The organism is Delftia acidovorans SPH-1, assembly GCF_000018665.1.
GTDB lineage: Bacteria > Pseudomonadota > Gammaproteobacteria > Burkholderiales > Burkholderiaceae_C > Comamonas > Comamonas acidovorans.
This window is the reverse complement of sequence record NC_010002.1, coordinates 6,695,001-6,751,918: the sequence shown is the minus strand read 5'-3', so window position 1 is coordinate 6,751,918 and position 56,918 is coordinate 6,695,001. Positions and strand designations below refer to the sequence as shown.

At 67.9% G+C, this 56,918-nt stretch carries 49 protein-coding genes (2 of these 49 cut by a window edge); 28 read left to right on the top strand and 21 right to left on the bottom strand.

What is annotated here, in order from left to right:
• Both DACI_RS30560 and DACI_RS30555 read right to left on the bottom strand, forming a co-directional pair.
• Positions 1-384, bottom strand: partial view of an NAD(P)H-dependent oxidoreductase gene (locus DACI_RS30560; protein WP_012207838.1) — the 5' portion only. The gene continues 267 nt to the left of window position 1, outside the view; 384 of the gene's 651 nt are visible here — the first part of the coding sequence; it begins with the start codon at positions 382-384; its stop codon lies off the left edge, out of view.
• 52 nt (positions 385-436) lie between these two features.
• Positions 437-934 carry a MerR family transcriptional regulator gene (locus DACI_RS30555; RefSeq protein WP_225971015.1) on the bottom strand — a complete coding sequence of 166 codons (498 nt, stop codon included), beginning with the start codon at positions 932-934 and terminating at the stop codon, positions 437-439.
• 11 nt (positions 935-945) lie between these two features.
• On the opposite strand from DACI_RS30555, the gene DACI_RS30550 reads away from it, so the two are divergent.
• Positions 946-2,454 (top strand): M20 family metallopeptidase, encoded by a 1,509-nt coding sequence (locus DACI_RS30550; RefSeq protein ID WP_043783073.1) that lies wholly within the window; start codon positions 946-948, stop codon positions 2,452-2,454.
• On the top strand, positions 2,454-3,338 hold the full coding sequence (locus tag DACI_RS30545; protein WP_012207835.1) for an alpha/beta hydrolase: 885 nt from the start codon (positions 2,454-2,456) through the stop codon (positions 3,336-3,338). The genes DACI_RS30550 and DACI_RS30545 overlap by 1 nt, the downstream gene beginning before the upstream one ends.
• On the opposite strand, the gene DACI_RS30540 is transcribed toward DACI_RS30545, so the two are convergent.
• Both DACI_RS30540 and DACI_RS30535 read right to left on the bottom strand, forming a co-directional pair.
• Positions 3,325-4,077 carry a 16S rRNA (uracil(1498)-N(3))-methyltransferase gene (locus DACI_RS30540; RefSeq protein ID WP_012207834.1) on the bottom strand — a complete coding sequence of 251 codons (753 nt, stop codon included), beginning with the start codon at positions 4,075-4,077 and terminating at the stop codon, positions 3,325-3,327. The two genes, DACI_RS30545 and DACI_RS30540, sit on opposite strands and share 14 nt — an antisense overlap.
• Before the next feature lie 13 nt (positions 4,078-4,090).
• Positions 4,091-5,188 (bottom strand): aminoglycoside phosphotransferase family protein, encoded by a 1,098-nt coding sequence (locus tag DACI_RS30535; protein ID WP_043783069.1) that lies wholly within the window; start codon positions 5,186-5,188, stop codon positions 4,091-4,093.
• A 92-nt stretch (positions 5,189-5,280) separates the two neighbouring features.
• Here DACI_RS30535 and DACI_RS30530 point away from each other — a divergent pair, with 92 nt between their 5' ends.
• The 3 genes from DACI_RS30530 (at position 5,281) to rsmA (ending at position 10,029) form a co-directional block, all read left to right on the top strand.
• Positions 5,281-7,716 carry an LPS-assembly protein LptD gene (locus DACI_RS30530; protein ID WP_192812301.1) on the top strand — a complete coding sequence of 812 codons (2,436 nt, stop codon included), beginning with the start codon at positions 5,281-5,283 and terminating at the stop codon, positions 7,714-7,716.
• A 41-nt stretch (positions 7,717-7,757) separates the two neighbouring features.
• Complete coding sequence (locus DACI_RS30525; protein ID WP_012207831.1) at positions 7,758-9,185, top strand: peptidylprolyl isomerase; 1,428 nt, start codon at positions 7,758-7,760, stop codon at positions 9,183-9,185.
• 76 nt (positions 9,186-9,261) lie between these two features.
• Positions 9,262-10,029 (top strand): 16S rRNA (adenine(1518)-N(6)/adenine(1519)-N(6))-dimethyltransferase RsmA, encoded by a 768-nt coding sequence (gene rsmA, locus DACI_RS30520; protein ID WP_043783066.1) that lies wholly within the window; start codon positions 9,262-9,264, stop codon positions 10,027-10,029.
• Between the two features lie 80 nt (positions 10,030-10,109).
• On the opposite strand, the gene DACI_RS30515 is transcribed toward rsmA, so the two are convergent.
• The 10 genes from DACI_RS30515 to DACI_RS30470 all read right to left on the bottom strand — a co-directional run bounded on the left by DACI_RS30515 (position 10,110) and on the right by DACI_RS30470 (position 21,474).
• Positions 10,110-10,535, bottom strand: a complete 426-nt coding sequence (locus DACI_RS30515) for a barstar family protein (RefSeq protein WP_013804792.1) — start codon at positions 10,533-10,535, stop codon at positions 10,110-10,112.
• Positions 10,536-10,684: 149 nt separating this feature from the next.
• Positions 10,685-11,104 carry a ribonuclease domain-containing protein gene (locus DACI_RS30510; protein WP_012207828.1) on the bottom strand — a complete coding sequence of 140 codons (420 nt, stop codon included), beginning with the start codon at positions 11,102-11,104 and terminating at the stop codon, positions 10,685-10,687.
• Between the two features lie 317 nt (positions 11,105-11,421).
• Complete coding sequence (locus DACI_RS30505; RefSeq protein ID WP_012207827.1) at positions 11,422-13,731, bottom strand: NADP-dependent malic enzyme; 2,310 nt, start codon at positions 13,729-13,731, stop codon at positions 11,422-11,424.
• Between the two features lie 208 nt (positions 13,732-13,939).
• A complete protein-coding gene (locus DACI_RS30500) occupies positions 13,940-15,406 on the bottom strand; it encodes a M81 family metallopeptidase (protein WP_012207826.1) in 1,467 nt (488 codons plus the stop codon).
• Positions 15,403-16,698, bottom strand: a complete 1,296-nt coding sequence (locus tag DACI_RS30495) for a Zn-dependent hydrolase (protein ID WP_012207825.1) — start codon at positions 16,696-16,698, stop codon at positions 15,403-15,405. Before DACI_RS30495 ends, DACI_RS30500 begins: the two co-directional genes overlap by 4 nt.
• A 32-nt stretch (positions 16,699-16,730) precedes the next feature.
• Positions 16,731-17,441 (bottom strand): ABC transporter ATP-binding protein, encoded by a 711-nt coding sequence (locus DACI_RS30490; protein WP_012207824.1) that lies wholly within the window; start codon positions 17,439-17,441, stop codon positions 16,731-16,733.
• Entirely contained in the window at positions 17,438-18,217 is a 780-nt protein-coding gene (locus DACI_RS30485) for an ABC transporter ATP-binding protein (RefSeq protein ID WP_012207823.1), read from the bottom strand. The genes DACI_RS30490 and DACI_RS30485 overlap by 4 nt, the downstream gene beginning before the upstream one ends.
• Positions 18,214-19,206, bottom strand: a complete 993-nt coding sequence (locus DACI_RS30480) for a branched-chain amino acid ABC transporter permease (RefSeq protein ID WP_170962116.1) — start codon at positions 19,204-19,206, stop codon at positions 18,214-18,216. The genes DACI_RS30485 and DACI_RS30480 overlap by 4 nt, the downstream gene beginning before the upstream one ends.
• A 5-nt stretch (positions 19,207-19,211) precedes the next feature.
• Positions 19,212-20,072 (bottom strand): branched-chain amino acid ABC transporter permease, encoded by an 861-nt coding sequence (locus tag DACI_RS30475; RefSeq protein ID WP_012207821.1) that lies wholly within the window; start codon positions 20,070-20,072, stop codon positions 19,212-19,214.
• A gap of 196 nt (positions 20,073-20,268) precedes the next feature.
• The gene (locus DACI_RS30470) at positions 20,269-21,474 is read right to left on the bottom strand and encodes an ABC transporter substrate-binding protein (protein ID WP_012207820.1); all 1,206 of its coding nucleotides are present in this window, start codon (positions 21,472-21,474) and stop codon (positions 20,269-20,271) included.
• Positions 21,475-21,718: 244 nt separating this feature from the next.
• Between DACI_RS30470 and DACI_RS30465 the strand changes: the two genes are divergently transcribed.
• Entirely contained in the window at positions 21,719-22,735 is a 1,017-nt protein-coding gene (locus DACI_RS30465; protein WP_012207819.1) for a FadR/GntR family transcriptional regulator, read from the top strand.
• Between the two features lie 112 nt (positions 22,736-22,847).
• A complete protein-coding gene (locus tag DACI_RS30460; RefSeq protein ID WP_012207818.1) occupies positions 22,848-23,864 on the top strand; it encodes a Bug family tripartite tricarboxylate transporter substrate binding protein in 1,017 nt (338 codons plus the stop codon).
• Positions 23,865-23,943: 79 nt separating this feature from the next.
• Here the strand turns inward: DACI_RS30460 and DACI_RS30455 are convergent, their stop codons facing one another.
• A complete protein-coding gene (locus DACI_RS30455; protein WP_043783060.1) occupies positions 23,944-25,302 on the bottom strand; it encodes an aspartate aminotransferase family protein in 1,359 nt (452 codons plus the stop codon).
• Between the two features lie 245 nt (positions 25,303-25,547).
• On the opposite strand from DACI_RS30455, the gene DACI_RS30450 reads away from it, so the two are divergent.
• Positions 25,548-26,516, top strand: coding sequence for a LysR family transcriptional regulator (locus tag DACI_RS30450; protein ID WP_012207816.1), 969 nt, complete (start codon positions 25,548-25,550; stop codon positions 26,514-26,516).
• Between the two features lie 421 nt (positions 26,517-26,937).
• Here DACI_RS30450 and DACI_RS30445 read toward each other — a convergent pair whose 3' ends face one another.
• Positions 26,938-27,195: a DUF2061 domain-containing protein gene (locus DACI_RS30445; RefSeq protein WP_043783055.1), complete on the bottom strand. Its 258-nt coding sequence runs from the start codon at positions 27,193-27,195 to the stop codon at positions 26,938-26,940.
• Between the two features lie 150 nt (positions 27,196-27,345).
• On the opposite strand from DACI_RS30445, the gene DACI_RS30440 reads away from it, so the two are divergent.
• From DACI_RS30440 to sigJ, 6 genes are all read left to right on the top strand, one after another.
• The gene (locus tag DACI_RS30440; protein ID WP_012207814.1) at positions 27,346-30,480 is read left to right on the top strand and encodes a PAS domain S-box protein; all 3,135 of its coding nucleotides are present in this window, start codon (positions 27,346-27,348) and stop codon (positions 30,478-30,480) included.
• A 39-nt stretch (positions 30,481-30,519) separates the two neighbouring features.
• Complete coding sequence (locus DACI_RS32675; protein ID WP_012207813.1) at positions 30,520-31,116, top strand: Hpt domain-containing protein; 597 nt, start codon at positions 30,520-30,522, stop codon at positions 31,114-31,116.
• A complete protein-coding gene (locus tag DACI_RS30435) occupies positions 31,113-32,114 on the top strand; it encodes an HD-GYP domain-containing protein (protein ID WP_012207812.1) in 1,002 nt (333 codons plus the stop codon). Before DACI_RS32675 ends, DACI_RS30435 begins: the two co-directional genes overlap by 4 nt.
• A 94-nt stretch (positions 32,115-32,208) precedes the next feature.
• A complete protein-coding gene (locus tag DACI_RS30430) occupies positions 32,209-32,733 on the top strand; it encodes a GNAT family N-acetyltransferase (RefSeq protein ID WP_043783050.1) in 525 nt (174 codons plus the stop codon).
• A gap of 88 nt (positions 32,734-32,821) precedes the next feature.
• On the top strand, positions 32,822-33,322 hold the full coding sequence (locus tag DACI_RS30425) for an NUDIX hydrolase (protein WP_012207810.1): 501 nt from the start codon (positions 32,822-32,824) through the stop codon (positions 33,320-33,322).
• A gap of 70 nt (positions 33,323-33,392) precedes the next feature.
• The gene (gene sigJ / locus DACI_RS30420; protein ID WP_012207809.1) at positions 33,393-34,334 is read left to right on the top strand and encodes an RNA polymerase sigma factor SigJ; all 942 of its coding nucleotides are present in this window, start codon (positions 33,393-33,395) and stop codon (positions 34,332-34,334) included.
• Between the two features lie 8 nt (positions 34,335-34,342).
• On the opposite strand, the gene DACI_RS30415 is transcribed toward sigJ, so the two are convergent.
• The 3 genes from DACI_RS30415 to fur all read right to left on the bottom strand — a co-directional run bounded on the left by DACI_RS30415 (position 34,343) and on the right by fur (position 37,721).
• Positions 34,343-35,557 carry a DUF1501 domain-containing protein gene (locus DACI_RS30415; protein ID WP_012207808.1) on the bottom strand — a complete coding sequence of 405 codons (1,215 nt, stop codon included), beginning with the start codon at positions 35,555-35,557 and terminating at the stop codon, positions 34,343-34,345.
• A 17-nt stretch (positions 35,558-35,574) separates the two neighbouring features.
• Positions 35,575-37,152 (bottom strand): DUF1800 domain-containing protein, encoded by a 1,578-nt coding sequence (locus DACI_RS30410; RefSeq protein ID WP_043783046.1) that lies wholly within the window; start codon positions 37,150-37,152, stop codon positions 35,575-35,577.
• Between the two features lie 143 nt (positions 37,153-37,295).
• Positions 37,296-37,721, bottom strand: coding sequence for a ferric iron uptake transcriptional regulator (gene fur / locus DACI_RS30405; protein ID WP_043783043.1), 426 nt, complete (start codon positions 37,719-37,721; stop codon positions 37,296-37,298).
• A gap of 157 nt (positions 37,722-37,878) precedes the next feature.
• Between fur and DACI_RS30400 the strand changes: the two genes are divergently transcribed.
• From DACI_RS30400 to DACI_RS30385, 4 genes are all read left to right on the top strand, one after another.
• A complete protein-coding gene (locus DACI_RS30400; protein ID WP_043783039.1) occupies positions 37,879-38,427 on the top strand; it encodes an outer membrane protein assembly factor BamE in 549 nt (182 codons plus the stop codon).
• A gap of 124 nt (positions 38,428-38,551) precedes the next feature.
• A complete protein-coding gene (gene dapB, locus DACI_RS30395) occupies positions 38,552-39,388 on the top strand; it encodes a 4-hydroxy-tetrahydrodipicolinate reductase (protein WP_012207804.1) in 837 nt (278 codons plus the stop codon).
• 64 nt (positions 39,389-39,452) lie between these two features.
• On the top strand, positions 39,453-40,187 hold the full coding sequence (locus tag DACI_RS30390; RefSeq protein ID WP_012207803.1) for a MotA/TolQ/ExbB proton channel family protein: 735 nt from the start codon (positions 39,453-39,455) through the stop codon (positions 40,185-40,187).
• A 24-nt stretch (positions 40,188-40,211) separates the two neighbouring features.
• Entirely contained in the window at positions 40,212-40,691 is a 480-nt protein-coding gene (locus DACI_RS30385) for an ExbD/TolR family protein (protein ID WP_012207802.1), read from the top strand.
• 27 nt (positions 40,692-40,718) lie between these two features.
• Here DACI_RS30385 and DACI_RS30380 read toward each other — a convergent pair whose 3' ends face one another.
• Positions 40,719-41,933, bottom strand: coding sequence for a mechanosensitive ion channel family protein (locus tag DACI_RS30380; RefSeq protein WP_043783749.1), 1,215 nt, complete (start codon positions 41,931-41,933; stop codon positions 40,719-40,721).
• Between the two features lie 362 nt (positions 41,934-42,295).
• Between DACI_RS30380 and leuS the strand changes: the two genes are divergently transcribed.
• The 3 genes from leuS to holA are packed head-to-tail and all read left to right on the top strand — an operon-like array spanning position 42,296 to position 46,640.
• Positions 42,296-45,031, top strand: a complete 2,736-nt coding sequence (leuS, locus tag DACI_RS30375) for a leucine--tRNA ligase (protein WP_012207800.1) — start codon at positions 42,296-42,298, stop codon at positions 45,029-45,031.
• A 44-nt stretch (positions 45,032-45,075) separates the two neighbouring features.
• The gene (locus DACI_RS30370; protein WP_012207799.1) at positions 45,076-45,582 is read left to right on the top strand and encodes an LPS-assembly lipoprotein LptE; all 507 of its coding nucleotides are present in this window, start codon (positions 45,076-45,078) and stop codon (positions 45,580-45,582) included.
• Positions 45,583-45,587: 5 nt separating this feature from the next.
• Positions 45,588-46,640 (top strand): DNA polymerase III subunit delta, encoded by a 1,053-nt coding sequence (holA, locus tag DACI_RS30365; RefSeq protein ID WP_012207798.1) that lies wholly within the window; start codon positions 45,588-45,590, stop codon positions 46,638-46,640.
• A 10-nt stretch (positions 46,641-46,650) separates the two neighbouring features.
• Here the strand turns inward: holA and DACI_RS30360 are convergent, their stop codons facing one another.
• A complete protein-coding gene (locus tag DACI_RS30360) occupies positions 46,651-46,953 on the bottom strand; it encodes a hypothetical protein (protein ID WP_013804767.1) in 303 nt (100 codons plus the stop codon).
• A 188-nt stretch (positions 46,954-47,141) separates the two neighbouring features.
• Between DACI_RS30360 and DACI_RS30355 the strand changes: the two genes are divergently transcribed.
• The 7 genes from DACI_RS30355 to gshB form a co-directional block, all read left to right on the top strand.
• Complete coding sequence (locus DACI_RS30355) at positions 47,142-48,422, top strand: glutamate-5-semialdehyde dehydrogenase (protein ID WP_012207797.1); 1,281 nt, start codon at positions 47,142-47,144, stop codon at positions 48,420-48,422.
• 89 nt (positions 48,423-48,511) lie between these two features.
• A complete protein-coding gene (gene trkA / locus DACI_RS30350) occupies positions 48,512-49,969 on the top strand; it encodes a Trk system potassium transporter TrkA (protein ID WP_012207796.1) in 1,458 nt (485 codons plus the stop codon).
• Between the two features lie 10 nt (positions 49,970-49,979).
• Entirely contained in the window at positions 49,980-51,446 is a 1,467-nt protein-coding gene (locus DACI_RS30345) for a TrkH family potassium uptake protein (protein ID WP_012207795.1), read from the top strand.
• A gap of 81 nt (positions 51,447-51,527) precedes the next feature.
• Positions 51,528-52,823, top strand: coding sequence for a glutamate--cysteine ligase (gene gshA / locus DACI_RS30340; protein WP_012207794.1), 1,296 nt, complete (start codon positions 51,528-51,530; stop codon positions 52,821-52,823).
• 97 nt (positions 52,824-52,920) lie between these two features.
• Positions 52,921-54,789: a potassium transporter Kup gene (locus DACI_RS30335; RefSeq protein WP_043783034.1), complete on the top strand. Its 1,869-nt coding sequence runs from the start codon at positions 52,921-52,923 to the stop codon at positions 54,787-54,789.
• A 50-nt stretch (positions 54,790-54,839) separates the two neighbouring features.
• A complete protein-coding gene (locus DACI_RS30330; RefSeq protein ID WP_012207792.1) occupies positions 54,840-56,021 on the top strand; it encodes a benzoate/H(+) symporter BenE family transporter in 1,182 nt (393 codons plus the stop codon).
• An 80-nt stretch (positions 56,022-56,101) separates the two neighbouring features.
• On the top strand, positions 56,102-56,918 hold the 5' portion of the coding sequence (gshB, locus tag DACI_RS30325; protein ID WP_012207791.1) for a glutathione synthase. 134 nt of this gene lie beyond the right edge of the window; 817 of the gene's 951 nt are visible here — the first part of the coding sequence; it begins with the start codon at positions 56,102-56,104; the stop codon falls past the right edge of the window.

The following is a 56,918-nucleotide window of genomic DNA, read 5'->3' as shown; positions in this document are numbered from 1 at the left end:
CACCGAGCCCTTGCGGTACTTGAAGGCGAAGCCCGGCAGAAAGATGCGGTCGATGAAGCCCTTGAGCAAGGCCGGCAGGCCGCCCCACCAGGTGGGATAGGCCCATGCCAGGTGGCTGGCCCAGAGGATGTCGGCCTGGGCGCGCTGCAGGTCAGGCTCCAGGGGCTGGTCCTGGCGGTAGCCGGCATGCAGCAGCGGGTCGAAGTCCAGTTCGCCCAGGCGCAGCAGGCGTACCTCGGCGCCGCTGTCGCGTGCGCCCTGTGCGTAGGCGTCGGCCAGGCCTGCGCACAGGCTGCTGGCCGACGGGTGGCCGAGGATGATCAGGATGCGCTGGGGATGCGTATCGGCAGGAGGGCGGGAGGTGCTTGGAGACATGGAGCCCATGTTCGCCTTGCCCCTTGGGGCAGGGTCAAGCACCCGGGCTCAGGCCGCGTGCTCAGGCCAATGCGGGTTCGCAGGCGCCCTGGGTACCTGCCGTCTCCAGGCTGCATTCGAGCAGTTCGCGCTCCAGCGCCGCCAACTGGGACTGCTGTGCCTGGAGGCGCCGGATGTCCGCCTGAACCTGGGTGCTGCGCTCGCGCAGCAGCCGGGCCAGGGCTTCCCAGCTTGCGGCCTCATGGATGCGGTGCAGGCCGTGCAGCTCGTCCAGCCGAAAGCCCAGTCCCAGCGCCTGGCGGATGCGCTGCACAAGCACCAGGTCCTGCTCGCCATAGATGCGGTAGCTGCCTGCCCGTGCCACGGCGCCGAGCAGGCCCCGTGATTCATACAGCCGGACGGCCTTGGGCGAGCAGCCGGCGCGTCGGGCGAGTTCTCCGATATACATGGCGCGATCGTAGTCGTTGGCGGCGGGGTGTCCGGGGTCCGTGCCGCCTTGGCGCACAATGACCGGATCGCGGCGCTGGCTTCGCTCGAACGGTGCGCCGACCCATGACACGAGGACCCGCCATGAACGCACGCACCCCTTCGCAGCTGCTGCAGCCCGCAGCCGCGCTTGACCAGATCAGCCGCTCCTGGGACGATCGCATCGTCCCGGCGCTGACCGAGTACATCGCCATTCCCGCCAAGTCGCCCATGTTCGCGCCCGACTGGGAGCAGCAGGGCCACCTGGAGACCGTGCTGCGCAATGCGGCCGACTGGGTGCTGGCGCAGAGGGTGGCCGGCCTGACGCTGGAGATCGTGCGCCAGCCCGGCCGCACGCCGGTGCTGTTCTTCGAGGTGGAGGGCACGCAGGACAAGGCGGCCTCCAGCCCCACGGTGCTGATGTACGGCCATCTGGACAAGCAGCCAGAGTTCGACGGCTGGCGCAGCGACCTGGGCCCGTGGACGCCCAAGTACGAGAACGGCAAGCTCTATGGCCGTGGCGGCGCCGACGACGGCTATGCGGTCTACGCCAGCATCGCGGCCGTGCAGGAGCTCAAGCGCCAGGGCGTGCCGCACCCGCGCATCCTGGGCCTGATCGAGACCTGCGAGGAAAGCGGCTCGCGCGACCTGCTGCCCTATGTCGATGCCCTGCGTCCGCGCCTGGGCGATGTGGGCCTGGTGATCTGCCTGGACAGCGGCGCCGGCAACTACGACCAGCTGTGGCTGACCACCAGCCTGCGCGGCATGGCCAGCGGCACGCTGAAGGTGGAAATCCTCACCGAGGGCGTGCATTCGGGCGATGCCTCGGGCGTCGTGCCGTCGTCCTTCCGCATCCTGCGTCAGGTGCTGGACCGGCTGGAGGACAGCAAGACCGGGCGCCTGCTGCCTGCCAGCTTCCACTGCGAGGTGCCGGCCGAGCGCATGGCGCAGATGCGCGATACGGCGGCCATCCTGGGCGAGGAGACCTATGCCCGCTTCCCCTGGGCGCACTACGACTGCGGCGGCTCCACGCTGTTCGCCCTGCCCACCACCACCGACCCGGTCCAGGCCCTGGTCAAGCGTACCTGGGAGCCCACGTTGAGCGTGACCGGCGCCGAGGGCCTGCCCGCGCTGCAGGACGCCGGCAACGTGCTGCGCCCCTATACCGCCTTCAAGCTCAGCCTGCGCCTGCCGCCCCTGGTCGATGCCGCTGCCTGCGTGCAGGAAATGAAGGCGCTGCTGGAGGACAACGCGCCCTACCAGGCCCGTGTGACCTGGCAGGGCCTGTCGGGCGCCAGCGGCTGGAATGCGCCGGCCATGGACGGCTGGTTCGAGGACGCGCTCAACGCGGCAAGCCAGGCGCATTTCGGCGCCTCCTGCGGCTACATCGGCCAGGGCGGCACGATTCCGCTGATGAACATGCTCAGCCAGGGCTTTCCCAAGGCCCAGATGATGGTCTGCGGCGTGCTCGGTCCCAAGAGCAATGCCCACGGTCCCAATGAATTCCTGCACGTGCCCTATGCCAAGAAGCTCACGGCCGCCGTGGCCCAGGTGATCGCTGCCATGGCCGGGGCGCAGGCAGCCGCCGAGGCGGGCGCTGCTGGCGTGGCGTGATGGCAGCGCCGGCCCCCGCACCCGTTCCCGCACCTGCCTCGCAAGGCCAGGTCACGCGCCTTGCGTCCAGCGACGGCGCCGAGCTGTCGCTGCGCGACTGGCCCGTGGACGGGGGCCAGGCGCGCGCCACCGTGCTGCTGGTGCACGGCCTGGGCGAGCACATCGGCCGCTATGAGGCGCTGGCCCGGCGCCTCAATGCCTGGGGCTATGCGGTGCGCGGCTACGACCAATACGGCCATGGGCGCTCGGCAGGGCCGCGCGGCGGCTTGACGGCCGATGGCCGGCTGCTGGATGACCTTGCCGCCGTGGTCGATGCCACGCGTGCCCAGCAGCCCGCTGGCCAGCCGCTGGTGCTGCTGGGCCACAGCCTGGGCGGCCTGGTGGCTGCGCTGTTCGTGGCGCGTGCCATCCGGCCTGTCGATGCGCTGGTGCTGTCTTCGCCGGCCTTCGACGTGGGTCTGTCGCCCATCCAGAAGCTGCTCGTGGGCACGCTGCCGCGCCTGGTGCCCGACCTGCGCGTGTCCAACGGCCTGCAGATTCCCTATCTCTCGCATGACGTGGCGGTCTGCGATGCCTACCGCGCCGATCCGCTGTGCCATGACCGCATCAGCGCACGGCTGGCGCGCTTTCTGGCGCAGGGCGGCCCGCAGGTGCTGGCCCGCGCGGGGCAGTGGGGCGTGCCCAGCCTGCTGATGTGGGCGGGGGACGACAGGCTGGTGGCGCCGGCCGGCAGCCAGGCCTTTGCCGACCGCGCGCCACCGGCCGTGGTACAGGCGCAGTGCTTTGACGGCGCCTACCACGAGCTGTTCAACGAGCGCGATGACTTCGCCGCGCCCGTGTTCGCGCGGCTGCGCGACTGGCTGGGCCGCTTCAGGCCAGCGTAAGCGCCGCCAGCGCAGCCAGGGGCGCGGTTTCCGCGCGCAGCACGCGTGGCCCCAGCGTGACGGGCACAAAGCCCTGGGCACGGGCCAGGGCCTCCTCGGCAGGCGACAGGCCGCCCTCGGGGCCGGAGAGAAAGACCACGGGTGCATCCTCGGCCGTGGCATCCAGGACCTCACCCAGCGGCCGCGTGCCCTCGCCCAGCGACAGCAGCAGGCGCAGCGTGCCGGGCGGCAGCTGTTGCGCCCCGCTCTCGAGCCAGTCCTCCAGGTCTGCCGGGGTGTGCAGCGGGGGAACGCGGTTGCGCGTGCACTGCTCGCAGGCCGATACGGCCACGGCCTGCCAGTGGGCGAGTTTTTTCTCGGCGCGCTCGCCCTTGAGCTTGAGCACGCTGCGCTCGGCCACCAGCGGGGTGATGCTGGCGGCGCCCAGCTCGGCCGCCTTCTCCACCAGCCAGTCCATGCGTTCGTTGGCCGTGATGCCTGCCAGCAGGTGCACGGGGCGCAGGGGCTCGCGTTCCACGGCGTGGTGCGCGCCTATGCGCACGGCCACGTCGCTGCGGCCCATGCGCAGCACGGTGGCCTCGAACTCGCCGCCGCTGAAGCCTTCGCCGGCGCGGCCTTCGAAGAGGGTGATGCCGTCGCCGGGCTGCAGGCGCAGCACCTGCACATGGCGCGCCGCGCCGGGCGGCAGGTCGATGTCGGCGCCGCTGCGCAGCGCAATGGGGCAGTGAAAGCGTGGCATGGCGTATCCGTTCTCAGACGCGCCCGTAGGCCCAGCCGACCTGGGGCTGGATGTTTTCGATCTGGTCGACCAGGCGCAGCAGCGGCGTCAGCTCGCGGTAGCGGCTGCAGGTGGAGCGGATGTAGTGGATGAAGCGCGGCGCGTCGGCCAGGTAGCGGGGCTTGCCGTCGCGCAGCGTCAGCCGCGCGAAGATGCCGGCCACCTTGAGGTGGCGCTGCAGGCCCATCCACTCCACGCCCCGGTAGAACTCGCCGAAATCGTCGCCCCAGCCGCTTTGGCTGCGCGCGCCGACCAATCCCGACTTGCGCGCCTTCTCCCAGTAACGCACGGTAATGTCGATGACAAAGTCCTCTTCCCAGCTGATGAAGGCATCGCGCAGCAGGCTGGCGATGTCATAGGTCACCGGGCCATAGACCGCATCCTGGAAGTCCAGCACGCCCAGCGGGCCGCTGGCGGTCACGGGCTGCATGAGATTGCGCGTCATGAAGTCGCGGTGCACGAAGACGCTGGGTGCCGCCAGGTTGTGGGCCACGATCTGGTCGAAGGCCTTGGCCAGCGTGGCCTGCTGCCTGTCGTCGAGCACGGTCTCGCGGTGGCGCGCGATATACCAGTCGGGGAACAGCTGCAGCTCGCGGCGCAGCAGCGCGTCGTCATACGCGGGCAGCACGTCGGGGCGCGAGGCGGTCTGCCAGGCCATCAGCACCTCCAGCGCCGACCGGTACCAGGCTTCCGCGTCCTGGGGCTTTTCCGGGTCCAGTGCCTCGATGACGGTGTGGCCGCCCAGGTCGGACAGCAGCATGAAGCCGTGCGCCGCATCCCAGTCCAGGATCTGCGGCACGGCCAGCCCGGCCGAGGCCATCAGCGCCTGCACCTTGGCGAAGGGCGCGCAATCTTCCTTGTCCGGCGGGGCATCCATGACGATGAGGCTGGCGCCCGCGCTGGTGTCCAGGCGCAGATAGCGGCGAAAGCTGGCATCGGCCGAGGCAGGGCGCAGGGTTTCGGGGCGCAGCGCGTGGCGGGCGGACAGCGGGGCCAGCCAGGCGTCGAAGGCGGCGTGGCGGGCGGGGTCGGCCCAGACAACGCCGGCCGTGGGGGTGTTTGGATGGCTCATGGATAATCGCGATTCTACAAACCGCCACCCCGGCGAATGCCCGGCGGTGATGCTAGGCTTGCGCCTTTGTCCACCCGCCGCTGTTGACCACCGTGTACCTCCGACCGCCGCTCCCCGATCCGCTGGCTGCCCGCGCGCCCGCGCGCCCCGCTGTACGCCCGCTGGCCTGGCTTGTGGCTCTCGCATGGGCCGGTGGCTCCACGATGGCCCAGGCCCAGCCCGCTGCAGCCGACGAAGGCCGGCTGCAGCAAGTCCGCCCGCTGCGCCCCAGCACGCTGATGCAGGAAACCTATCCCGAGGCGGTGCGCTCCCAGCAGCCCGTCTATGTGCGCGGTGACGCGCTCAGCGGCCAGCCGGACATCAACTCGGTGGTCGAGGGCAATGCCGAACTGCGCCGCGGCGACACCATGATCCGCGCCGACCGGCTCGAGTACCAGGTGCCCGACGACCGCGTCAATGCCTCGGGCGCAGTGCACATCAACCAGGCCGGCAATGTCTACGAGGGCACGCAGCTGGACCTGGAGGTCGATGCCTTCAAGGGCTTTTTCGACAACGCCGGATATCGCTTCCTGGCCAATGGCGCCTACGGCAAATCCTCGCGCGTGGACTTCATCGACCGCGACCATGCCGTGGTCCACGACGCCACCTACACCACCTGCCAGCGCGACGACGAGGCCAGCTGGGAGCCGGCCTGGATGCTGCGCGCCCGGACCCTGCACATCGATATGGCCGAGGAAGTGGGCGTGGCCGAGGGCGCGGCCCTGCAGTTCAAGGGCGTGACCGTGCTGCCCGTGCCGCGCATGAGCTTTCCGCTGTCGGACAAGCGCAAGTCGGGCCTGCTGCCTCCCACCATGGGCCTGGACAAGCTCAGCGGCATCGAATACACGCAGCCCTACTACTGGAACCTTGCGCCCAACCGCGACATGACCCTGTATCCCTCGGTCATGAGCAAGCGCGGCGTCAACCTGGGCGCCCAGTTCCGCTACCTGGAGCCGACCTATTCGGGCGAGGCCTATGCGGCCTACATGCCCGGCGACCGCCAGCGCGACCGGGACCGCTGGGCCTACTCGCTGCAGCACCGGGGTGTCATCGACTCGCCCATCGGTGGCCTGGGGTTGAACATGAACCTCAACCGCGTCAGCGACGACAACTACTGGCGCGACTTCCCGCTGGCCGCGAAATCGCTGCGCGAGCGCCTGCTGCCCAACGATGTGAACCTGTCCTGGGCGCGCGGCGACAATGTGCTGACCCTGCGCACCCTGTACTGGCAGACCATGCAGGATGTGACGGCGCCCATTGCCCCGCCCTACGGCATGAAGCCGCAGCTGCAATGGCGCTACACGCCGCTGGACCTGCCGCACGGCCTGGACTTCAGCTTTGTGGCCGACACCACGCGCTTCGAGATCGACAAGCCGCTGGCCGGCATGACCTACAACAACGGCCAGCGCAGCTACATGCTGGCCCAGGTGAGCCGCCCCTTCCTGTCGCCGGGCGCCTTCATCACGCCCAAGATCCAGCTGCACACCAGCAACTACCAGGTGGACAGCCTGATGAGCAACGGCAGCCGCAATGCCTCGCGCACGCTGCCCACGGTCAGCGTGGACAGCGGGCTGGTGTTCGAGCGCGACACTACGCTGTTCGGCCGCCAGCTGCTGCAGACCTTCGAGCCGCGCGCCTTCTACACCTACACGCCCTACCGCGACCAGAGCTTTCTGCCGCTGTATGACACGGCGCGCAACGACTTCAACTTCGCGAGCATCTACTCCGAGAACGACTACAACGGCCAGGACCGCATTGCCGACAACCACCTGCTGACCCTGGGCGCGACCACGCGCCTGATCGACGGGACCACGGGTGCGGAAAAGGCGCGCTTCGGCATTGCGCAGCGCGTGCGTTTCTCCGATCAGAAGGTCATCCTGCCCGGCGAGGTGCCGGCCACCAGCCGCCTGTCCGACGTGCTGCTGGGCGCGGCCATCAACTGGACCGATGCCTGGTCCACCGAAGGCACGACCCAGTACAACCGCGACCTCAACCGCTCGGTGCGTACCACCTTTGGTGCGCGCTACAGCCCCAGCTCCTACCGCACGGTGAACGTGGCCTACCGTACCCAGTACGACACCGTGGCGCGTACCGACGCCAGCAAGCTGGTCGATGTGGGCTGGCAATGGCCCATCAACGACCTGTGGGGCGACAAGGGGCGCGACCTGGGCGCCGGCCGTGGCCAGGGCGGCGGGCGCTGGTACACGGTGGGCCGACTGAACTACAGCCTGAAGGACCGCAAGCTCGTCGATACCGTGGTCGGGCTGGAGTACGACGGCTGCTGCTGGATTGGCCGCGTGGTGCTGGAGCGCCTGCAAAGCTCCATCACCCAGTCCAACACCCGGCTGCTGTTCCAGATCGAGTTCGTCGGCTTCTCGCGGCTGAGCCTGGGTGCAGACCCGCAGCGCAGCCTCAAGCAGAATGTGCCGCGCTACCAGTACCTGCGCGAGTCCGTGACGCCTCCCAGCCGCTTCACCAACTACGATTAGAGCCAACGCTCCAAACACGCTTTTTGCAAGGCATCTCTCCCATGCGTTTTCTTTCCCAGACCCATTGCTGCGCAGCTGCCGCTGTGGCGCTGGCCTTGCTGGCCACCACAGCCCAGGCGCAAGGCCTGCGTGTTCCGGGCCAGTCCAGGGCGCCCCAGGCCGGCGATGCCTCCGTCTCGCGTGCGCTGGACGCCACCAACCTGCCCTCGTCGCGCGATCGCGGCGCCAAGGCAGGCGTGCGCTCGGCCGATTACATCGTCGCCGTGGTCAACTCCGAGCCGGTGACCAACAACGAAGTGCGTGCCCGCATGGCGCGCGTGGCGCAGAACATCGCCGAGCAGGGCGGCCAGATGCCGCCCGAGGCGCTGCTGGCCCGCGAGGTGCTCGAGCGCCTGATCGTCGAAAAGGCCCAGCTGCAGGAAGCCAAGGACACGGGCCTGCGCGTGGATGACTACGCCGTGGACCAGGCGCTGACCAATGTGGCGCGGCAAAACGGCCTGGACAAGGCTGGCCTGCAGTCCCGCCTGCGGGCCGAAGGCGTGAACGAAAAGCAGTTCCGTGAAGAGCTGCGCCGCCAGATCACGCTGCAACGTCTGCGCGAGCGCGATGTGGACGGCCGCGTGCGCGTCACCGATGCCGACATCGATCGCTACCTGGCTGAGCAGCGCAGCGGCGGTGCCGACAAGGCACCGGCCGCCGTGAACCTGGGCCACATCCTGATTTCCGTGCCCGAGAACGCCAGCCCCGCCGAAGTGGCCGAGCGCGAGGCCCGCGCCAAGCAGGCCGCCGAGGCCGCCCGCACGCAAGGCGACTTCCTGGCCGTGGTCAAGGAGTTCTCCGATGTGCCCGACGGCCAGGGCGGCGGCGCCATGGGCATGCGCCCGCTGGACCGCTATCCCGAGCTGTTCACCAAGGCCGTGGGCCAGACGGCGCAGGGCGGCATCGTCGGCCCCTTCCGTTCGGGCGCGGGCTTTCACGTGCTCAAGGTGCTGGAGAAGTCGCAGGCCGGCATGCCGTCCGTGGTCACGCAAAACCATGCGCGTCACATCCTGCTGCGCATTGGCGACCAGATGACCGAGGCCGATGCCGCCAAGCGCCTGGCCGACTACAAGCGCCGCGTGGACAGCGGCCAGGCCAGCTTCGAATCGCTGGCCCGCGAGTTCTCGCAGGACGGCAGCGCGCGCAACGGCGGCGACCTGGGCTGGGCCTCGCCCGGCCAGTTCGTGCCCGAGTTCGAGCAGGTGCTCAATGCGCTGCAGCCCGGCCAGGTCAGCGACCCGCTGGTCTCGCGCTTCGGTGTGCACCTGATCCAGCTCATCGAGCGCCGCCAGGCTGCGCTGACGCCGCGCGAGCAGCGCGACATGGTTCGCAACGTGGTGCGCGAGCGCAAGCTCGAAACCGACTACCAGGCCTGGCTTCAGGAGCTGCGTGGCCGCGCCTACGTCGAGTACCGCGAGCCTCCGCAATAAGACAACCCCCGAGCAGCTGCGGCTGCGGCAGTCCACAATGGAAGGCGGTGCCATGGCGCACCGCCTTGCTTTTTCTATGAAACACATTCCTCGCAAACGCTTCGGCCAGAACTTCCTGACCGATGACGGCATCATCGACGGCATCGTGAGCGCCATCGACCCCCGGCCGGGCCAGTCCATGGTCGAGATCGGGCCGGGCCTGATGGCCCTGACCCAGCCCCTGGTCGAACGCCTGGGCCGGCTCACCGTGATCGAGCTGGACCGCGACCTGGCCGTGCGCCTGCGCCTGCACGAGCAGCTCGATGTGGTCGAGTCCGACGTGCTCAAGGTGGACTTCCGTGCCATTGCCGCGCGCCTGGGCGTGCCCAAGCTGCGCATTGCGGGCAACCTGCCCTACAACATCTCCAGCCCCATCCTCTTTCACCTGCTCGAGCAGGTGGACGTGGTCGAGGACCAGCATTTCATGCTGCAAAAGGAGGTCATCGACCGCATGGTGGCGTCGCCCTCCACGGCCGCCTATGGGCGGCTGACGGTCATGCTGCAGTGGCGCTATGCGATGGAGAGCGTGCTGTACGTGCCGCCCGAGAGCTTCAATCCGCCGCCCAAGGTGGACAGCGCCGTCGTGCGCATGGTCCCGCGCGAGTCGCCGGCGGCCCTGGACGCGAAGCTGCTGGAGGAGATGGTGCAGGTGGCCTTCAGCCAGCGGCGCAAGATCCTGCGCAACACGCTGGGGCGCTGGCTGGAAGCCAAGGGATTTGACGGGGAATTCGACCTGCAGCGCCGCGCCGAGGAAGTGCCGGTGTCCGAATACGAGGCACTCGCCGCCCGGTTCACGCGCGCCTAGGCACAGGCGGCGCCCAGCGACTGCAGAGCCCACAGCACCCGATTGGGCGCTGTGGGCTCTGGGCCTTCAATGTCCTGCGCTTACAGGAACGAGTAGAAGCAGCGGAACGGAATCTTGCGCTCGGCCCAGTACTCGGCCGCGTCGCGGAAGCTGTCCAGCAGCTGCTCGCGCACTTCCTTGTCGAACTTGGGCGTGGTCGGGATCTGGTCGAGCACCAGCACAAAGCCCGGCTGCGGGCCGGCCTTGTGGATGGGGTCGGTCAGGCAGTCGTAGAGCGCGTCGAAGTTCTTGCCGAAATGCGCGGGGAAGAAGAACTGCGTGGCCAGCAGTTCCAGGATGTCGGCCTTGGTCTGCGCATGGGCCAGGTTGGCATACAGAAAATGGCACCCCAGCGTCTCGGCCGCCTGTTGCAGATCCTCCACCCTGTAGGCGCGGATGGACTGCACGATGTTGGCGCGCACGTTCCGCAAAGGGGTGTCGGGGATCTTACGAAGTGGTGCATCCATCTCCGTGGCTCTTTCTCTAACGTGGATGTGGCCTGCGGGGACGGGCTCATGGCCTTCGGCATCCCTGGGCTGTGGATGAAATGCAGACCCCTGCCAGCGCACTGCGTCGGACACGGAGGGTCGAACTGGCTGTAGAGACTGGGTCGAGGTCATTCGATGATCTTGCGAAAGCTGCTGTAGTGGTCGCTGGTGTAGTAGCAGGCATCGGGCTGCTGGGGCTCTCCGCCGCAGACGATGCGGCGGGCTCCACGGTCACGCGAACCGGGCGTGCGCACCGTGTACTCACGGTAATAGCCGCGCGACTGGCGCGGCAGGATGCGCTCGCGGTTGCCGAACACCGTGCCGTCCTTGTCGTGGGCAAAAGGCCCACCGCGCAGGATCAGCGTATACGTGGAACGGCCTTCGCGCGGCAACTCGGACAGGGGGACGGTGGCCATGGCCGCCGTCGTCTCCACGCTCTCGGGCGCCGAGCGGCGCGCATCAGCGAGCGAGGGCGACAGCACAAAGGCGGCCCCGACGATGAGCGCTAGACCGGACTGGTACGCCTTGGCGGCGGCTGCCTTCAGCATCAACTACACCTTTCAGAAATCCAGGGAAGCCCTGAAATCTCGACCCGCTAGTGTGACGGAACACCCCTCAAAATGCAAGTTCTGCCCAAAAAACAGGCAGCTTGACCAAGGAAATGTCTGGGGATTGAACAGTGAGAAGGCAACTCTGCGCCTGAGTTGCCTGCTATTCAATGCAGATGCCGCCCGTTGTCAAAAAAAGCGCGCGCGGCCGAAAAACCAGGGGCGCCGAGCAAGAGCCGCCTCGCGGCGAGGGCGCCGTCCCCCTCCCCCGCGAAGCGGGTAGAGAGGGGGAAGCCGCGAAGCTGCTCAGGGGGAGCTTACCGATTAGCGTTAGCGTCCGCCACCGTCAGCGCCGTCATGTTGACGATGCGGCGCACCGTCGTGCTCGGCGTGAGGATGTGCACGGGACGGGCGGCGCCCAGCAGCACGGGGCCGATGGCAATGCCGCCGCCGGCGGCCTGCTTGAGCAGGTTGTAGCTGATGTTGGCCGCGTCGATGTTGGGCATGACCAGCAGGTTGGCGTTGCCCAGCAGCGTGCTGTTGGGCATGAGCTGGGCGCGGGCCTTGCCGTCCAGGGCCACGTCGCCGTGCATCTCGCCGTCCACTTCCAGCCACGGGGCCTGCTCGCGCAGCAGCTCCAGGGTCTGGCGCATCTTGACGGCGCTGGGCTGGTTGCTGGAGCCGTAGTTGGAGTGCGACAGCAGGGCGGCCTTGGGCTTGACGCCGAAACGCATCATTTCCTCGGCGGCCATGATGGTGATCTCGGCCAGCTGCTCGGCCGTGGGGTCGTAGTTGACGTGGGTGTCCACCAGGAAGACCTGGCGGTCGGGCAGCAGCAGGCCGTTCATGCAGGCATAGGTCTGCACGCCGGCGCGGCGGCCGATCACCTGGTCCACATACTGCAGGTGGTGCGATGTCTGGCCCCAGGTGCCGGTGATCAGGCCATCGACTTCGCCCTTGTGCAGCAGCATGGAGCCGATCAGGGTCAGGCGGCGGCGCATCTCGATCCGGGCGATGGGCACGGTGATGCCCTTGCGCTCGGTCATGCGGTGGTAGGTCTGCCAGAAGTCGCGGTAGCGCTCGTCGTGCTCGACGTTGACCACGTCGTAGTCCGTGCCTTCCTTCAGGCGCAGGCCGAATTTCTCGATGCGCTGGGCAATGATGGCCGGGCGGCCGATCAGCGTGGGGCGCGCAATGCGCTCGTCCACGACGATCTGCGTGGCGCGCAGGATGCGCTCTTCCTCGCCCTCGGCGTAGGCCACGCGCTTCTTGGCGGCCTTCTTGGCCGCGGCGAACAGCGGCTTCATCATGGTGCCCGAGGCGTAGACGAAGGTCTGCAGGTGGGCGCGGTAGGCGTCCATGTCCTGGATCGGGCGCTGGGCCACGCCGCACTCGGCGGCGGCCTGGGCCACGGCCGAGGCGATCTTCATCATCAGGCGCGGATCGAAGGGCTTGGGGATCAGGTACTCAGGGCCGAAAGTCAGCTGCTCGCCCACGTAGGCGGCCGCCACTTCCTCGCTTTGCTCGGCCTGGGCCAGCTCGGCGATGGCGTGGACGGTGGCGATTTCCATCTCGGTGGTGATGGTGGTCGCGCCGCAGTCCAGGGCACCGCGGAAGATGTACGGGAAGCACAGGACGTTGTTGACCTGATTGGGGTAGTCCGAGCGGCCCGTGGCGATGATGGCGTCGCTGCGCACGGCCTTCACGTCTTCGGGAATGATCTCGGGGTTGGGGTTGGCCAGCGCGAAGATCACCGGACGCGCGGCCATCTTGACCACCATGTCCTGCTTGAGCACGCCGCCAGCGGACAGGCCCAGGAATACGTCGGCGCCTTCGATGACCTGGCCCAGCGTGCGCAGCTCGGTGGCGCGCGCGAACTGGGCCTTGTCCTCGTCCATCAGCTCGGTGCGGCCCTCGTAGACCACGCCGGCCAGGTCGGTGACGAACACGTTCTCGCGGCGCAGGCCGACCTTGAGCAGCAGGTTCAGGCAGGCCAGGGCAGCGGCGCCCGCGCCCGAGGCCACGAGACGGACCTCCTCGATCTTCTTGCCGGCCACCTTGAGCGCGTTGACCATGGCCGCTGCCACGGTGATGGCCGTGCCGTGCTGGTCATCGTGGAAGACGGGGATCTTCAGGCGGCGGCGCAGTTCGCGCTCCACGAAGAAGCACTCGGGTGCCTTGATGTCTTCCAGGTTGATGGCGCCGAAGGTGGGCTCCAGCGCGGCGATCACATCGACCAGCTTTTGCGGGTCCTTCTCGTTGATCTCGATGTCGAAGACGTCCACGCCCGCGAACTTCTTGAACAGGACGGCCTTGCCTTCCATCACCGGCTTGGAGGCCAGCGCGCCGATGTCGCCCAGGCCCAGAACGGCGGTGCCGTTGGAGATCACGGCCACCAGGTTGCCGCGCGCCGTGTACTTGAAGGCGGCGGCCGGGTCCTTGACGATCTCTTCGCAAGGCGCTGCCACGCCGGGCGAGTAGGCCAGGGCCAGGTCATGCTGGTTGGCCATGGGCTTGGTCGGCACGATGGTCAACTTGCCGGGCTTGGGAAACTCGTGGTATTCGAGTGCGGCACGGCGCAGCTGGGCACGTTTATCGGAAGGGGTCGGGGCCGTGTTGTCGGACATCAAGCGTCTCCAGCGAAGGCATGGCCAACGCACGCGCGGATCAGCCCGCGTGCCGTCGGCCGAGGTAGGGGGGAACCGATTGTAGGCCGACAGGCAATAGCCGGGCCCTGCTGTGAAACTGTTGTGATGCCTGGTTGCCCAATGCCCCGCAGCGGCGGCGGTCTTTGCTTGCGCGCCGCCGCAAAGCCGGGCAATCAGATGGCGTCCATCAGATGGCGTCCAGCGGAAACACCGGGCGGCTGACCCGGGCGAACGGAAAGCGCGAATAGTCCGAGGTGGTCACGCCGGGGCTGTCGCACTCGACCAGACCGGCGGACAGCGGCACGAAGACGGGTCGGCAGTACATGCGCGACTTGAGCAGCACGAAGCGAAAGCACGTCGGGTCCATGCCCACGCAGTGGAACACGCCCAGGTCCCAGGGCTCGTGCGTCTGCTCGGTGATCACGATCTGCGCTGCGCCCGTGTCCAGGCAGACCGTGCGGCCCATGTGGCAGCGCTGGCCCGTGTAGATGGGGCCGCTGACCGTGTAGGCGCCGTCGCTGACGGCGCGCACCGTGCCGCGCAGCCGCAGCGGCTGCTTGTGCAGGCCGATGCGCTCCAGCGATACCTTGTTGCCCAGCGCGATCTCCACCTCGGCGCCTTCGCCGGCCGCCGTGAGCGAGGCAACCGCTTCGGGGTCGCACAGCGGGCCCACGGCAATGCCTGACAGGCCCAGCTCCAGCGCGGTCTGCAGCACGTCCATGGTGTCGCAGGTGCCGCCGGACATGCAGTTGTCGCCGTGGTCGAGCAGCAGCACGGGGCGGTCGGCGCCTTCGGCCAGGGTTTGGGCGCGGCGCAGCGAATCGGCCAGCGGCTCGCTGCGGTAGATGAAGTCGGCGCGCCGCTGCCAGATCCGGGCGGCCAGCGCGTCCACGCTCGCCTGGGTGGCCGCGCGCTCCTCGGTGCGACAGGTGGCGACCACGCTCACGCAGGGCGCGGCGATGTCGGCCAGCGAGAAGCCGCCGAACACCGAGACCGCGGGCAGGCCCTCCGCTTCCAGGGCGCGCGCGGCGTTCACGGCGTCCAGCATGGGGCCGTCCAGCGTGGTGCTGCGCAGCGTGTGGCTCATCAGCGGCAGCCGGTGCCAGCACACGGCGTAGCGCGCGCGGCCGGCCAGCATGTCCAGCAGCAGCCGGCCCGCGTGCTCGCCGGTCTCGTACATGTCGATGTGCGGATAGGTCTTGAAGCCGACCATCACATCGGCATTGCCCACCATTTTTTCGGTGATGTTGCCGTGCAGGTCCAGCGCCACGCCAACGGGCACGCCGGGCGCGGCGGCGCGCACGCGTTCGAGCAGGTCGCCTTCGCCATCGGCACTGTTCTCGGCCACCATGGCGCCGTGCAGGTCCAGCAAGATGGCATCGCAGCCCGGCGCGGCCGCCACGATGCGGTGCGTGAGTTCGTCGTAGGCGGCCGCATGCACGGGGCCGCTGGGATTGGAGGTGGCCGATACCGGCGTGACCAGGGTGGCGCCCGCCGCCTCGGCCAGGTCGATGAAGGCGGCCATGGCCGTGCGCATGCCCTTGTTGGCCGAATAGGCCGCCTCGCCATAGGTGGGTGCAAACGCCTCGATGGGCGTGGGCACGGGCGAGAAGGTATTGGTCTCGTGGTTGAGCCGGGCGATCAGGATCTTCATGCCGGCACCCCGCCGTCCGCTGCCTGCACCACGCCCGCGGCCGCCAGCATGGCGCGCAGCAGCACGTTGCAGCCGGCCTCCAGGTGGGCGGGCTCGGCGTCCTCGATCTCGTTGTGGCTGATGCCGTCGGCGCAGGGCACGAAGATCATGGCCGCAGGCGCCACGCGGGCCAGGTAGACGGCATCGTGGCCCGCGCCGCTGACCACGTCCATGGCGCTGTAGCCCAGGTCGGCGGCATTGGTGCGCACGGCCTCCACCAGGTGCGGCGTGAACGGCTGGGGCGGGAAGTAGACGACCTGCTCCACGCCAATGGTTACGCCACGCGCAGCGGCAATGCGCTCGCAGGCCGCGCGCAGTGCGGCGTCCATGTCCAGCAACTGGCCGTCGTCCGGCGCACGCAGGTCCACGCTGAGCTTGACGCCGCCCGGGATCACGTTGCGCGAGTTGGGAAACACCTCCAGCGATCCCACGGTGCCGCGCGCATGCGGCAGGCGGTCCAGGGCGATGCGGTTGACCTCGGCCACGATGCAGCTGGCGGCCAGCAGGGCGTCGTGGCGCAGCTCCATGGGCGTGGGGCCGGCATGGGCCTCCATGCCCTGCACGCTGACGTCGTACCAGCGCTGGCCCAGCGCGGCGCTGACCACGCCGATCACGCGTTCATGGTTTTCCAGCACTGGACCCTGCTCGATATGGGCTTCGAAATACGCGCCCACCGCAGGCGCCGGGCCGGCCGGCCCGGCATAGCCGATGGCGCGCAGCGCCTCGTCCACGCTCACGCCCTGGGCATCGCGCTGGGCCAGCGCATGCTCCAGCGTGAAGGCATTGACGAACACGCCCGAGCCCATCATCACGGGCACGAAGCGCGAGCCTTCCTCATTGGTCCACACGGCCACCTCCACCGGGGCACGCGTGCGCACGCCGCCATCGTTGAGCGTGCGCAGCACCTCCAGCCCGGCCAGCACGCCGTAGTTGCCGTCGAACTTGCCGCCCGTGGGCTGGGTGTCGATGTGGCTGCCCGTCATCACGGGCGGCAGCGCATCGTCCAGGCCCGCGCGGCGCGCGAAGATGTTGCCGATGGCATCGACGCGGATGCTGCAGCCGGCCTCGCGCGCCCACTGCACGAAGAGATCGCGCCCCTGGCGGTCCAGGTCCGTCAGCGCCAGGCGGCACACGCCGCCCTTGGGTGTGGCGCCTATGCGCGCCAGGTCCATCAGCGATTGCCACAGGCGGGCGCCGTCGGTGCGCAGCCCGGCCGCAACGGCGGTGGCTGCAAGAGGGGTACTGAGATCCATGAATGACTCCTGGGAATGCGAAAGGCGGTGGATCAGGCGATCCCTACACCGAGATACCGGTCCTTGATGGCGTCATCGGAAAGGAAAGCGGCATTGCCTGCCTCGTGCGCAATCGCACCCTGTTCGATGATGTAGTGGCGGTCGGCCAGCTGGGTGCAGACCTCCAGGTTCTGCTCCACCAGCAAGATCGCCACGCCAGCGGCCTTGATGGTCTTGAGCTGGGCCACGATCTCCTCCACGATCACGGGCGCCAGGCCCTCGACGGGCTCGTCCAGCATGAGCAGGCGCGGCGCGTTCATCAGGGCGCGGCCTATGGCCAGCATCTGCTGCTCGCCGCCCGACAGCTGGCCGCCGCCGTTGCCGCGCCGCTCCTTGAGGCGCGGGAAGATGCGGTAGATGTCGGCCAGTTGCCAGGGCGAGCGTTTGCGCTGGCCCAGCAGCAGGTTCTCCTCCACCGTGAGCAGCTTGAAGATGCCGCGGTGCTCTGGCACCAGGCAGATGCCGCGCTGGGCCACCTGGTGCGTGGCCAGCCGGTGCACGGGTTCGCCGCCGAAGCGGATCTGCCCCTGCGAGGGCTGCATCACCCCCGCGATGGACTTGAGCGTGGTGGTCTTGCCCGCGCCGTTGCGGCCCAGCAGCGTGACCAGTTCGCCGTCCTGCACCTGCAGCGACACGCCCTGCAGCACATGGCTCTTGCCGTAGTGGGCGTGTATGCCCTCGACCGAAAGCAGGGGACCGCTCATGCCTTTCCTCCCGTGATCATGTTGCCCAGATAGGCGCTGCGCACGCGCTCGTCGGCGCGGATCTCGTGGGGCAGTCCTTCGGCCAGCACGCGGCCTTGCTGCATGACGGTGATGGTGTCGGAGATGTCCATGACGATGTTCATGTTGTGCTCGATGAGGACCACGGTGTGCTCGTCCCTGAGGCCCTGGATCAGGCGCTTCATCTCGTCCAGGTCGTCGATGCCCATGCCCGAGGTCGGCTCGTCCAGGAAGATGGCCTTGGGCCGTGCGGCCAGGGCCATGCCCACCTCCAGCCGCCGCTGCTGGCCGTGCGAGAGGTTGCCGGCCGGCGTGTCCGCATGGCGCTCCAGGCCCAGGCGCGACAGCACGCTGGCCACGGTATCGGCCAGGGCGCGAGCACCCACGGGCGCGTTCCAGCAGTCCAGGGCCCTGGCGGGCGCCACGCCCTGCGCGGCCAGGCGCAGGTTCTCGCGCACGGGCAGGGTCAGGAACAGGCTGGTGACCTGAAAGGACCGTGCCATGCCACGGCGCACGCGGCGGTGGTCGGGCTCGCGCGTCACGTCGTGGCCGTCGAACACGATGCGCCCGCCGCTCACGCTCTTGGTGCCCGTGAGCATGTGGAACAGCGTGGTCTTGCCCGCGCCGTTGGGGCCGATCACCGAGTGCACGGTGTGGGCGCGGACCTTGAGGTCCACGCCGCCCAGGGCGACGAACTTGTCATAGCGTTTCTCGACGCCCACGGCTTCGAGCAGGATGGGAGATGCTGCGGCGCTCATGCCTGGCCTCCTTTGGTTTCTGCAGCGGCCGCCTCGGCATCTGCCGGCCCTTTGCGGCGCACCAGGGCCCACAGGCTCTCGCCCAGGCCCCACAGGCCGCGCTGCAGGCCCAGGCTCACGATCATCAGCACCACGCCCAGCAGCAGCAGCCAGCGTGGCCACAGGGTGGACAGCCAGTCGCCCAGCAGCACATAGAAGGCCGCGCCCAGCACCGAGGCCAGCAGGTTGCCCGTGCCACCGATCACGGTCATCACCAGGATCATTTCGCTGGTGTGGTACTCGGCGTTGGACAGCGGGGCGATGCCCGTCATCATGGCGTGCAGCGCGCCGGCCAGGCCCGTGACCGCGCCCGAGATCACGAAGGCCTGCAGCTTCAGCAGCCTCAGGTCGTAGCCCACGGCGGCGGCGCGCTCCTCGTTGTCGCGCACGGCCAGCAGGGTGCGGCCGAACATGGAGTCGCAGACGCGGCGCAGCAGCCAGAACACCACCAGAAAGAGCACGGCCACAAAGCCGTAGTACTGCCAGGGCGTGGCCAGCGGCCACAGCGTCTGGCCGGCCACCGCGAGGGCGGGGCGGGGCACATCGAGCAGGCCGTTGTCGCCGCCGGTGATGTCCGTGGCCGAGTAGGCCAGAAAATAGAACATCTGCGCAAACGCCAGGGTGAGCATCACGAAGTAGGTGCCGCGCTGTCGTATGGCCACCCAGCCGACGATGGCCGCGCCCACGGCACCCATGGCCGTGGCGGCCAGCAGGGCCAGCGGCATGGGCAGGGGCCAGCGCGTCAGCAGCAGGGCGATGGTGTAGCTGCCCAGGCCGAAGAAGATGCCCTGCCCGAAGGACAGCAGCCCCGTGTAGCCCAGCAGCAGATTGCAGCCCATGGCCGCGAGGCCGAAGATCAGCACCTCGCTGGCCAGCGAGCCCGACTGCATGCACAGCGGCATGGCGACCACGATGGCCAGCGCGAGAAGGAGATGGGAATGCCTGGTCATGGTCTTCATCCTTTGCGGCCCAGCAGGCCATGGGGTCGCAGCAGCAGCACCGCGGCCATGGCCACGTAGATCATCAGGCGCGCGCCCTCGGGCCACAGCGTGCTCATCACGCTTTGCACGATGCCGATCAGCAGGCCGCCGACCAGGGCGCCGCCGAAGCTGCCCAGCCCGCCCACGACCACGATCACGAAGGCCACGCCCAGCGCCTCCACGCCCATGAAGGGCTCGGCGCCGCGTATGGGCGCAGCCAGCACGCCGGCCAGCGCCGCCGTGGCCGCGCCCAGCGCGAACACCAGGCTGAAGATGCGCAGCACGTTCACGCCCAGCAGGGACACCATCTCGGTCGATTCGCTGCCCGCGCGCACCGCGCTGCCCAGCCGCGTGCCCTCCAGCAGCCACCACAGCAGCACGGCCAGCACGGCGGTGAAGCCGATCACGAACAGCCGGTACTTGGGATAGACGAAGCTGCCCCACATCACCACGCCCTGCAGCAGATCGGGCACGGCCACGCTGTCGCCCAGCGGGCCCCATTGCACGATCACCAGCTCCTGCACCACCAGGGCCAGGCCCACGGTGACGATGATGTGGAACTCATGCGCCTTGGCATACACATGGCGCAGCATGAGCTTTTCCACCAGCCAGCCCAGCGCGCCCACGGCCAGCGGCACCACGACCAGGGACAGCCAGAAGCTCATGCCCCAGCGCGTCATCTGGTAGCAGAAATAGGCGCCCAGCAGGTAGAAGGCACCGTGCGCGAAATTCACGAAACGCAGCAGGCCGAAAACGATGGACAGGCCCACGGCCAACAGGAAATACAGCATGCCTATGCCGATCCCGTTGATGGTCTGAAGCAGATAGATGCTCATACAGGGTCCGAAACGATGGACGAAGGAGGCGGCGCGGAATGCGCGATGGTTTGAACCCCGTGCGACACAGGGCTGAGCCCTTGAACCGGCACGGCCCAACTCGGGGACACCGAGCAAGGGCCGCCCCGCCGCGAGGGTGTCGTCCCCCTCCCGAAGGAGAGGAAGGCGCGCAGCGCCTCAGGGGGTGCCTTCCATCTCAAGCTAATTTGCAGCCGGTCTGATCTACGGGCAGGAAGGACTTGCCTGAGCTGACCACATCCACGTAGTCGTCCTTGTTCTTCATCTTGGACTTGGCCTTGCCCTTGAGCAGGTAGTAGCTCTTGAGCACCTGGTGGTCGGCCTTGCGCACCTCTTCCTCGCCCGTCAGGCCCTGGTACTTCATGCCTTCCAGCGCGGCGACCACGGCCTTGGGGTCGGCCGTGCCGGCCTTGATGATGGCGTCGATCATCAGCTTGGTGCAGATGTAGTGGCCGGCCAGGCTGTAGTTGGGATTGGCCTTGAACTTGTCGTTGCAGCGCTGCACCAGATCGCGGTTGAGCGGCGTGTCCACCGTGTGCCAGTACTGGGCGCCGAAGTACACGCCGTCGCACAGGTCGGCGCCCAGCGATTCGAACTGCTCCAGCCCCGAGGCCCAGGCGATCAGGATGGTCATGTTCTTGTTCATGCCGAAGCTGATGGCCTGGCGCAGCGTGTCCGAGGACTGGGCGCCGAAGTTCAGCAGCAGCAGCACGTCGGGCTTGGCGGCCACGGCATTGGTCAGGTAGCCGCTGAACTCCTTTTCGGTCAGCGAGTGGTAGCTGTTGCCCACATGCTCGATGCCCTTTTCCTTGAAGATGTTCTTGGCCGCCGTCAGCAGGCCGTCGCCGAAAACGTACTGCGGTGTGATGGTGTACCAGCGCTTGGCCTTGGGCAGGGCCTCGACCAGCGGGCGCACGGTCTGCTCGATGGCGCCGAAGGTGGGCGCCGACCAGCGGAAGGTGGCGCTGTTGCAGTCCTTGCCCGTGATCTCGTCGGCGCCTGCGGTGGTGATGAAGATGCCGCCGGTCTTCTCGGCCTCCTTGCCCATGGCCAGCGCCTCCGACGACAGGATGCCGCCTGCGAAGAAGCGCGTGCCCTGCTGCTGCGAAGACTCCTGCAGCTTGCGCACGGCCGTGGCGGGCTTGCCCTCGGTGTCCAGCACGGTGTAGGCCAGCGGGCGGCCCAGCGCCTTGCCGTACTGCTCGATGGCCAGCTTCATGCCCAGATCCGCATACTTTCCGTTGGCCGCGAAGGCGCCCGACATGGGCACGGGGCAGGCGAACTGGATGCTGTCCTTGGACTGCGCCCAGACGCTGCGGCCCAGGCCCAGCGATGCGGGCAATGCGCCCAGTGCCGAGAGTTGCAGGAGGTGACGACGTTGCATGGGATCTCCGTGATGGGGACTGAAGGCGCGGCGGCCCGGGTACGCTTTTCAGAGCAAGTTGCATGCCAGTCGAAATGGGTGCGTGCAGGCTCCTTGATTCATATTTATAGTGATAAATAGAAGAAATAGGGCGCGTGCTAACCCTAGGCGGGCACGGCCACGCGCCATGGCGGTGCATACTGCACCAAACCCGCATGCAGACTGGGCGCGGACACGATCCGGTGCCCTTCCGGAGAACACAACAATGGATACACCCAAGTCGCCCACCCTGGCAATCCGGCAGCTCAAGCGCCCGGATCTCGTGGCCCAGGAGATCAAGCGCCTGATCACCGAAAAGAACCTCAGCCCCGGCGACCGCCTGCCGCGCGAAAGCGAGCTGCAGGCACAGTTCCAGGTCAGCAAGGGCACGATCCGCGAGGCCCTCAAATCGCTGGAAGTGCAGGGGCTGATCACCATCTCCACCGGCCCTTCGGGCGGTGGCACGGTCGTCGAGGTGCCGCTGGACCGCACGCTGCAGTTCATGCAGAACTACCTGTTCTTCCAGGAGGTGACCATCGACGACATCTACACGGTGCGTCAGATGCTGGAGCCCGAGCTGGCGGCAGGCGCCGTACCCCATCTGACCGAGGCGGATTTCGACGCGCTGGAGCACAGCATCGCCTGCTGCGACCCCACGCAAAGCAGCGAGGACCTGGTGAGCCAGCGGCGCGAGGACGTGAACTTCCACGACATCCTTGCAGCGGCCAATCCCAACCCCTTCCTGCGCTTCACCTGCGAGCTCATCAACGAGATGATTCGCCAGCTCATCGTCTTCGCCAACCGCACGCCCCAGTCCGAGCACCGACGCTTTGGCGAGGCCAATGCCCGGATCCACCGCGACATCGTGCAGGCCGCACGCGAACGCGATGCCGTGAAGGTGCATGCGCTGATGCAGCAGCACATGCGGGATGCGGCCAGCAGCGTCAAGCGCATGAAGGGCCGCATCCAGGGGCGGCTCATCCTGGATGCCGACAGCCTGCGCAGCCCGCGTCCGCAACGCGCCGTGCAGCCGGTGGAAAAGCCGGCGATGGCAGTGCCGAGGACTGCACCAAAAAAGGCACCGAAACCGGCAGCAAAAGCAGCGCCAACAACAACGGCAAGGCCGGCCGCAAAGACCGCCGCAAAAGCCGTCGCGAAGACCACCGCAAAGGCGGCTCCGAAGGCGCCCGCCAAGTCACCGTCGGCGCGTCCCGCCGCAGCACGCAAGCGCGCGGCCTCCTGAACTGTCCCGCGCCGGTCATTGCCGGCCCAGGCCACGCGTTTCGCGCCGCCCGCTGCTGGTATGCTGCCGCGCGCTCGGCCTTCACGCATTCCACCCCTCACGAGACAACAGCATGAGACAAACCCCTTTCGCATCTTCCCGTACCCCTGCCCTGTGGCGCGCCCTGGCCGGCGGCCTGGCGCTGGCGGCCACGCTGGCGGCGCCCTTCGCCCATGCCCAGGGCGCAGGCAGCTATCCGTCCAAGACCATTCGCCTGGTCGTGCCCTTTGCGCCTGGCGGCTCCACCGACATCCTGGGCCGCCTGCTGGCGCAAAAGATGGGCGAGAGCATGCACACCACGGTGGTGGTGGACAACAAGCCCGGCGCCAACGGCACCATCGGCTGCGACCTGGTGGCCAAGGCGCCGGCCGACGGCTACACCGTGGTGCTGGGCGATGTGGGCTGCATGGCCATGGCCAAGGGCCTGTACACCAAGCTGCCCTATGACCCGCTGCGCGACTTCGCGCCCATCAGCCTGGTGGCACGCAGCCCGCTGGTGCTCACCGTGGGCGCGCAAAGCCCGTTCCACTCGCTCAAGGAGCTGACGGCGGCGGCCCAGGCCCAGCCCGGCAAGCTCAACTACCCCTCGTCGGGCACGGGCGGCCCCAACCACCTGGGCGCCGAGCTGTATGCCATGCAGGCCAAGGTCAAGATCGGCCACGTGCCCTACAAGGGCAGCGCGCCTTCCGTGGTCTCGCTGGCAGCCGGCGAGACCGACTTCGGCTTTCTCACGGCCGTGACGATTGCCGCGCAGCTCAAGGCCGGCAAGGTGCGCGCCCTGGCCGTGGCCCACAACGAACGCCTGCAGTCCATGCCCGACGTGCCCACCATGTCCGAGGCCGGCCTCAAGGACTTCACGGCCGATGCCTGGTTCCTCGCGGCCGTGCCCGCAGGCACGCCCAAGCCCATCGTGGACAGGCTCTACGCCGAGATCGCCAAGGCCCTGCCCGCGCCCGAGGTCAAGGAAAAGCTGGACGCCATGGGCGTGCTGCCCTCGGGCCTCAAGCCCGATGCCTCGGCCCAGTTCCTGCGCGTGGAAGTGGACAAGTGGCGCGATGTGATCAAGAACGCGGGCATCACGCTGGACTGATTCCGCAGCCCTGCCGTTGCCATGTAAAAAGCCCCTGCGGCCTCACGGCCCAGGGGCTTTTCTCATGTGCCGGAGATGCTCAGTTCGTTTCCGTCAGGGCATCGCCCAGGGCGCTGACCAGCCGCTCGATCTCGGCCTTCTCGCTGATGAAGGGCGGCGCGATCTGGATGGTGTCGCCGCCGTAGCGCACGTAAAAGCCCTTGTCCCAGCACTTCATGGCGATCTCGTAGGGACGGCGGGCCGGCTCGCCGGGCAGCGACTCGATGGTGAAGCCCGCAGCCAGGCCGAAGTTGCGGATGTCGGCCACATGCTTTGCTCCCTTGAGGCTGTGCACGGCCTGCTCGAAGAACGGGGCCAGCGCGCGCACGCGGCCCGGGCCGTCCTCGCGCTGCAGCAGGTCCAGCGCGGCCACGCCTGCTGCGCAGGCGATGGGGTGGGCCGAGTAGGTATAGCCGTGCGGGAACTCCAGCATGTACTCGGGGCCGCCCGCCGCCATGAAGGTGTCGTAGATCTCCCTGCTGGCCACCACGGCGCCCAGGGGCTGGGCGCCATTGGTCACCTGCTTGGCGATGTTCATGATGTCGGGCGTGACGCCGAAGGCCTCGGCCCCCGTCATGGCGCCGCAGCGGCCGAAGCCCGTGATGACCTCGTCGAAGATCAGCAGGATGTTGTTCTGCGTGCAGATCTCGCGCAGGCGCTGCAGGTAGCCGGCCGGCGGAATCACCACGCCGGCCGAGCCCGAGAAGGGCTCGACGATGACGGCCGCAATGTTGCTGGCGTCATGCAGTGCGATCAGGTCCAGCAGCCGGTCGGCCAGCGCGCGGCCATCGGTGGCGGGCATGCCTTTGTGGAAGGACCCCAGCGCCGGCTGCGTGTGCGGCAGGTGGTCGGCCTCCACGCCCTGGCCGAAGGTCTTGCGGTTGCCCACCATGCCGCCGACCGAGATGCCGCCGAAGTTCACGCCGTGGTAGCCCTTCTCGCGCCCGATCAGCCGGGTCTTGCCGCCCTGGCCCTTGGCGCGCCAGTAGGCGCGCGCCATCTTCAGCGCCGTGTCGGCCGCCTCCGAGCCCGAGCCCGTGAAGAACACATGGTCCAGGCCCGCAGGCGTCAGCTCCTTGATCTTGTTGGCCAGCGCGAACGAGGCCGGGTGGCCGAACTGGAAGGCCGGCGCATAGTCCAGCTGCTGGGCCGCGCGGCCGATGGCTTCGGCGATCTCGCGGCGGCCATGGCCCAGGCCCGAGCACCACAGGCCCGACAGGCCGTCGAAGATCTTGCGGCCGTCGGCATCGGTGTAGTAGGCGCCCTGGGCGCTGGTGATCATGCGCGGGCGCGCCTTGAACTCGCGGTTGCCGGTGAAGGGCATCCAGTGGGCGTCAAGCCAGGCGGCATCGGTGCGCGTGGCGGCTGCAGTGCCTTGTTCGGTGGGAACCAGGGTCATGGTGATCTCCTCGGGCCGGGAAAGAAATAAAGGAACCGGCCCATTGTGATCGTGCCTTTTGATTTCTCGAAGTGCGTGATATCGAGGTTCACTTGCGGATTCCTGCAAGTGAGCAGGGGCTTGCCGATCCGGGCCCGGAGAGCGCGCATTGTGGGAATCCATGGCCGTCTCCGCCCTGGTGCTCGCCTATAGTGGCTCCCCTGTAGTGGTGGCCGGTTCAGGCGGGCACCGGGAGGCGAAGGGCGATGGCGGATTTTTCGATGGACAGCACCCCAGGCCGCCCGGCGCGGGACGGGCGTGCGCGCGCCGCGCTGGGCCAGTTGGGCGACATGGACCTGCGCCTGCTGCGCGTGTTCAAGGCCGTGGTCGAGTGCGGCGGCATGTCGGCTGCCGAGCTGGAGCTGAACATCGGCAGCTCCACGCTGAGCCGCCATATGAAGGACCTGGAGGAGCGCCTGGGCCTGACGCTGTGCCGGCGCGGGCGCGCGGGCTTTGCGCTCACGCCCGAAGGCCATCGCATCTACGAGGCCACCTTGCAACTGCTCGGTGGCGTGGAAGGCTTCCTGGGCCAGGTGGACGACATCCATGGCCGGCTGGCCGGCACGCTGGACGTGGCGCTGTTCGACAAGACCGTGGGCAATCCGCAGTCGCGCATTCCCGAGGCGATCGGCGTTTTGCACGACCAGGCGCCGCAGCTGCATCTGCGCCTGCATGTGGCCTCCATCCAGGCCATCGAGCGCGGGCTGATGGAGGGGCGCTGGCAGGTGGGCGTGCTGCCATCGGCACCCAGTTCGGGCGCGCTGGACAGCGCCCGGCTGTTTGGCGAGCGCATGCAGCTGTATTGCGCTCCCGGCCATCCGCTGCATGGCGCCGACCATGATGCGCTGGACTGGGACAGCCTGGGCGCGCATGCCTTCGCAGGCCTGGGCTACCAGTCGCCCAACATGGCGCTCAGCCACCAGGCCGGCCTGCAGCGCCAGGCCACCGGTTTTGACCAGGAGGCCATTGCCATGCTGGTGCGATCGGGCCGCTACCTGGGCTTTCTGCCCGATCACTATGCACAGGCCATGCAGGACCAGGGCCTGCTGCAGGCCGTGGCACCGCACCGCTTTTTCTATCTGTGCGATTTCTTCGCCGTCTGGCGCAATGCCGTGGCCCCTGGGCGTGCGGCCCGGGTGTTCATTGACGCCCTGCTGGCCGTGCACCATGGATGAATGGGTTCATCACAGCCTTGTAAAGAGGAAATTCACAGGTTTGATATCAGGATGTGCACAGGTTTTTGCACAGCTTGTGCTCAGGTTTTTGCAGTGTATGCGCTTGACAATGTTTGGCATTGTGGCCGGTGCCAGGGCTTCAGTCCGCCCCGATTGCGCCGACATTCATGCATGGATTCCGTGTCGGCCCTGGGCCGTACGAGCAGCGCCTTGATACCAACGATTTCGCATTTCCCGGGTTCTTGCCACCATGCGCCGCCATGTCCACCTCTCTTGCCGCCACGGCAGGGCCGGGTTTCAGCCCGTGCCGCCATCGACCATCCTGGCCAGGGTCTCGGCCAGCCATTTCCCGAATGAGTCTGCGCCAAGGGGCTGCATGGGTGCCGGCATGGGCATGTTCATCTCCGCGCTCCCGGCAGGCTCAGGCTGCAGCCGTGGGCGGCGCCATGACGGCGGCATCGGCACGGCGGCGCAGGCCCCGTTCCCAGAGCTTTTCATGGAAGAAGAAGGCCACGGCCTGGACGGTGGGCTCCAGCAGGCTGAGCGTCAGCGCGGCCCAGAGGTTGCGGGTCACGGCATAGGCCACGGCCGCCGCCACCGTGACGTGGATGACGTAGTAGCTGGCGGTTTTCATCAGCGTGTGGCGGTGATGGTGCAGGGTCTGGCGGATGCGGGTCATGGGGCTTTCCTCGGGGCTTTTCTCGTGATGAGACTCCATGCTAGGTGTGATCAATAGCTGCGGCCAATCGAAAATGATTATCAAAGACATGAAGACTATCGATGGCGGGCAGGCAGGTGCCGTGGCCCTGTGCCATTCAGGGGGGGCGCCATGAATTGGGACGAGATCTTTGTGCTCGGATGGGCACCCCATCCGCAGTGGTTCCAGTGGCTGCATCCGGGCCTGGTGGCGCTGTCGGTGGTGGTGGCCGTGGCCACGTCGATGATGGCCATGCAGATCGCGGGGCTGGCGCGCAATGCCGCCTCGCCCCGGATACGCCGCACCGGCGTGCTGACCGGCGCCTTCTGCCTGGGCGCCGGCATCTGGGCCATGCACTTCATCGGCATGCTTGCCTTCGTGCCCTGCACCTTCGGCGACTACGACCCCTGGATCACCGCGCTGTCCATGCTGCCCAGCATGCTGGCGTCCTGGCTGGCGCTGACGCTGATGGTGCGGCCCCGGCTGTCCGCCCAGGCGCTGGTCGGCGGCGGCGTGCTCATGGGGCTGGGCATTGGCTCCATGCACTACATCGGCATGGCGGCGGCCCAGACCTGGAGCCTGATGCTCTACGACCCCTGGGGCGTGCTGCTGTCGGTGATCGTGGCCGCCACCATGGCCATGCTGTCGCTGTGGGTGCGCTTTCGGCTGGGCAACACGGGCCGCCTGTGGCCCACCCTGGTCGCCGGCATAGTCATGGGCCTGGCCATTTCCTGCATGCACTATGCGGGCCTGTACGCACTGCGCCTCAAGCCCGGTATCGATGCGCTGGCGCAGCAGGAGGCGCCCACGCATGCGCTGCTGGTGTTCTCCATCGTGGGCGTGGTGGTGCTGGTCTTCGGCCTGGTGCTCGCGGTCAACATGACGCTGCGCTACCGCCAGATCTACCGGCAGGTCCAGCGCAGCGAGTCGCGCCTGCGCGCCGTGGTGGATACGGCGGTGGACGGCATCGTGATGATCGACGGGCGCGGCAGCATCGTCTCGTTCAACGGCGCGGCCGAGCGGCTGCTGGGCTGGACGGCGCAGGAGGTGCTGGGCCGCAGCGCCAGCCTGCTCATGCCCGCGTCGGGCTGCGATGGTGAGGGCGGCTCGCTGGAAAAGCAGCTGGCCGCGGGCTTTGCAGGCCTGCTCGGCTCCAGCCGAGATGTCCATGCCCTGCACAAGGACGGCACGCAGATCGCCGTGCGCCTGGCCGTGGGCCGGGTGGCGATTGCGGGCGATCCGCTGTTCGTGGGCTTTGTGACCGACATCCGCGAGCGCCGCCAGATGCTGCAGTCGCTGCGCCGCAGCGAGGAGCAGTACCGCACCCTGATCAACAACGTGCCGGGCACCACCTTCCGCTGCCTGTACGACGGCAAGTGGACGCCGCTGCTGCTCAGCCGCTCCATCAAGGAGCTGACCGGCTGGACGGAGCAGGACTTCACGGATGGACTCACGGGCTGGGACCGGCTCATCCATGCCGAGGACCGCGACCGGCTGGAGGCTGCGGTCTCGCATTCGCTGTCACGGCGCCAGACCTACAACGCCGACTACCGCCTGCTGCACCGCGACGGCAGCACCCGCTGGGTGTCCGAGACCGGGCGCGGCGTCTTCAACGAGCACGACGAGCTGACCTGGATCGACGGCGTGATCATGGACCAGACGGCGGCGCGCGCGCGCAATGCCGAGTTCGAGGGCACGGTGCGCGCCATCGACCTGTCGCTGGCCACCATCGAGTACGACCTGCTGGGCCAAGTGCTGCGCGCCAACCGCAATTTCCTGGACCTGTTCGGCTACCGGCTCGACGAGGTCGCGGGCCGCCACCACGGCATGTTCTGCGAGCCCGGCTATGCCCACACGCCCGAGCATGAGCAGTTCTGGCGCCGCCTGGCCGAGGGCGAGTTCCAGGCCGGCGAATTCCTGCGCTGCGGGCGCGAGGGGCGGCGCATCTGGGTGCAGGCCACCTACAACCCCATACGCGACGCCGACGGCCGGCCCTACAAGATCGTCAAGCTGCTCACCGACATCAGTGCCCAGCGCAAGCTGGCCCAGGAGCTGGTGCTGGCCAAGGAGCATGCCGAGGCGGCCGCCGCCGCGCGCAGCACCTTCCTGGCCAACATGAGCCACGAAATCCGCACGCCCATGAACGCCATCATCGGCTTCACCGAGGCGCTGCGCGAAACCGCCCTGCAGCCCACGCAGGCGCGCTACCTGGACACGGTGCACTACGCGGCGCGCTCCATGCTGCGCCTGCTCAATGACATCCTGGACACGGCCAAGCTCGACAAGGGCGCGGTGGAGCTGGAGATCGAGGATTTCTCGGTGCGCGAACTGTGCCAGCAGATCCTGGCGTCGCTGCGCATCACGGCCGACCGCAAGGGCCTGGACCTGCGCCTGGACTACGACCCGCACACACCGGCCGCGCTGCGCGGCGACGGCATGCGCGTGCAGCAGATCCTGGTGAACCTGCTGGGCAATGCCGTGAAGTTCACCGAGCGTGGCCATGTGCTGCTGCGCGTGCGCTACGAGCAGGGCGTGCTGCAGCTCGATGTGCATGACACGGGCATCGGCATCGCGCCCGAGAAGATCCACCGCATCTTCGACCCCTTCGCCCAGGCCGACGCCTCGACCACGCGGCGCTTTGGCGGCACGGGCCTGGGCACGACCATCTCGCGCCAGCTGGCCGAGCTCATGGGCGGCAGCATCCAGCTGCACAGCACCGTGGGCGTGGGCACGGTGTTCGAGGTGCGCCTGCCCCTGCCCGTGGGCGAGAACCAGCTGCCCGAGCGTGGCGCGGTCAGCCGCGGCCTGCCGCCGCTGCACATCCTGGCCGTGGACGATGTGCCCGAGAACCTGGAGCTGCTGCAGATCAACTTCTCCAGCCAGAACCACCAGATGGCGCTGGCGCATGACGGCGCCGAGGCGCTGCGCCGCGTGCAGGCGCAGGAGCCGCCCTTCGACGTGGTGCTGATGGACCTGCAGATGCCGGGCATGGACGGCCTGGCGGCGGCGCGTGCCATCCGCGTCTGGGAGCGGCAACTGCAGCGCCGGCCCGTGCCCATCGTCGCGCTGTCGGCCAGCGTGCTGGAGAAGGACCGCAGCGACGCCAGCGCCGCCGGCATGGACGGCTTTGCCTCCAAGCCGCTGGACATGGCGCGGCTGCAGGCCGAGATCGCGCGGCTGCTGTCGCTGCAGGTGGCGCTCAAGGAGGCCAGGCCGCCCGCGCCCGCCAGTGCCCAGGCGGGGCTGCCCGATGTCACGGTGGACTAGGCCTCGGGCATTGCGCTGTGGGGCCGGGTCGATCCGCTGGTGGCCGCCATACGGCGCTTTCTGAACGAGCAGCTCGACTTGGCCGATCGCCTGCGCCGCGCCCTGCAGCGTCCGGGGACCGAAGCCCTGGTGGGCCTGGCGCACCGCGTGCGCGGCGCGGCAGGCAACCTGGGGCTGCAGGCCGTATACCGCCTGGCATCGCGCCTGGAAGGCCATGCGCAGGATGGCGCCCCGCAGCCCCAGCTGCTTGCCCTCATCGACCAGTTGCAGCAGGCGCTGGATGCGGTGACGCAGGAGCTGCGCCAGCGCCATCCGGCCGCCATGCCGGTGGCCGAGGTCGCGGGCCAGGCGCTGCCCGGCGGCACGGCACCGGCGCCGCCCGTGGCCGATGCCGGGCCGCAGGGCGGCGCGTCCTGCCTGCCGGCCGATGCCCGGCCCTGGCTGGAGCGCATCATTGCCGCATTGCAAAGCGGGGAGCTGGACGGGCAGGCCATGCAGGCCCTGGTGCGCATGCTGACGGCCGAACAGCTGCAACCACTGCAGCAGGCACTGGATAATTTCGACTTCGAGCGTGCGCAGGAATGCGCCCAGCAGCTGCAGCAGCAACTGCCCTCGATCGATGGAGACAGAGCATGAATGCGCCCAATCTACTGGCAACGGACAAGCGCCCGCGCCTGCTGCTGGTCGATGACGACCCGACCAACCTGCATGTGCTGCGCCAGATCCTGGGCGAGGACTACCGGCTCTCGTTCGCCACGGACGGGCGCAAGGCACTGCAGCTGGCACAGCACCAGCCGGACCTGATCCTGCTGGACATCATGATGCCCGAGCTCGATGGCTACGCCGTGTGCCGCCAGCTCAAGGCACAGGCCGACACCGCCCGCATCCCGGTGATCTTCATCACGGCCCTGTCGGACGGGCAGGACGAGGCGCTGGGCTTTGCCTCCGGCGCGGTGGACTACATCGTCAAGCCCGTGCGTGCGCCCGTGGTGCGCGCGCGGGTGCGCAACCACCTGTCGCTGGTCAAGCTCGACGAGTTGCGCAGCACCCGCCTGCAGATCGTGCAGCGCCTGGGCCGCGCGGCCGAGTACCGCGACAACGAAACCGGCATGCACGTGATCCGCATGAGCCACTACGCAAAGACGTTGGCGCTGGCGGCCGGCTGCACCGACGAGTGGGCCGACGACCTGCTCAACGCCGCGCCCATGCACGACGTGGGCAAGATCGGCATCCCCGACGCCATCCTGCTCAAGAACGGCCCGCTGACGGCCGAGGAATGGACGGTCATGCGCCGCCATCCGCAGATCGGCGCCGAGATCATCGGCGAGCACGACTCCCAGGTGCTGCAGATGGCCTACAGCATTGCGCTGACCCATCACGAGAAATGGGACGGCACGGGCTACCCGCAGGGCCTGGCGGGCGAGGACATTCCGCTGGCCTCGCGCATCGTGGCCGTGGCCGACGTGTTCGACGCGCTCACCACGGAGCGCCCCTACAAGCACGCCTGGACCGTGGACGACGCCATGGAGCACATAGAGCAGCAGGCCGGCGCCCACTTCGACCCGCGCCTTGTGCCGCTGTTCATCGGCCTGCGCCCGCAGCTGGAAGACATACGCGAGCGCTGGAAGGATTGACTGCACCGGCAGCACCGATTCCGGCAGGGCATGCTGGGGCATGGGCCATCGCTTACCCTGGCGGGCCTGCCATCGGCGCTCAAATGACCTGTCCATGTCTTCTCCACCGCCCCTCGCTGGCCGCTTCCATGTCCGCGCACTGACCGCTGCCGACCTGTCCGATCTGCTGCACATCCAGCTGGCCTGCTATGGCGCGGACTATGCCGAGAGCGGCGAGGTCTTTGCGCGGCGCCTGGCCAGCGCGGCGAACTGCTCGCTGGCGCTGGAGCAGGGCGGCCGGGTGCGCGCCTACCTCGCGGCCTACCGCAGCCGGATGGCCAAGATCACCCCGCTGCACGGTGACTTCGAAGCCGTGGAGCAGGCCGACACCCTCTACCTGCACGACATGGCCGTGCACCCCGACGCTGCAGGCCAGGGCCTGGCGCGCGCGCTGCTGGCGCCGCTGTGGGACAGGGCGCGTGCCGAGGGCCTGCGCCACACGGCCCTGGTCTCGGTGCAGGGCTCGCGCGGCTACTGGGAGCGCCATGGCTATGCCGTGCAGGCGCTGGTGAACCCGCTGCAGCAGCAGCGCCTGGACAGCTATGGCGATGGTGCGCTGTACATGGTCCGGCCGCTATAGGCGCGGTGTCGCGCGGGTGGCCGGCAGGGCGTGTTGAGGGCGTGTTGATGGGGTTTTGGCCGGGACGTGGCGGCCGCCTCTGGTCATAATGCGCGCCATGCCCGATCGCTGGAAACCCAATGTCACTGTGGCGGCCATCATTGAGCGCGATGGCCGTTTTCTGCTGGTGGAAGAAGACACGGCCGATGGCGTGCGCTACAACACGCCCGCAGGCCATCTCGACCCGGCCGAGTCGCCCATCGCCGCCTGCGTGCGCGAGGTCGATGAGGAAACCGCGCACGACTTCGTGCCCACGGCCCTGGTCGGCATTTACCTGAACCGCTTCGTGCGCACGCGCACGGGTTCGGACATCACCTATCTGCGCTTTGCATTCACGGGCGAGCTGGGTGACTTCCGGCCCGGCCAGCCGCTGGATGACGGCATTCTGCGCACGGTCTGGATGACGCTGGACGAACTCAAGGCCTGCGCAGCCCAGCACCGCAGCCCGCTGGTGATGCAAAGCATCGAGGACTACCTGGCCGGCCGCCGCTACCCGTTGGAGCTGATCCATACCGATCCCAGCGTGATGCAGGCTCCGCAGCCCCACTGAGTCACCAAGGCACCGAGCACCATGCCGGCCCTGTCTGTCACAAAACGCCACGCTCCCGCGTCTTGATGGCATGCAGACCTCCTCCGCCACCGACGATCCTCTGGCGCTGTTCGAGCGCCACCGCCCGCGCCTGTTCGGCCTGGCCTACCGCATGCTGGGCCAGCGCGCCGATGCCGAAGACCTGGTCCAGGAAGCCTGGCTGCGCTGGCATGGCGCCGAGCGCGCCGGCATAGAGCAGCCCGAGGCCTGGCTGGTCTCCGTGACCACGCGCCTGGCCATAGACCGGCTGCGCCGCCTGCGCGCCGAGCGCGAGCACTACCAGGGATTCTGGCTGCCCGAGCCCCTGGTCCAGCCCTGGGCCGAGGAGGCCGCGCCCTCGGCCGAAGACCTGCTGGAGCGTGCCCACGACGTGTCCACGGCCCTGATGTTCGTGCTGGAGCAGCTCACCCCCGACGAACGTGCGGCCTTCCTGCTGCGCGAGATCTTCGATGCCGACTATGCCGAGGTGGCCCAGGCCCTGGGCCGCAGCGAGGCCGCCTGCCGCCAGCTCGTGCACCGCGCCCGCAGCCATGTACAGGCCGGCCGCCCGCGCTTTGCCGCGCCGCCCGAGGCCCATGCCGCGCTGCTGCAGCGCTTCGCGCAGGCCGTGCAGGGCGGGAACTTCGCGCAGATCCAGGCGCTGTTCGCGCCCGATGCCGAACTCATCAGCGACGGCGGCGGCAAGGTGCCCTCGTTCGGCCGCGTGCTGGAGACGGGCCGGCGCCTGGCCCTGCTGTACTTCGCCACCACGCGCCGCATGCGGCGCAACGGCCAGCAACAGAGCCTGCATCTGGCGCGCGTCAACGGCCTGCCGGGCCTGCTGCGCTGCATCGACGGCGAACTGGAGTCCGTGCAGACGCTGCTGGTCGAGGACGGCCTGATCCGCTGCATCTACACGCTGCGCAACCCCGACAAGCTGGCCGGCGTGGCCGTGCCGGCGCCACTGCCGTTCCCTGCAGGCCCTGCAGCGTAGTCAGAGGGTCAGATGAACTGAAGATCGCGGGGCGTGACGCCCTCGAACACGCGCTGCAGCTGGGCCGGGCTCAATCCATACATGCGCTGGAACAGGCCGCCCAGCACGGCGCGGTACTCGTTGAGCACGGGATGGTCGCGGTTCTGGAACAGGTTTTTCTGGTTGACCTCGACCTGCTCGCCCACGATGCGCCCGCCAGCGCGCGAGGACAGCCCGCCGCCCAGCAGCCAGTAGGTCGTGCCGTGGCCGTGGTCCGTGCCCTTGTTGCCGTTCTCGCGGAAGGTGCGGCCGAACTCGCTGATCACCACCACCACCGTATGCCGCCAGGCCTCGGGGCCGATCTCCTGGGCAAAGCCGGCCAGGCCCCGGCCCAGCTCGTCCAGCCGCCCGGCCAGCGCGCCCGTGGCGCCGCCCTGGGCCACGTGCGTATCCCAGCCGCCCACATCGACGAAGCCCAGGTCGAAGCGCTCGCGCATCAGGGCCGCCATGCGCTGCGCCACCAGGGCAAAGCCGCGTGCGCTGATGGCATTGCGCCCGGCCTGGTCCATTTCCTCCTGCACGCTGCGCTGCACGGCATCACGCACCGCAAAGCCCTCCTGCACGGCCGGGCCCAGGGCAGTGCCCGCGTACATGGCGGCAATGGCCTGGCTGCGGCGATCGTCCAGGCCGCCCTTGCCCACGGATGCCAGCGCCATGTTGGCGGCCGGCAGGCTGCCGCGCAGCAGCAGCGGAAGCTGGGGCGTGAAGGCCATGGGCGATACCGCCGTGCGGCCATCCTGTCCCAGCACCTGGGCCAGCCGGTTCAGAAAGCCCGACTGGTAGCTGCGGCGCCCGTCCAGGCCCTGGCCCAGCTCGATGGAGTCCTGCGTCTCGAAATGGCTGCGCGACAGGTCGTGCGTGCCCGCAAAGGGCACAAAGCAGGCCTGGCCTGCCTGGAACAGCGGGTGGATGCTGTCCTGCAGCACCGGGTGCAGGCCCCAGCGGTCGTCCAGCGCCAGGGCGCCCCGGGCCTCGCCGGGCCGGGCAATGGCGATGCTGGGGCGGGCCTCGTAGTAGAAGTCGCTGTGCGTGGGCACGAGCAGGTTGCTGCTGTCATAGGCGCCACGCAGGAACACCAGCAGCAGGCGCGGCGTGGCTGGCCGGGGCGTGGCGGCCTGCAGCCGGCCCAGGTGGGCGGCAAAGGGCAGGGTGGAGGCCAGGGACAGAAAGTGGCGTCGCTGCATGGACAGTCTCCCGGGGGTCAGCGGAACATCATTTCGGGGGCGGACAGGAAGTAGGTATTCCAGTCCGCCGGATTGCGGGCCTGGGCCAGTGCCGCCTGCGTGGCCTGGCTCCACTGCGGCAGGCGCTGGCGCACGCTGGCCAATTCCGACAGCGTGGGGTAGGGCGGCTTCTCCAGCGCGTCTGCGGGGTCGGCGCGGAACAGCACGGCGCTGCGCGTGGCGATCTGGCGCGCCACCTCGAAGCGCGCCGCCATCTGGCCCGAGCTGGCCCAGTCGGACTGCATCTGCGGATAGCCGTCCGGCGTCTCGTGCGCATAGAGGTTCTGCCCCAGCCGGTTGACCCAGCCCAGCACCGGCGCCACGTCGGCCGCCACGCGCTGGTCCACCGACAGCCGCGTGGCGGCCAGCACGTAGTGCAGCGGATCGCGGAACTTGCGGCCGAAGCGGGCGGCCTCCGGATCGGTCAGCAGCGCCGCCACGGTGGCCGCGATATCGCCCCGGCTGCGCGTGAAGGCCTGGGCCGTGCGCTGCACCAGGGCGGGCGGCGGATCGTCGGCAATGAAGAACACCGCCAGCTTGCGCGCGATGAACTGCGCCGTGGCCGGCGAGGCGACGATGCGGTCCAGCGCCTCCTGGACCTCGGCCATGCCGCGTGCGTGCATGGGCTGGCCCAGGAAGGACTTGGGGCCGTAGTCGTGCCGGTTGGGGTTGAACTCGAAAAAGCCCGAGCGCAGGTAGTCGCCCTGGCGCTCGGGGCGCATGCGCGGCGGCGGCGTGCCGGCCGGCTGCAGGCTGATGCCCACGCCGGTCAGGATGCGCGCCATCTCCTGCACATCGGCCTGGGTGTAGCCGCTGCCCACGCCCATGGTGTGAAGCTCCAGCAGTTCGCGCGCGTAGTTCTCGTTGATGCGGCCTGCCGCATTGCTGGCGTTGTCCAGGTAGCGCAGCATGGCCGGGTGGCGCAGCGAGGCTTCCAGCAGGCTGCGAAAGCTGCCCAGCGCATGCGGGCGTATGGCCTGCTCCTCGTAGTCGCCCACCCAGGCGCGGATATCGGCCTTGCGCAGGCTGACGCTGAAATGGTTCATCCAGAACCAGGTCATTTGCTCCTGCAGCTGTGCCGGCGAGTACAGCGCGCGGATCACGAAGCGCTTCTGGGCATCGTTGCCCAACTGGTTCAGCGTGCGCTGGTAGGTCTGCTGCAGCGTGGCCTTTTCATCGGCCGATGCCGCCTCCTGCACGGCCTTGCGCTGGGTCTCCAGTTCCAGCAGCACCTCGTTCATGGGGCGCTGGCTGATGCCCAGCTGGTCAATCCGCTGCTGTGCCTGCGGCGGCAGCGGCCGGGGGCCGGGCTGCAACTGCCGGGCCAGCCAGGCCTTCAAGCCCAGGCGCTGCAGCTGTGCATCCTCGCTGTCGGTGGCGCCCCAGGTCACGCGGTCCAGCCATTGCTGGCGCTGCGCGGCGGTGAGGGGGGCATCGGGCAGGGCCTGGATTGCGGGCGTTGCGGAGGAGGGCGGCGCCTGCAGGGGCGCGCAGCCCGTGGCCAGGGTGATGGCGCAGAACGTGAGAGCGATGGCGAACGGCGATGTGCGGCGCATGGTGTCTCGGTGGGTAGGGGGCATCCATTGGACGCCAGCATCCTCCGCCCATGTGCTTCGCCCTGTAAAGCGCCGGTAGCAAAAAGTAAAAGGCAAAAAAAAGCGGAGTGTGAAGCACTCCGCTTTTTCTGAGGGACCCGGCCTTACTTGGTTGCCCGGCTTGCGCACTCCGCACAGTGTCCATACAGGGCCATCGAATGGTCCTGGATCACCCAGCCCTTGGCCTTGGCGATCAGGTTCTGGCGCTTTTCGATATCGGGATCGTAGAACTCCTCGACCTTGCCGCAGCTGGTGCACACGAAGTGGTCGTGGTGCTGGCCTTCATTGAGTTCGTAGACGGCCTTGCCGCTCTCGAAATTGCTGCGGATGAGGATGCCGGCCTGCTCGAACTGCGTGAGCACGCGGTAGACCGTGGCCAGGCCGATGTCCGAGCGTTCGTCCAGCAGCACGCGGAACACGTCTTCGGCCGTCATGTGGCGTTGCGCACCCGTCTGGAAGATCTCCAGGATCTTCAGGCGGGGAAGCGTGGCCTTCAGGCCGGTACTCTTGAGTTCGTCGATGTTCTTCATGTCTGGGTCTTTGGCAGAGACTGCCCGCTGGACTGCCACCATGGCAGGCGCGGGGCGGCGAACAAAAATGGCCCTGGTGCCAGGGGCGTCGCATGATCGCAAGCCCTAGGGACCAGCCGCTACAATGATCCACGATCATATCCCTATGCTGATACCAATGCATGTTCAAGCCCGTTGCCGCACGAGTGCGGCCCTGATGCTGTCGATCGGGGTGGCGCTGGCAGGCTGCAGCAGCCTCGATGGCGCCGCGCACCGAGTCGCCAATGTCGTCACTCCCTACAAGGTCGAGGTCGTCCAAGGCAACTTCGTCTCCCGTGAACAGGTCGAGGCCCTGCAGCCCGGCATGAGCCGCCAGCAGGTGCGCGACATTCTCGGCACGCCGCTGGTCACCAGCGTATTCCACGCCGACCGCTGGGAATATGTGTTCACCATCAAGCGCCCCGGCGTCGATTCGCAGGTGCGCAAGCTGACCGTCTTCTTCAACGGCGACCTGTTTGCCCGCTCAGAAGGCGACGAGATGCCCACCGAGGCCGAATTCGTCGCCAGCCTGGGCTCCAAGAAGAAGCTGGGCAAGATTCCGCCGCTGGAAGCCAGCGAGGAGCAGCTGTCCAAGTTCCCGGCCGCCAAGCCTGTGGAGGAGCCCGTGGCCGCCGAGCCGCCGCCCGCAGCGGCCAGCTACCCGCCACTGGAATCCGGCGCCCGTTGATATCGCCGCCCGCGCGCCGCAAGGCATGCGGGCGTTTTTCCGTGGATGAAGGCCGCCGCAGCGCCTGTCTGGCGCCGCTTTTGCCTGCTGTCCATGCATTGAGCTTGTGCATCCCTTTCCCGACATGAACGCCACGACTGCCACTTCCTCCAGCAACAACCAGCGCCTGCGTGTGGCCGTGGCCGGCGCCTCCGGCCGCATGGGCCGCATGCTGATCGAGGCCATCGCGCAAAGCGATGACCTTGCGCTGGCCGCCGCGCTGGACCGCGCCGACAGCCCTTCGCTGGGCACCGATCCCTCGGCCTTCCTGGGCCAGCCCAGCGGCATTGCCATCGAAAGCGATGTGCGTGCCGCGCTGTCCAAGGCCGATTGCCTGATCGACTTCACGCGCCCCGAAGGCACGATGGACCACCTGGCCATCTGCGCCGAGCTGGGCGTCAAGCTGGTCATCGGCACCACGGGCTTCAGCGACGAGGAAAAGGCCCGCATCGCCGAGTACGCCCAGCGCACGGCCGTGGTGCTGTCGCCCAACATGAGCGTGGGCGTGAACGTCACCTTCAAGCTGTTGGAGATGGCGGCCAAGGCGCTGTCCAGCGGCTATGACATCGAAATCGTCGAGGCCCACCACCGCCACAAGGTCGATGCCCCCTCGGGCACGGCCCTCAAGATGGGCGAGGTCATCGCCGAAGCCCAGGGCACGAAGCTGGCCGACCGCGCCGTCTACGAGCGCTTCGGCCACACCGGCGCGCGCGAGGACAACACCATCGGCTTTGCCACCGTGCGCGGCGGCGACATCATCGGCGACCACACGGTGCTGTTCGCGGGCACGGGCGAGCGCATCGAGATCTCGCACAAGTCCAGCAGCCGTGCCGGCTATGCGCAGGGCAGCCTGCGGGCGGCGCGCTTCCTGGCTGGCAAGGCAACGGGCCAGTACGACATGAACGATGTCCTGGGTCTGTGATGGCACAGACCCTGGGCCGTAGCGCCGCATACCTCTCTTTGGCCATACGGGCGAGATAAATACCATGACCGGTCCACTCTGGCTCTGGTGGCAGCAAGGCGACGCCGTGGCGCGCGGCACGGCGCTGCTGCTGCTGGCGCTGTCGGTGGCCAGCTGGGTGGTCATCGTCTGGAAGATCTGGTTCATGGCCGCCAGCCGCCGCCGCGTTCCACAGGCCATTGCGGCCTTCTGGAGTGCGCCGGACCTGGCCACGGGTCAGGCCCGCATGGCCGAGGGCGATCGCCAGCAACTGGTGGCGCCCATGGCCGGGGCCGTATCCCAGGCCCTCGCGCCCACGGGCAGCAGCGGCATGGCGCTCTCGGGGCGCGCAGCGCGCTCCGTGCGCCTCACGCGCGGCCTGCGCCAGGCGCTGCAGTCGGCCAGCCACCAGCTTCAATGGGGCCAGACCCTGCTGGCCACCGTGGGCGCCACGGCGCCCTTCGTCGGCCTGCTGGGCACCGTCTGGGGCATACACCACGCGCTGGCCACGCTGGCCGGCAGCGGACAGATCGGCATCGAGCAACTGGCCGGCCCTGTGGGCGAGGCCCTGGTGATGACGGCAGCCGGCCTGGCCGTGGCCCTGCCAGCCGTGCTGGCCTATAACCTGCTGGGCCGCGCCGCCGCCCAGATGGAAGCCCTGCTCGAAGGCTTTGCCCATGACCTGCAGGCCATGTTCGGCCTGGAGCAGCCCGGGCAGGTGCAGCCGGATGACGGCATGCCCGTCGCCGGCCTGCCGGCCGGCCCCATGGACGCGCCCTGACCGGGCGGCCAGGCAGGAGCGCACATGGCCTTCGGACGACTGAGCGGCAAGGAGAGCGCCCCCCAGCCCATGCACGCCATCAACGTCACCCCGCTGGTGGACGTGATGCTGGTGCTGGTGGTCATCTTCATTCTTGCGGCACCCATGCTGGCCGCCTCCCTGCGCGTGCAATTGCCCCAGGCCCAGGGCACCCAGCCCATGGCGGCAGCGGGCGAGGACGATGCGCTGCTGCTGGAGGTCGATGCGCAGGGCGCGCTCTGGGTGCAGGGCCAGCCCACCACGCCCGAGGCACTGCGCGAGCGCCTGGCCCGGCTTGGCGCCCGCAATCCCCAGGCCGAGCTGCAATTGCGTGCCGACCAGGCCGTGCCCTATGGCCGCGTGGCCGAGCTCATGGGCTGGGCACACGCGGCAGGCCTGACGCGCATGGGCTTCGTGGCGGAGCCTGCGCGAAGCCAGGAGGGCCGGTCCGCCGCCGTCCTGGGCCCCTCCGGCGCCGGGCGCTGAAGCGCCGCCGGGCCTGCGCCCGCGAACCTATTCCTGCCCTTCGGGCCAGCGCTCGCTGCCCGCCAGCCGCAGATGCTGGCCATGGTCCGAGGAACGCTGGTACAGGCTGAGTCCGAACAGCGGCAGCATGCCGATCAGGTGGTCGAAGATCGCGCCCTGTATGGCCTCGTACTCCACCCAGACCGTGGTGCTGGTGTAGCAAAACAGCTCCAGCGGCACCCCCATGGGAGAAGGCTCCATGGTGCGCACCAGCAAAAACATGTTCGGCGTCTTGTGGATGTGCGGATGGCGCAGCAGGTAGGCGTATGCATAGGCCTTGAAAACGGCCAGATTGCTGAGTTGCTGCGCGGCCATCTCGCTGCCTGCAGGCGCGTCGGCCATGCGCAGGTCGCCGCTGCGGGTCCAATGGTCCTTCAGGGGCTCCAGCAGCGCCAGTTTCTGCCGCTGCTCGGGCGTCAGCAGGCGGATGGTGTGGGCGTCTATGTGCAGCGAGCGGCGGATGCGGCGCCCGCCCGACTCGAACATGCCGCGCCAGTTCTTGTAGCTGTCGCTCATCAGCCGCCAGGTGGGAATGGTGGTGATGGTCTTGTCCCAGTTCTGCACCTTCACCGTGTGCAGCGCGATGTCGATCACGAAGCCATCGGCGCCGACCTGGGGCATCTCTATCCAGTCGCCCACGCGCAGCATGTCGTTGGAGCCCAGCTGCACGCCGGCCACGAAGGACATGATGGTGTCCTTGAAGATCAGCATCAGCACGGCCGAGGCCGCGCCCAGGCCCGACAGCAGCAACAGCGGAGAGCGGTCCACCAGCGTGGCGACGATGAGCACGATGGCGATCAGGAACACCAGCAGCTTGCCCAGCTGCACATAGCTCTTGATCGAGTGGGCCTGCGTGGCCTTGCGCTCTTCCTTGAGCTCGTGCGCCTCGTTCATGGCGTTGAGCAGGGCGCTGATCACGCGGGCCACGTGGTAGATGGTGCAGGCGATGGCCAGGTTCAGGATCAGCGTGGCCCACTGCGGCTGCAGCTGCGGTATGGCCTGCACGCCCGACTGCATGACCAGCGAAGGCACGGCCTTGGCCAGCCGCTGCAGCACGCTGTCGTGCAGCAGCACCTGCGCCCATTCCATCTCCACCAGCGTGCTGCGCATGCGCGGAAGCACACGCAGCAGCAGCCATTGCACGACAAACCCCGCCGAGCGGGCCAGCAGCACCAGCGCACACAGCGCGGCCAGGGCCTGCATGACGGGATCCCAGCCGGAAATCAAAGACCAGTTCAGCAAGAAAAACTCCAGGGCATTGCAGTGCCGGCCTGCCTGCGGCCGGCACCATGAGGCCGCGCGCGGTGGCGGCATGCCCGGGAGATGCGCATCGGTTCCTGCGCAAGCCCGGGCTGGCGATGGAGGAACGCCTGCGGCATGGCGCCGCAGAGTTGGCAAGCATACGCAGTGCGGCTTTTCCCCGTGCCACAGGCGGGCAAGCGGCCGCCGATGACGCAGTACCGCCTGCGGGCTTGTGGGCGGCTTCGGGCACGGCCGGGCCGGGGGCCTAAAATCGCCGGTTGATTCCGGCAATCCACCTTGTCAGGCCCCTGGGCCGCAGCACCATGCAAGAGAAATACAACCACATCGACGTTGAGCGCGCAGCGCAAGACCACTGGTCCGCCCGCGACGCTTACCGCGTGACCGAAGACCAGGCCAAGCCCAAGTTCTACGCCTGCTCCATGCTGCCCTACCCCAGCGGCAAGCTGCACATGGGCCATGTGCGCAACTACACCATCAACGACATGCTGACGCGCCAGCTGCGCATGAAGGGCTACAACGTCCTCATGCCCATGGGCTGGGACGCCTTCGGCCTGCCGGCCGAGAACGCTGCGCTCAAGAACAAGGTGCCGCCCGCGCAGTGGACCTACGACAACATCGCCTACATGAAAAAGCAGATGCAGGCGATGGGGCTGGCCATCGACTGGAGCCGCGAGATCGCCACCTGCGACCCCGACTACTACAAGTGGAACCAGTGGCTGTTCCTGAAGATGCTGGAAAAGGGCATTGCCTACCGCAAGACCCAGGTCGTGAACTGGGACCCGGTGGACCAGACCGTGCTGGCCAACGAGCAGGTCATCGACGGCCGCGGCTGGCGCACGGGCGCGCCGGTCGAAAAGCGCGAAATCCCCGGCTACTACCTGAAGATCACCGACTACGCCCAGGAGCTGCTGGACCATGTCCAGGTGGGTGGCGACAAGGCCACGCTGACCGGCTGGCCTGAAAAAGTCCGCCTGATGCAGGAAAACTGGATCGGCAAGAGCTCCGGCGTGCGCTTTGCGTTCACCCACGACATCCGTGGCGCCGACGGCCAGCCCATCCAGGACGGCCGCCTGTACGTGTTCACCACGCGCGCCGACACCATCATGGGCGTGACGTTCTGCGCCGTGGCGCCCGAGCATCCGCTGGCCCTGCACGCCGCCGCCACGAGCCCCAAGCTGGCCGCCTTCATCGAAGAGTGCAAGAAGGGCGGCACCACCGAGGCCGAACTCGCGGTCAAGGAAAAGGAAGGCCTGCCCACGGGCCTGTTCGTCACGCATCCGCTGACGGGCGCCCAGGTCGAGGTCTGGGTCGGCAACTACGTGCTCATGAGCTATGGCGACGGCGCCGTCATGGGCGTGCCCGCACATGACGAGCGTGACTTCGCCTTTGCGAAGAAGTACGGCATCGCCATCCGCCAGGTCATCGCGGTCGAAGGCGAGACCTTCAGCACCGAGGCATGGGCCGACTGGTACGGCGACAAGCAGCGCGCTGTCTGCATCGAATCCGGCGAACTCGACGGCCTGCCCCATGCGGCGGCCGTGGACAAGGTGGCCGAACTGCTGGCCGCCAAGGGCCTTGGCGAGAAGAAAACCACCTGGCGCCTGCGCGACTGGGGCGTGAGCCGCCAGCGCTACTGGGGCACGCCGATTCCCATCATCCACTGCGAGGACTGCGGCGCCCAGCCCGTGCCCGCCAAGGACCTGCCCGTGGTCCTGCCCCAGGACCTGGTGCCCGATGGCTCGGGCAACCCCCTGATCAAGAGCGAGGCCTTCCACGCCGGCGTGGTCTGCCCCTGCTGCGGCAAGAGCGCGCGCCGCGAGACCGACACCATGGACACCTTCGTGGACTCGTCCTGGTACTTCATGCGCTATTGCGACGCCAGGAACAGCGAGCAGATGGTGGCGGAAGGTGCTGAGTACTGGATGCGGGACCAGAATGCCGCCACCGGCGGCAGCGGCATGGACCAGTACATCGGCGGCATCGAGCACGCCATCCTGCACCTGCTGTACGCGCGCTTCTGGACCAAGGTCATGCGTGACCTGGGCCTGGTCAAGGTCGATGAGCCCTTCACCAAGCTGCTGACCCAGGGCATGGTGCTCAACCACATCTACAGCCGCCGCACGGCCAAGGGTGCCAAGGAGTACTTCTGGCCCAAGGATGTCGAGCATGTGTTCGACGAGACCGGCAAGATCGTGGGCGCCAAGCTCAAGGCCGAGGTGGACAGCGCCGATGGCCTGCTGCCCGTGGGCACGGACATCGACTACGAGGGCGTGGGCACCATGTCCAAGTCCAAGAACAACGGCATCGATCCGCAGGAGCTGATCGAGAAGTACGGCGCCGACACCGCACGCCTGTACACCATGTTCACCGCGCCGCCCGAGCTGACGCTGGAGTGGAACGATGCCGCCGTCGAAGGCAGCTACCGCTTCCTGCGCCGCGTCTACAACTTCGGCGCCAAGCTGTCGCAGATGGACATGGCCGGTGCCGTGCAAAGCGTGGCCGGCGCCAAGTCGCTGGACGACGTGGAGTTCGGCAAGGCCGCCAAGTCCCTGCGCCTGGAGATCCACACCGTGCTCAAGCAGGTGGAATACGACTACCAGCGCATGCAGTACAACACCGTGGTCTCGGGCGCCATGAAGATGATCAACGCGCTGGAGGACTTCAAGTCCTTCGACGACGCGGGCGCCCAGGTGGCGCTGATCGAAGGCTTCGGCATCCTGCTGCGCGTGCTCTACCCGGCCACGCCCCACCTGGCCCATGCGCTGTGGAGCGAGCTGGGCTACGCCGCCCACCTGGGCGACGTGCTGGATGCGCCCTGGCCCCAGGTCGATCCCCAAGCTCTGGTGCAGGACGAGATCTCTCTGGTGCTGCAGGTCAACGGCAAGCTGCGCGGGGCCATCCTGGTGTCCTCGACGGCCGACAAGGCCGAGATCGAGCGCATCGCCCTGGCCAACGAGGAATGCCAGAAGTTCACCAACGGTGCCGTGCCCAAGAAGGTGATCGTGGTGCCTGGCCGCCTCGTGAACGTCGTGGTCTGACCCCCTGGGCGCCGGGCCTGCCCGGCGCCCACAAGGAACCAAGCATGCAAAAACGTACCCTGCTCACCGCCCTGGCCCTGGCTCCGCTGCTGGGGGCCTGCGGCTTTCGCCTGCGGGGGGTGCCGACCTTCGTGTTCCGCTCGCTGTACATCCAGGCGGGCCGGGGCTCTCCGGTAGCGCGGGAGCTGTCGCGCAATCTGGCCAGTGCCAGCGACAAGCTGACCGTGCTGCGCGATCCGGCATCGCCCGACGATGCCGAAGCGATCTTCCAGATCGTCAGCGAGCGGCAGGAGCGGGTCATCGTCGGCATGAACGCGCTGGGCCAGGTGCGCGAGTTGCAGCTGCGCCTGCGCGTGCGCTTCAAGCTGCGCACGCCCAATGGCGACGAGCCGATTCCCGAGACCGAAATCCTGCAGCAGCGCGATGTGACGTACAACGAAACCAACGCGCTGTCCAAGGAAGCCGAAGAAGCCATGCTCTACAAGGACATGCGCACCGACATCGTGCAGCAGTTGCTGCGCCGCCTGGCCGCCGTCAAGAGCCTGACCTGAGCCCCATGCAGCTTGCCCTGAACCAGCTTGGCGGCCATCTGGCCAAGGGCCTGCGCCCGCTCTATGTGCTGCACGGCGACGAGCCGCTGCAGCAGCAGGAGGCGGCCGACGCCATCCGCGCCGCCGCGCGCGCGGCCGGCTATACCGAGCGCAGCAGCTATACCGTGGCCGGCGCGCATTTCGACTGGAGCGCCGTGCTGGCGGCCGGTGGCTCGCTGTCGCTGTTCGCCGACCGGCAGATCGTCGAGATCCGCATTCCCTCGGGCAAGCCCGGCAAGGACGGCGGCGCCGCGCTGCAGCAGATCGCCGAGTCCGCGCGGGGCAACGACAGCACGCTCACCCTGGTCCTGCTGCCGCGCCTGGACAAGGCCACCAAGACGGGGGCCTGGTTCAGCGCGCTGGAGGCCCAGGGCATGACGCTGCAGATCGATCCCATTGAGCGCGCCCAGTTGCCGGCCTGGATCGCCCAGCGGCTGGCGGCCCAGGGCCAGCGCGTGGCACCCGGCGAGGAAGGGCAGCGCACGCTGCAGTTCTTTGCCGACCGTGTCGAAGGCAACCTGCTGGCCGCGCACCAGGAAATCCAGAAGCTGGCGCTGTTGCATCCCGAGGGTGAACTGAGCCAGGCCCAGGTCGAGCAGGCCGTGCTCAATGTGGCGCGCTACGACGTGTTCAAGCTGTCGGAGGCCGTGCTGGGCGGGCAGTTGGCGCGCGTCTCGCGCATGCTCGATGGCCTGCAGGCCGAAGGCACGGCCGAGGTGCTGGTGCACTGGACCCTGGCAGAGGACATCCGCGCCATCTGCCGCGTGAGGGACGCCATGGCCGCAGGCCAGCCCCTGCCGATGGCGCTGCGCGCCCAGCGCATCTGGGGCGTCAAGGAACGCTTGTTCGAGCGCCTGCTGCCGCGCATCACTGACGCCCAGGCCGCGCGCCTGCTGCAATCGGCCCACGCGGTGGACGGCATCGTCAAGGGCCTGGCCTTCGAAGGCTGGCCGCGCGACGGCTGGCAGGCCCTGCGCCGCCTGGCCGTGGACCTGGCCCAGGCCGGCGCCAAGGGCTGACGTACCGTTCCTAGCGCGTCTTTTCCAGCTGCGCCTGGGCCTTGGTGGCCCAGGTCTCAAGGTTGTCCAGCAGGTCCTTCTGGCTGAAGGAGCAGCTTTCCTCGCTGAACAGCGCGCTGGACTCCAATCGGTCCAGCAGATTGAGCAGCACTTCGCCGTAGCGCGGCGGCAGGGCCTGCAGCAACTCCGATGAGGCCCTGGCCTGCTGTCCGAGCACGGCGGCAGACAGCTGCTGCTGTGCCAGTTGGGCGAAGCCGGCGTGCAGCTGGGCGAGCTGCTGGGCGGCGAGAAGAGTGTCGTGGCTGGTGGACATGGCGGGAAACCTCTGCGTACTGGGCAGCAGTGTAGGGTGGCCGCGACATCCTGCCGGCCGCCGCAACGCGGGGTTTGCCCTCTGGCGGCCGTGCGCAGACGCATCCCGGCCTCATCGCAGCCGCATGTCGGCGCGGGGCATGCCCGGTCCCGGTGCGCAAATGGGCGCAACTCGGCGAGAATCTCGGAATGAACGCGCTCAATATCGTCGAATACACCCACAACCTGGGCGTTCAGGCCAAAGTGGCCTCCGCCCAGATGGCCCGAGCCTCGGCTGCCGTCAAAAGCCGCGCCCTGCTGGCGCTGGCGCGCCTGCTGCGGGAGAACGTGGAGCCGTTGCAGACCGACAACGCCCGTGACCTCGACCGCGCCGTGGCCAACGGCCTGTCCGCTCCCATGGTGGACCGCCTGCGCCTGACGCCCAAGGTGCTGGAAACCTGTGCCCAGGGCTGCGAACAGCTGGCATCCATGGCCGACGTGATCGGCGAGATCATCGGCATGAAGCAAATGCCCAGCGGCATCCGCGTGGGCCAGATGCGTGTGCCCATCGGCGTGTTCGGCATGATCTACGAGAGCCGCCCCAACGTGACCATCGAGGCGGCCAGCCTCAGCATCAAGAGCGGCAACGCCTGCATCCTGCGCGGCGGCTCCGAGGCCATCGACTCCAACAAGGCCCTGGCCGCCCTCGTGGCCAGGGCGCTGGCCGAGGCCGGCCTGCCCGAGCACGGCGTGCAGCTGGTGCAGACCACGGACCGCGAGGCCGTGGGCCAGCTCATTGCCATGCCCGACTACGTGGACGTCATCATCCCGCGCGGCGGCAAGGGCCTGATCGAGCGCATCAGCCGCGAGGCCAAGGTGCCCGTCATCAAGCACCTGGACGGCAATTGCCACACCTATGTCGATGATCCCTGCGACATCGCCATGGCCGTCAAGGTGGCCGACAACGCCAAGACCAACAAGTACAGCCCCTGCAACGCCAGCGAGAGCCTGCTGGTGGCGCGCGGCGTGGCGGCCGAGTTCCTGCCGCAGATCGGCGCCATCTACGCCGCCAAGGGCGTGGAGATGCGCGGCTGCCCCGAATCGCTGGCCATCCTGAAGTCCGTGGCCGGTGCCCAACTGGCCGAGGCCACCGAGCAGGACTGGAGCGAGGAATACCTGGCGCCCATCATCAGCGTCAAGATCGTCGCGGGTGTGGACGAAGCCATCGCCCACATCAACCGCTACTCCAGCCACCACACGGATGCCATCCTCACGCGCGACCACATGCATGCCCAGCGCTTTCTGCGCGAGGTGGACTCGGCCAGCGTCATGGTCAATGCCAGCACGCGCTTTGCCGATGGCTTCGAGTACGGCCTGGGCGCGGAAATCGGCATCAGCACCGACAAGTTCCATGCGCGCGGTCCTGTGGGCATCGAAGGCCTTACCTCGCTCAAATACGTGGTGCTGGGTGAAGGCGAAGTCCGCACCTGACCGGACCTTGCTGCGCGCCGGCAGGCACCCTGCCGGGACGCCCCGCGCCGGGATGCCCCGCGCCGGCACCGCAGCACCGCAATGAACCCATGAAAATCATCATTCTTGGCGCCGGCCGTGTGGGCTACAGCGTGGCCGAAAGCCTGGTGTCCGAACGCAACGACATCACGGTGATCGACACCGATGCGCGCCGCCTGCGCGAGCTGGAGTCGCGCTTCGACCTGCGCGGCGTCGTGGGCAACGGTATCGATCCCCAGGTGCTGGCCGAGGCCGGAGCCAAGGACACGGACCTGCTGATCGCCTGCGCCGCGCTCGACGAAACCAACCTGGTGTGCTGCAAGCTGGCCCAGGTGCTGTTCGAGATTCCCACCCGTATCGCGCGCGTGCGCTCCTCGGGCTTTGGCGATGACGAGACGCTGCTGGGCAAGGAAGGCTTCGGCGTGGACCGCATCATCTGCCCCGAGGAATCGCTGACCAACTACATCAGCAAGCTCATCGAGTTCCCCGAAGCCATGCAGGTGCGCGCCTTCGCGGGCGGACGCGCCGCGCTGGCCTCGGTGCGTGCGCGCGACGGCGCCCCTGCCGTCGGCAAGCACATCGGCGAGCTGCGCGACTGCATGCCCGAGCTGGCCATGCGCATCGTGGCCATCTACCGGCGTTTCCTGGAGGAGCCCGACCGCTTCGTGCGCTGCGACGGCAACACCCGCATCGAGCCCGGCGACGAAGTCTTCATCCTTGCCGCGCGCGAGCATGTGGCCGAGGTGCTGCGCGCCATCCACCAGCCCGCGGGCCGGCCTTCGCGCCCCGTCTACCGCATCATGATCGCCGGTGGCGACCAGGTCAGCCTGCGCCTGGCGCTGCAGCTGTCGCGCGTGCCGGGCCGCTTTCACATCAAGATCATCGAGCCCGACGAGCAGCGCTGCCAGGACCTGGCCTCGCTGCTGCCGGCCGAGGTGCTGGTGCTGCACGGCGATGCCACCGACGAGGACCTGCTGGCCGATGAAAGCGTGGAGGACGTGGACCTGTTCCTGGCCCTCACCGACGACGACGAAAACAACATCATGGCCAGCCTGCTGGGCAAGCGCATGGGCGCGCGGCGCGTGCTCTCGCTGATCACGCGGCGCGCCTATGCCGACCTGATGCACGGCACGCAGATCGACATTGCGCTGTCGCCGGCCCAGGCCATGCTCGGCGAGCTGCTGGCCTATGTGCGCCGCGGCGACGTGCAGGCCGTGCACAGCCTGCGCCGGGGCGTGGCCGAGGCGCTGGAGATCGTGGCGCGCGGCGACCGCAAGAGCTCGCGCGTGGTCGGCCGCAAGGTCGAGGACCTGCGCGTGCCCGAGGATGCGCACATCGGCCTCATCGTGCGCGGCATTCCCGAAGGCGTGCCGGCCGACGAGATCGCGGCCGGCGCCGAGCCCGAGGTCATCATCCCGCGCGGCAACACCGTGATCGAGAGCGGCGACCACGTGGTCTTCTTCCTGCCCCACAAGCGGCTGGTGCGGGACGTGGAAAACCTGTTCCGCGTCAGCGCCACCTTCTTCTGAGCCCATACCCATGCGCGACCTGTTCCCCGTCCTGCGCGTGCTTGGCATGCTCATGGTCATGTTCGCGCTGTCCATGCTGCTGCCCTTTGCCGTGTCCTGGTTTGCCGACGACGGCATCTGGCGCATCTACCCCTGGGCCATCGGCATCACGGCGGCGGTGGGGCTGTCGCTGTGGGTAGGCCTTGACCATTTCCGGCGCGAGCTGCAGCCGCGCCACGGCGTCATCCTCGTCACCCTGGTCTGGGTGGTGCTGCCGCTGTGCGCCATGCTGCCGCTGGTGCTGGGCCTGGGCCATGTGGGCCTGAGCATCAGCTTCACCCATGCCTATTTCGAGGCCGTCTCGGGCCTGACGACGACGGGCGCCACCGTGCTCACGGGGCTGGATGCATTGCCTGTGTCCATCAACGTCTGGCGCACCTTCCTGCAATGGCTGGGCGGCATGGGCATCCTGATCCTGGCCGTGGCCATCCTGCCGCTGCTGGGCGTGGGCGGTGCCCAGCTGTTCCGCGCCGAGGCCGCCGGCCCCATCAAGGACACCAAGCTGACGCCGCGCATGACCGAGACCGCCAAGGGCCTGTGGGGCGTCTACGGTGTGTTCTCGCTGGCCTGTGCACTGGCCTTCTGGGCCGCGGGCATGGAGCCGCTGGATGCGCTGATGCACATGTTCGCCACGGTGAGCCTGGGCGGCCTGTCCTCGCACGACGCCAGCTTCGCCTACTTCGACTCGCCGCTGATCGAGCTGATCGCCCTGGTCTTCATGCTGCTGGCCAGCTGCAACTTCGCGCTGTACTTCGTGGCCATGCGCAAGGGCCGCTGGGACGGCTTCTGGCGCGATCCCGAAATGCGCGCCACGCTGGCCGTGCTGCTGGGCGGCGGGCTCATCGTCGCGCTGCTGCTGTGGGCCAAGGGCGTGTACGGGCCTGTCGAGGCGCTGCGCTATGGCATCTTCCACGTGGTCTCGGTGGCCACGACCACGGGCTTCACCACCGTCGACTACCTGAGCTGGCCCGTCTTCGCGCCCGTGCTCATGCTGCTGCTGTCGGGGGTGGCCACCAGCGCGGGCTCCACGGGTGGCGGCATCAAGATGGTGCGCATGCTCATCCTGCTCAAGCAGGCGCGGCGCGAGCTCACGCGGCTCGTGCACCCGCGCGCCATGCAGCCCGTGCGGCTGGGCAACGGCGTGGTGGACGACCGCATGATCTTCTCGGTGCTGGCCTTCATGCTGGTCTATGGCGCCACCGTGATCACGCTCAGCATGGTGCTGCTGCTCACCGACCTGGACCCGGTGACCGCCTTTTCCGCCGTGCTGGCCAGCGTGCACTGCACGGGACCGGGCCTGGGCGCGCTGGGGCCGAGCTCCAACTATGCTGTGCTCACCGACTTCCAGACCTGGATCTGCACCCTGGCCATGCTGCTGGGGCGCCTGGAAATCCTCAGCTTCATGGCGCTGCTTTCCCCGGCTTTCTGGCGCCGATGATGCCGAAGAAACTAGGGAAAACACTTAGACCATGGTCCAATCTCTACAATTGCCCCCCACCGCCGTACCCAGAGGGTCTTTATGGTTCCACATCTCATCACGGCCCTGACAGGCCCGATCAACGAGCTTGAGCAGCGCATCCTCGACTCCATGCCGGCGATCGAGCGCTGGTTCCGGCTCGAATGGATGGAACACACGCCGCCTTTCTATTGCTCGGTGGACATCCGCAACGCCGGCTTCAAGCTCGCGCCCGTGGATACCAACCTGTTTCCTGGCGGCTGGAACAACCTGACCGACGAAATGCTGCCGCTGGCCGTGCAGGCGGCCATGGCGGCGATCGAGAAGATCTGCCCCGAAGCGCGCAACCTGCTCATCATTCCCGAGAACCACACGCGCAACACCCATTACCTGGCCAACGTGGTGCAGCTCAAGCGCATCTTCAACATGGCCGGTCTGAATGTGCGCATCGGCTCCATCAGCCCCGATGTGAAGAAGACCACCACCGTCACCCTGCCGCATGGCGACACGGTGACGCTGGAGCCGGTGATCCGCAGCAAGCGCCGCATCGGCCTCAAGGATTTCGATCCCTGCACCATCTTGCTCAACAATGACCTGTCCTCCGGCGTGCCGGGCATCGTCGAGGAGCTGTACGAGCAATACCTGCTGCCGCCCCTGCATGCAGGCTGGAGCGTGCGCCGCAAGAGCCGCCATTTCCAGAGCTACGAGGAAGTGGCCAAGCGCTTCGGCAAGCTGCTGGGCATCGATCCCTGGCTGATCAACCCGTTGTTCGGGCGCAGCGAAGGCATCGACTTCGCCAATGGCGTGGGCATGGAAGGCCTGGCCGAGCAGGTCGATGTGCTGCTGGCCAAGGTGCGCCGCAAGTACAAGGAATACGGCATCAAGGAAAAGCCGTTTGCCATCGTCAAGGCCGACAACGGCACCTATGGCATGGGCGTGATGACCGTGCGCGACGCCAAGGAACTGGCCGAGCTGCCGCGCAAGAGCCGCAACAAGATGGGCATGATCAAGGACGGCCAGACCGTGCACGACGTGATCATCCAGGAAGGCGTGCTCACCCAGGAGCGCATGAACAACGCCGTGGCCGAGCCCGTGGTCTACATGATGGACCGCTACGTGGTCGGCGGCTTCTACCGCATGCACCCCGAGCGCGACGTGGACGAAAACCTCAACGCGCCCGGTGCCGGCTTCGTGCCGCTGGCCTTCCAGCACAGCACCCAGCTGCCCCAGATCGGCGCCCGCCCGGGTGCCAGCATGCCCAATCGCTTCTACATGTACGGCGTGGTGGCCCGGGTCGCCATGCTGGCGGCCAGCTATGAGCTGGAGGCGACCAACCCCAACGCGGAAATCTACGACTGATCGGGGTGCTGTCCGATGCGCTCGTCATCAGGACAGCGGACAATGCCGGCATTTCAATTGACTGAAGCCATCTCCCCACGGGATGGCGCATAGACCTGTGCAGAAAACCAAATCTTCGTTGGCCGCGCTCACCCTGGGCGCCATCGGCGTGGTCTATGGCGATATCGGCACCAGCGTGCTGTACTCGGTCAAGGAGGTGTTCGGCTCCGGCCATGTGCCGTTCACCCAGGAGAACGTCTACGGCGTCCTGTCGCTGCTGTTCTGGACGCTGACGGTCATCGTCTCGCTCAAATACGTGGTCCTGGTGCTGCGCGCCGACAACAACGGCGAAGGCGGCCTGGTCGCCATGCTGGCCCTGGCCTCGCAGACCGTCAAGGACAAGCCGCGCCTGCGCAGCGTGCTGCTGCTCATCGGCATCTTCGGCACCTCGCTGTTCTATGGCGACGGCGTGATCACGCCGGCCATCTCCGTGCTTTCGGCCGTCGAGGGCCTGGAGGTGGTGTCCCCGCACTTCACCAAGGCCGTGATCCCGCTGACCCTGGTCATCCTGTTCCTGCTGTTCTGGTTCCAGAAACACGGCACGGCAGGGATAGGGCGTTTCTTCGGCCCCATCACCCTGGTCTGGTTCGCCACCATCGCCGCACTGGGCATACACCAGATCGCCGGCCATCCGGAAATCCTGGCGGCCATCAGCCCGCACTTCGCGGTGCGCTTCATCTGGGACAACCCCGGCACCAGCTTCATCATTCTGGGCGCCGTCGTGCTGTGCGTGACCGGGGCGGAAGCGCTCTACGCCGACCTGGGCCACTTCGGCAAGAAGCCCATTCGCCTGGCCTGGTTCTCCGTGGCCATGCCTGCCCTCACGCTCAATTACTTCGGCCAGGGTGCGCTGCTGCTGGCCAACCCGGCCGCCGTGAAGAATCCCTTCTACATGATGGCCCCGGCCTGGGCCCTGCTGCCCCTGGTGCTGATGGCCACCATGGCCACGGTCATCGCTTCGCAGGCCCTGATCACGGGCGCCTTCAGCGTCACGCGCCAGGTCATACAGCTGGGCTATCTGCCGCGCCTGGAAGTGCGCCACACCAGCGTGCGCGAGGCCGGCCAGATCTACATGCCCCTGGTCAACTGGAGCCTGTTCGTTGCCATCGCGCTGGCCGTGGTGCTGTTCCGCTCCAGCGGCAACCTGGCGGCCGCCTACGGCATTGCGGTGACGCTGGACATGCTGATCACCACCACCCTGACCTTCTTCGTGATCCGCTACCGCTGGAACTACCCGCTGGCCCTGTGCATTGCCGCCACCGGCTTCTTCTTCCTGGTGGACCTGGCCTTCTTCTCGTCCAACCTGCTCAAGCTGTTCGATGGCGGCTGGTTCCCGCTGCTGATCGGCGGCACGGTGTTCTCGCTGATGATGACCTGGCGCAAGGGCCGCGAGCTGCTGCACCAAAAGCTGCAGGCCGATGCCATCGACCTCAAGAGCTTCCTCGAATCGGTCTGGCGCCATCCCCCGGCGCGGGTGCCGGGCACGGCCGTCTTCCTGTCCGGCGAGCCTGGCACCGTGCCCAACGCCCTGCTGCACAACCTCAAGCACAACAAGGTGCTGCACAGCCAGAACATCTTCGTCACGGTGCGCAACCACGAAATTCCCTGGGTGGGCCTGGACAAGCGTACCGAGATCGAGGCCCTGGGCAGCGACTGCTGGCAGGTCATCATCAACTACGGTTTCAAGAACGAACCCGACGTGCCGGCGGCGCTGTCCCTGTTGCGTCCCCGGGGCTGCCAGCTCGACGCCATGGAGACCAGCTACTTCCTGTCGCGCGATGTCATCATCCCGCGCATCAGCCACCGCATGGCGCCCTGGCGCGAAAAGCTGTTCGCCCAGATGCACCGCAACGCCAGCCGTGTCTCCGACTTCCTGCACCTGCCCAGCAACTCCGTGGTGGAGCTGGGCTCCAAGATCGAGCTGTAGGCGTCGCCCGCGCATCGCACGATCCGCGACTGTGGTGACAGAATCGCGCGATGCGCTTTCTCCGTGACTTGAGTCCCTCCGCCTTTGCGGCCGGCTTCGTGGCCGTGCTCGTGGGCTTCACCAGCTCGGTGGCCCTGGTCTTCCAGGCCGCCCAGGCCTTCCATGCCACACCCGAGCAGATCACCTCCTGGGTCTGGGCGCTGGGGCTGGGCATGGGCCTGTGCTCCTTGCTGCCCTCGCTGATACTGCGCATGCCCGTCATGGTCGCCTGGTCCACACCAGGCGCTGCCGTGCTGGCCACGGCGGGGCTTGCCGGAGGCTTTTCCATGGGCGAGGCCGTCGGCGCCTTCATCATCAGCGCGGGGCTGATCATCCTGGTGGGTGTCACAGGCTGGTTCGAGCGCGTCATGAACCGCATCCCCATGGAAATCGCTGCCGCCCTCCTGGCGGGCGTACTTGCCAACTTCGGCATGCAGGCCTTTGCCGCCGCCAGGCACGCGCTGCCCCTGGTGCTGGTCATGCTGCTGACCTATCTGCTGTCGCGCCGCCTGGCACCGCGCTATGCGGTCATCGCCACGCTGGCGGTCTCCATCGCCTGGGTGGCGCTCACCGGCCAGATGCAATGGTCTGCCGTGCATGCAGGCCTTGCCTGGCCGGTCTTCACCATGCCCGAGTTCTCCGTGCCCGCCCTGGTGAGCCTGGCCTTGCCCCTGTTCGTCGTCACCATGGCTTCGCAGAACCTGCCCGGCGTGGCCGTCATCCGCGCCACGGGCTACAACCTGCCCATCTCCCGCATCATCAGCATGACTGGCATCGCCACCCTGGTGCTGGCCCCCTTTGGCGGATACGCGCTCAACCTCAGCGCCATCACCGCCGCCATCTGCATGGGGCCCGAGGCCCATGAGGACAAATCACGCCGCTATACGGCAGCGGCCGTCTGCGGCCTCTTCTATATAGTCATCGGCATCTTCGGCGCCGTGGTCACAGGGCTGCTCACCGCCTTCCCCAGGGAACTGGTGGTCTGCATTGCGGGACTGGCCTTGCTGGGCTCCATCGGCAGCGGCCTGGCCACGGCCCTGCAGGGAGAGGAGCACCGGGAGGCGGCGCTGATCACCTTCCTGGTCACGCTCAGCGGCGTGGTGATAGCCGGAGTCGGCTCGGCGTTTTGGGGCGTGGTCGCAGGCAGCCTGGCGCTATTTGTGCAACATTACCGACGTGCACGGGCCAGCTGACATGCGGCCCAGGCCCGGGCACCCCCTTTTGCTTCCTATATATAGGCGAGGCACGGGCCGCCGCCTTCCGCACACAAGCCATGCAAATCCTCTTCGTTGCCGATCCGCTCGAATCGTTCCAGACCTACAAGGACACCACCTTCGCCATGATGAGGGAGGCACAGCGGCGCGGCCACTCCATCGTGGCCTGTGAACCCAGGCAGCTTTCCTGGCAGCGTGGCGGCAAGGTCGTCGCCCATGTGCGGCACATCCAGCTCACGGGGGATGCGCAGCAGTGGTTCGAGACAACCCAGGAGGGGCTGGCTGAACTGGCAGGCTTTGACGCCATCCTCATGCGCAAGGACCCGCCCTTCGATTCCGAATACTTCTATTCCACGCACCTGCTCGAACAGGCCGAGCGTGAAGGCGCCAAGGTCTTCAACAAGCCCAGGGCGCTGCGGGACCATCCGGAAAAGCTGGCCATCCTCGAATTCCCGCAATTCATCGGCCCCACCCTGGTCACCCGCAGTGCACAGGACATCCGTGCCTTCCATGAAGAGCATCAGGACATCATCCTCAAGCCGCTGGACGGCATGGGCGGCATGGGCATCTTCCGGGTCGGCGCCGATGGCCGCAACCTGGGCAGCATCATCGAAACCCTGAACCAGGGCGGTGCCAGCAGCGTCATGGTGCAGAAGTTCCTGCCTGAGATCACCCAGGGCGACAAGCGTGTGCTCGTCATCGGAGGCAAGCCGGTTCCCTATTGCCTGGCACGCATTCCCCAGGGCAACGAAGTGCGTGGCAACCTGGCAGCGGGCGGCAAGGGCGTGGCCCAGCCGCTGAGCGAGCACGACAAGGCCATGGCCGAGGAGATCGGTCCCATCCTCATGGAGCGTGGACTGCTGCTGGCGGGCGTCG

Coding starts and splice junctions, on each gene's coding strand:
- DACI_RS30550 (WP_043783073.1), top strand. CDS start 946: ATGAACGCACGCACCCCTTCGCAGCTGCTGCAGCCCGCAGCCGCGCTT.
- DACI_RS30545 (WP_012207835.1), top strand. CDS start 2,454: ATGGCAGCGCCGGCCCCCGCACCCGTTCCCGCACCTGCCTCGCAAGGC.
- DACI_RS30540 (WP_012207834.1), bottom strand. CDS start 4,077: ATGCCACGCTTTCACTGCCCCATTGCGCTGCGCAGCGGCGCCGACATC.
- DACI_RS30535 (WP_043783069.1), bottom strand. CDS start 5,188: ATGAGCCATCCAAACACCCCCACGGCCGGCGTTGTCTGGGCCGACCCC.
- DACI_RS30525 (WP_012207831.1), top strand. CDS start 7,758: ATGCGTTTTCTTTCCCAGACCCATTGCTGCGCAGCTGCCGCTGTGGCG.
- rsmA (WP_043783066.1), top strand. CDS start 9,262: ATGAAACACATTCCTCGCAAACGCTTCGGCCAGAACTTCCTGACCGAT.
- DACI_RS30515 (WP_013804792.1), bottom strand. CDS start 10,535: ATGGATGCACCACTTCGTAAGATCCCCGACACCCCTTTGCGGAACGTG.
- DACI_RS30510 (WP_012207828.1), bottom strand. CDS start 11,104: ATGCTGAAGGCAGCCGCCGCCAAGGCGTACCAGTCCGGTCTAGCGCTC.
- DACI_RS30505 (WP_012207827.1), bottom strand. CDS start 13,731: ATGTCCGACAACACGGCCCCGACCCCTTCCGATAAACGTGCCCAGCTG.
- DACI_RS30500 (WP_012207826.1), bottom strand. CDS start 15,406: ATGAAGATCCTGATCGCCCGGCTCAACCACGAGACCAATACCTTCTCG.
- DACI_RS30495 (WP_012207825.1), bottom strand. CDS start 16,698: ATGGATCTCAGTACCCCTCTTGCAGCCACCGCCGTTGCGGCCGGGCTG.
- DACI_RS30490 (WP_012207824.1), bottom strand. CDS start 17,441: ATGAGCGGTCCCCTGCTTTCGGTCGAGGGCATACACGCCCACTACGGC.
- DACI_RS30485 (WP_012207823.1), bottom strand. CDS start 18,217: ATGAGCGCCGCAGCATCTCCCATCCTGCTCGAAGCCGTGGGCGTCGAG.
- DACI_RS30480 (WP_170962116.1), bottom strand. CDS start 19,206: ATGACCAGGCATTCCCATCTCCTTCTCGCGCTGGCCATCGTGGTCGCC.
- DACI_RS30475 (WP_012207821.1), bottom strand. CDS start 20,072: ATGAGCATCTATCTGCTTCAGACCATCAACGGGATCGGCATAGGCATG.
- DACI_RS30470 (WP_012207820.1), bottom strand. CDS start 21,474: ATGCAACGTCGTCACCTCCTGCAACTCTCGGCACTGGGCGCATTGCCC.
- DACI_RS30465 (WP_012207819.1), top strand. CDS start 21,719: ATGGATACACCCAAGTCGCCCACCCTGGCAATCCGGCAGCTCAAGCGC.
- DACI_RS30460 (WP_012207818.1), top strand. CDS start 22,848: ATGAGACAAACCCCTTTCGCATCTTCCCGTACCCCTGCCCTGTGGCGC.
- DACI_RS30455 (WP_043783060.1), bottom strand. CDS start 25,302: ATGACCCTGGTTCCCACCGAACAAGGCACTGCAGCCGCCACGCGCACC.
- DACI_RS30450 (WP_012207816.1), top strand. CDS start 25,548: ATGGCGGATTTTTCGATGGACAGCACCCCAGGCCGCCCGGCGCGGGAC.
- DACI_RS30445 (WP_043783055.1), bottom strand. CDS start 27,195: ATGACCCGCATCCGCCAGACCCTGCACCATCACCGCCACACGCTGATG.
- DACI_RS30440 (WP_012207814.1), top strand. CDS start 27,346: ATGAATTGGGACGAGATCTTTGTGCTCGGATGGGCACCCCATCCGCAG.
- DACI_RS30435 (WP_012207812.1), top strand. CDS start 31,113: ATGAATGCGCCCAATCTACTGGCAACGGACAAGCGCCCGCGCCTGCTG.
- DACI_RS30430 (WP_043783050.1), top strand. CDS start 32,209: ATGTCTTCTCCACCGCCCCTCGCTGGCCGCTTCCATGTCCGCGCACTG.
- DACI_RS30425 (WP_012207810.1), top strand. CDS start 32,822: ATGCGCGCCATGCCCGATCGCTGGAAACCCAATGTCACTGTGGCGGCC.
- sigJ (WP_012207809.1), top strand. CDS start 33,393: ATGCAGACCTCCTCCGCCACCGACGATCCTCTGGCGCTGTTCGAGCGC.
- DACI_RS30415 (WP_012207808.1), bottom strand. CDS start 35,557: ATGCAGCGACGCCACTTTCTGTCCCTGGCCTCCACCCTGCCCTTTGCC.
- DACI_RS30410 (WP_043783046.1), bottom strand. CDS start 37,152: ATGCGCCGCACATCGCCGTTCGCCATCGCTCTCACGTTCTGCGCCATC.
- fur (WP_043783043.1), bottom strand. CDS start 37,721: ATGAAGAACATCGACGAACTCAAGAGTACCGGCCTGAAGGCCACGCTT.
- DACI_RS30400 (WP_043783039.1), top strand. CDS start 37,879: ATGCATGTTCAAGCCCGTTGCCGCACGAGTGCGGCCCTGATGCTGTCG.
- dapB (WP_012207804.1), top strand. CDS start 38,552: ATGAACGCCACGACTGCCACTTCCTCCAGCAACAACCAGCGCCTGCGT.
- DACI_RS30390 (WP_012207803.1), top strand. CDS start 39,453: ATGACCGGTCCACTCTGGCTCTGGTGGCAGCAAGGCGACGCCGTGGCG.
- DACI_RS30385 (WP_012207802.1), top strand. CDS start 40,212: ATGGCCTTCGGACGACTGAGCGGCAAGGAGAGCGCCCCCCAGCCCATG.
- DACI_RS30380 (WP_043783749.1), bottom strand. CDS start 41,933: ATGCAGGCCCTGGCCGCGCTGTGTGCGCTGGTGCTGCTGGCCCGCTCG.
- leuS (WP_012207800.1), top strand. CDS start 42,296: ATGCAAGAGAAATACAACCACATCGACGTTGAGCGCGCAGCGCAAGAC.
- DACI_RS30370 (WP_012207799.1), top strand. CDS start 45,076: ATGCAAAAACGTACCCTGCTCACCGCCCTGGCCCTGGCTCCGCTGCTG.
- holA (WP_012207798.1), top strand. CDS start 45,588: ATGCAGCTTGCCCTGAACCAGCTTGGCGGCCATCTGGCCAAGGGCCTG.
- DACI_RS30360 (WP_013804767.1), bottom strand. CDS start 46,953: ATGTCCACCAGCCACGACACTCTTCTCGCCGCCCAGCAGCTCGCCCAG.
- DACI_RS30355 (WP_012207797.1), top strand. CDS start 47,142: ATGAACGCGCTCAATATCGTCGAATACACCCACAACCTGGGCGTTCAG.
- trkA (WP_012207796.1), top strand. CDS start 48,512: ATGAAAATCATCATTCTTGGCGCCGGCCGTGTGGGCTACAGCGTGGCC.
- DACI_RS30345 (WP_012207795.1), top strand. CDS start 49,980: ATGCGCGACCTGTTCCCCGTCCTGCGCGTGCTTGGCATGCTCATGGTC.
- gshA (WP_012207794.1), top strand. CDS start 51,528: ATGGTTCCACATCTCATCACGGCCCTGACAGGCCCGATCAACGAGCTT.
- DACI_RS30330 (WP_012207792.1), top strand. CDS start 54,840: ATGCGCTTTCTCCGTGACTTGAGTCCCTCCGCCTTTGCGGCCGGCTTC.